We start from the raw sequence: 57,671 nt of genomic DNA, 5'->3' as shown, positions 1-57,671 counted from the left end.
ATCGATGCAATCGAGTATTCACGCATGGCCAATGGCACCAGCGCATCCACCAGCGCTTGCGCATGCAAGCCGACCAAGTGGCTACGGTTGGCAGGTAACTGACGACCGCCCAACGCTTGCGCAAGCGTTTCATGCAGACCATCGACCTTGACCTGTGTATCCGCAGCAATGCCCAGCCCGGCGAGGAACTGCTCGACGGCAAACAGCCCATTACGCGGCAACACTTCGATCAAGTCCCCCGCCTGCCATCGGGTGTCGGAAGCTGAAATCAGGCCCAGCAAAAACACCTTCGAGCCCACGCTGTCGGGGTTCAACCAATCTCGCTGAGACAGCACCCAATTCTCGTATTCCGGCGCTTTCCAGGGGCTGGCTGGCGTCGAACCAGTCAGTTCACTCAACTGTTGCTGCCAGTGTTGAAGCGCGGCGCTGTCCCCACTGTCCACTTCCACCGGGGCAAACAAGGTGTTGCCGCCTCGCTCGGACAGCCAGCCATGCAAACGCTGCGAGAAACCGCAGAAATGCGGGTACTGACGATCGCCCAACCCCAGAACGGCATAGTTCAGCTTGTCCAATGCCAACGGACGCCCCAGCAATTTGCGCTCGAAACCTCGGGCACTGTCCGGTGCTTCGCCGTCGCCAAACGTACTGACGACGAACAGTGCATTGCAGCTCTGATTGAGGTCTTGCTCGGTCACATCCGCCAGACGCTGCACTCGCACCGGCAAACCTGCCGACTGCAACTGACCCGCCGTCTGCCAGGCCAGTTGTTCGGCAAATCCGCTTTGACTCGCGAAGCCGATCAACCAGGCAGGCCCCTGACTGCCGTAGCCGCTGGCACTTGAAACCGCCACTTCGCCACGGGCGTTGCGGATTTCACGCTTCTTGCGGCGACGGTCCAGGTACAACAGCCATCCGGTAATGAAGAACAGTGGCATCAGCGCCGCCGCCACGGTGATGACGATCCGGCCCGTCATGCCCCAGTAGCCCCCGGTGTGCAACGAGTAGTTGCTGGTCAGCAGTTGCGCGCCATAACCCTTGTCGGCGTAACGCGAAACCGCCTTGAGCTTGCCGTTGGCCGGGTCCAGGGTGATCTGGTTGAGCGCACGCGGGTGCGGCGAGTCTTTGAGGATGTAGAACACGGTGGCCATCTGACCCGCCGCTTGAGGCAGGCGCAGGTTGTAGCTTTTCAGGTCCGGGCCTGCGGTTTTCTGGATGGTGTCCCAGATGGCCGGGTAATCGGCAACGAGGGGCTGCTCGGGCGCTCCGTCTTTTGGTCCGGAGCCGGGGCGCGGTCCGCCGCCGCGACGCTGCTCGCCCTGTACGGGTGGGTCGCCGATCAACTTGTTCATGCCATTGTTGAACCAGTCGTAGGACCAGTTCAGGCCAGTGACCGCCAGCATCAGATACACGATCAGGCACCAGGTGCCGAACACCGAGTGCAGGTCCCAGTTGAAACTGCGCCCCTTCTTCGCCCAGTCAAGCGTCAGCCAGACACGCCAGTTCAGCGCCTGACGCGGCCAGCGCAGGTATAGGCCCGACAGGCAAAAGAACACCAGAATCAGGGTGCAGGCTGCCGTCACTTGCTTGCCGTATTCACCGGCCGCGAGGAAGCGGTGCAGGTTGAGCATGAAACCAAAGAAGTCCTGCCCCACCGCATCCGGCTTGAACTCACCGGTGTAGGGGTCGAAGTTATGCATCTCGCCACGACGTTCACCCGGTGCAGGCTTGAACCACACCTGAGCGGCCCGATCGCCATCGACTTCGATGCGGAACATCGAGACGGTGTCCTTGCCCTGGGCTTCGAGCTTGCTGACCATTTCAGCCAGCGACAGTTGATGCTCGCGGGGCTGAACGAACAGCGCATCGGGATTGAGCGCATCCATGATCTCGTCTTCGAACGAATACAGCGCGCCTGTGATGCCCATCAGGGCCAACACCAGACCCGCCGTGATCCCGAAGAACCAATGCAATTGAAACAGGACTTTCTTCAACACCCTCAATCCCCTCGATAACCCGTCGCGACGCGCATTATGCGCATAAACGGATGCATTCTCATCCGTGGCTGATTCTTTATTCGGTTACAGACTGGACACAACAGCCGTCCTTGCTTCCAGGCAAAGCCCATAGGAGCGTGGCTTGTCTCTGGGCCGCACTCCTACGCCCTTTGCGCCTAATCAAAAGCGAGCCTGCGTCCAGCCGCCCAGCCCGACTGCTACACAATGAACACGCCCCCCTCCCACACACAAAAGCCCCACCCGCCAAAGGCAAGTGGGGCTTCCTGATTCCGCTTCTTCATTAGAAGTGGAAGCTGGTGGTCACCAACGCCGTACGACCGGCTGCCTGGTTGGCGAAGTGCGCCGCATAGGCTTTGTCGTAATAGGTTTTGTCGGTCAGGTTCTGCACGTTCAATTGCAAATCGACGTTCTTGGTCAGCTTGTACGAAGCCATGGCGTCGTAACGGGTATAGGACGGCACGTACACGGTGTTGGCCGTGTCACCCCAGACCTGGCCGACATAGAACGCGCCGCCACCGATGGTCAGCTTTGGCGTGACGTCGTAAGTGGTCCACAGGCTGGCGCTGTGCTTGGCGGTGTTCGGCAGCTCATTGCCTTTGTTCGGGTTGGCACCGGCGATCACAGTGTTGGTACGGGTGTTGCCGTTGGCGCCCGGATCAACCAGTTCGCTGTCCAGGTAGCTGTAACCGGCGAACACTTGCCATTGGTCGGTGATCTTGCCGCTCGCCGACAGCTCGACACCGTCGACGCGGCTTTTACCGGCGTTCTCGTAGGTGTTGTTGCTCACCAGTACACGGGTGTTGGTCTTCTCGGTGCGGAACACCGCAGCCGTCAACGACAGACGATCATCGAGGAAGTCCCACTTGGTACCGACTTCATAGTTCTTGGTGGTTTCCGGCTCCAGATCGCTGCTCACGATGCTGCCGTCCGCGATCAAGCCGTTACCGTCGGTCCCCTCGTTCAGCATGCCGCCCGGTGGGGTGGCCGATGTGGCGAACGAGGTGTAGATACTGCCGTTCTCAACCGGCTTGTAGACGATACCCGCCTGCCAGTTCCAGAAATGGCTGTTGTTCTTGCTGCGAGTGGTCGCGGCAGTCAGGCTGTCGGTCTTGGCAGAAGTGTCGAAGTTATCGAAACGCGTCCCCAGGTTGACTTGCCATTGCGGGCTCAGCTCGATGGTGTCGAAGGCATAGACCGAGCGGGTGAAACCGATGGTGTTGGTGCCTTTGTAGTTACGCGAGATGGTGCCGGTGTAATCGTCATCCGGATTCGGATTGCTCAGCGAGGTACAAGTGCCGCCGTAGACTTCACCGACCTGGCATCCCAATCCGCCAGGCGAGGTCGCCGCCGGGTTGCTGTTGGCCGGGTTGGCGAAGGTGTAACCGCTGACCTTGCTCACTTCACGGGTCAATTCGATGCCGGTGGAGTAACTGTTCTTGAACCCAGCCAGTTGGAACGTACCGAACAGATCAGTCTGGTTCGTGGTGGTTTCGGTGGTGCTGACACGGGCGTTCGCACGGCGCCACACAGTACCGCGCGTATTGACGTTGTGCTGACTGTCGTCAGGCTGGGTCAGGATATAGTCCTGGCCAGTGTTGCCGTGGCGGAAAGTGTTTTTCAGCGTCATGTCTTCATTGAAGTCATGTTCGAAGCTGATCGTGGAAATGTCGCTACGCGTCTTGCGGAAATCTCGGTCTTTCAGGCCGTAGAAGTTGTTGCTGTTGCCACCGTCTGTCGGCTTGTCATGCACATGCACAGCCGTTGCGGAGTTCGAGCTATAGCCATACGGAATTCCCGAATCCGGCAGGTCGTTGCCTTCAACGTGGTAGTAGCTCAGGTTCAGGCGATTCTCGGTGCCCAGACCGAAAGTCACCGACGGTGCCACGCCCCAGCGGTCATAGTTGATCGCATCACGACCAGCGACGTTCTGCTCGTGGCTCATCAGGTTCAGGCGAAACGCGGCGGTGTCGAGGAACTTGCGGTTGACGTCCAGGGTGTAGCGACGGGTCTGGTCAGTGCCGTAGGTGAAGCTGCCATTGGTGAAGTCATTGGCTTTTGGCAGTTTGCTGATCAGGTTGATGCTGCCGCCCGCCGAGCCACGGCCACCGATGGCGGAGTTCGGGCCTTTGCTCACTTCGATCGATTCAATGTCGAAGATTTCGCGAGACTGCGCGCCGGTATCACGCACGCCGTCGATGTAGGTATCGCCCTGAGCGTCGAAGCCGCGAATGAACGGTCGGTCGCCCTGCGGGTTGCCGCCTTCACCAGCGCCGAAGGTAATGCCCGGCACAGTACGCAATGCGTCCTGCAGCGAGGTGGCGGCGGTGTCTTTCAGGACTTGTTGAGGGATGACAGTGACCGAACGTGGCGTGTCCGACAGCGGAGCGGTGTATTTCTGCGACGCACTCTTCTCGGTCTTGTAGTCGGTGGATTCCTGAGCTTCTCCGGTAATACTGGTCGCGCCCAGTGAAATGGCGTTGCCGTTGGCTTTTTCAGCTTCGTCGGCAGCGTGGGCCATCTGCGATGCGGACATGGCAGTGACGGCCATGCCGATCGCCGAAGCGAGGAGCCGTGGTGAACTGACGGACGGTTGTAAAGACTGGCGCGACATAGTGATTTCCTTCCCCAAGGAATGTTGAGGTCGCGGAATATAGATGTGAATCATTTTTATTCGCATAAAACTTACATTCTTTACAATTTCGCTTTACGGCTTTTTCTTCCTCATCCGTCCACGCGCGCTCGCGGGGGTTTTACACAGCCAATAAGAATCACTACCATTCGCTACCTTTTCGATACAGAGTGGCTGCGCCATGCTCCTACACATTCCCGGCCTGTTTACCCGCGAGGAAGTGCTGCGCATCCGCCAAGCGCTGGAGCAAACCGAATGGGCGGACGGCAAGATCACCGCTGGTCACCAGTCAGCCAAGGCCAAACACAATCTCCAGTTGCCCGAAGGTCATCCTCTGGCGGTGGAAATCGGCGCAGCGATGCTTGAGCGTCTCTGGCAGAATCCGCTGTTCATGTCCGCCGCTCTGCCACACAAGGTGTTCCCGCCGCTGGTGAACTGCTACACCGGGGGCGGCAGTTTCGATTTCCACATCGACAACTCGGTCCGCCAGGCCAAGGGCAGCATCGAACGGGTGCGCACCGACCTGTCGTCGACGTTGTTCTTCAGCGACCCCGATGATTACGACGGCGGCGAACTGGTGATCCAGGACACCTTTGGCACTCGCGCCGTCAAGCTGCCTGCCGGTGACATGCTGCTCTACCCCGCCACCAGCCTGCACAAAGTTAACGCCGTCACGCGCGGCGCGCGCTATGCGTCGTTTTTCTGGACCCAAAGCCTGGTGCGCGACGATGGTCATCGCACGCTGCTGTTCGAAATGGACACAGCGATCCAGCAACTGAGTCGCGACGTGCCCGATCACCCCTCGCTGATTCAACTCACCGGCACCTATCACAACCTGCTGCGCCAGTGGGTGGAGGTCTGACTCATGAACTGGACGCTGCGGCGGGAAGACGCGCTCGACGGCCAACAACTGCGCGCCATGCTGGAAGAAAACCCGGCCAGTGCGGCGCGAGCGATCCTGATCGCGGCCCAGGAAAACATCATTGATGCACAAGCGCTGCTCGCCCAGATCCTGCTGGACGGCACCGGTATCGAACAGGACGCCGCCCTCGCGTTGACATGGTTTCAAATCGCTGCGCGCAACGGCCACGCCATGGCCACCAACATGGCCGGACGTTGCCATGAGCACGGCTGGGGCTGCGAGCCAGACGCAGCCAAGGCCGCCGGGTATTACCGCCAGGCTGCCGAAGCCGAGCTTGATTGGGGTTTCTACAATTACGGCAACCTGCTCGCCACAGGCCGCGGCGTGAACAAGGACCAGGCCCGCGCCCTGGCCTGCTACCGCAAGGCGGCACAATTGGGCCATGCCAAATCCATGAACATGCTGGGCCGCTACCTGGAAGAAGGCGTGTGCTGCGAGCGGGACTTGCCTGCCGCCCATGACTGGTATCGCCGCTCGGCAGAGGGTGGAGATTTCCGTGGGCAGTTCAGCCATGCCGCCGTGCTGGCTGATCATGGCCACATTGAGCAGGCTATCCACTGGTTCCAGACCGCGTTACGCATCGGCAACCTCAACTTCTTGCGTGTCAGTCGCAAGACCCTGCTGGACGCCGCTCATCCGGAAATCCAGGGGCTGGCCATAAGATATCACGAGCGCGCCGCCGAACTGGGCGACGACATCGACAAGGATGAATATCAACGTCTGCTGAAATCGGTTTGATCCCCCTTCAAAGCACTCTCTTCCTCCCCCTTACCGGCACAACCTGCGGCAGGTTTAGATAACTTCATATTTCAAACAATCCCGCCGCCCCTTTGTTTTCAGGGCCTGACAACTTGGAAACAATCAGTATTAGAAACTTCTTACAAGCCAAGACCTATTTTCTTCTTTGACCTTCCACTGTCTGCAACTTAATCTTCGCAGCGTGCGTTCGATATGTTCAACCACGTATTGATGCACTCACACAACGTAACACTCCTATCATTAAAGGATTAATGATCATGACTGCATCTATGGACGCTATTGCAAACAGTGCCGCGACCGATCCAGCGCTGCTCTTCAGTTCTTCGGTTGGAACAGCTGACGGTGAGACCCGTGACAGCGGTCTTATTCTGACCAAAGAACAAATCATCCATATTAGAAAATACGAACTTAGAGGGCTGGCACTGCCAACGACGCTTGCGCGAACCATCGCGTATCTCGGTTATAAATCTGGCGCTGGCAAAGGTTTGGAGCCACCAGATTTCCTCAAGACATTCACGCTGATTCATGGCCATGCCAGCCTGTGGACGCCACTTCGCAATAACTTGGTAACGGTCAATGACCGGCTGGTTCTCTTCGCAGGCTACATGCAAGTCATGGGCGAAACCATGAACGAAGTTTTCAGCGAGATCGTGGCACTCGGCGCGGTGGAGAAATACGGCATCAAAACCCTCGAAGACCTGCGCAAATACCAAGCGCAAGGCGTCAAGTTCCCGGAAATCAGGGTGGATCAGCGAGATGAACTGGGTGAATACCTGAATGACGTCCTGAAAAAAGTCAAAGAGCGCCAGGCGGAAGCCAACAGTATCAAGGTTCGTCTCGATCATTTCGGCAAACAACTGGCCAACGAAGTGGCGCCAGAAATCAAACTCAAGCTGAAGCTCATCGACAACAACAAACTCGGTGATGAAGTCAAGGCACTGCGCGTAAGGATCGAAAACCGGGCTAAAGATATCGAGGAAAAAAACAAGGAATACTCGCAGTTGGTGAAAGACGCTGTTTCAAGCGCGCTGAGCAATATTGTCACGATGATCTACTCCAGCGTGCAGGCGGAAAAGGTTCGCAAAGAGCGCAAAAAACTGCGCGACCAGCAAGAAGCCGACATCAAAGCACTTGAACTGAAAGAAACGATCATCGGGTCGTTGGAACGTGTTCGCATGGACTTTCAGGATCTGGACATGATCGTGCTCGATGCTGACCTTGCCACCAAAAACCTGATCACGGTCTGGAGCACGATCAATACCTTCGTGACCGAATCCAGTGTTGAAGTCGATGCCATTCACGATGGATTGTCGATGCGCCGCTTCAAGAACAAATTCAATCTGGTTGTCGCCCCTTGGAAGACCATCGAAGCCGATACCCGTGAATTACAAAGAATTTTTGCCGAGGCCGATCAAGCGGCCCGGTCGATCAATGGAGTCTGATATGAACAACGTCACTTATTTTCCTTCTGTCGTAAACTACCCCGAAATCAACGTCGCACTGCTTCGCGAAGCATTCCGTACGACGCGCGAGGCCCGAATTGAAGTCGAGGCCCTCTACATCAAGACCGACTACCTTCCAACGGCCTACAACCATGTCATCCAAATGGCCAGTGTCCTTGAAGACGCAGAGCTTAAACTTCGTGAAGTCGTCCTGACCCTTGATAACAAGGTGCGGCTCCACGTCCCCCCTTTGAGAGCCCTTCAAACGGAACTCAAGACGTCCACGGACGAAGACCGCGCTGAGATTCTGGAAGACATCGTGGAAGCGGCGTCTAAGATCATCAATGTCATCCGGGCCGAATACAGTACGTTGAATCATTTGCAAAAGCGTACAAATGTCGCACTGGACCGAGCGACGACCGCCAAATATCAAGAGCAACTGGAAAAAGATATTGCTCGGGTACCGCCAGAAATCGAGGAAATAAAGGAACGGCGTGCGACTCTGGACGAGAAACGTAACGTGTTGACCGAAGCTATGGCACTGATCGAAGCGAAAGGGTTTGCGCAGGTGGGCATGGAGACCATGCTCAACGCTCAGGAAATTCAGAAACTGGCGATGGCAGGCCCAGAAGTGGCCGTCGTCGAGAAGGCGATCGAACTGGCCCAGCAGGCCCTGGAAAAATTGGAATCGGTCATCAACTACAACAACTTGATGGAGGCGCGAAATGCGTTGCGCAAACAAATCAATCAGTTGAACGCCGTGATTCGGGACAAAAGCCAGCATCTGGGCATGATTGAGCTGAAAAAAGAGTTGATCATCGCCGCACATGACTTTGACAATCAACGGATGCGCTACAGCACCGAATTCAATAAATTCGTCGCCTCCACGCAGTCGTTCCTTGGTGTTTATCAAGCGATCGATGTGCAAGACGACAACACAATCTCTCAACTGGTGAATGACTCACTTGCCTTGGCAAAACATTTGAACGTATTGGCCTGATCAAGCACTCGTCGTGACGGTGGGTTGTTCCCATCGTCACAACGCTGAACACATGACTGTTAATTCGATTCATGATGAAAGGAATCAGCATGAGCGTTACCTACATAGACCAACGTCAATATGACAGCATCGTCACCTGCATGGAATTTTTAAAACCGTCCTGGTCAAAGCTCCGCGAACTTTACAAACTCATGGGAGTTCAAAAAGTCGGGCTTGCTCCACCGCCAGACGAGGAAATGAACATGGCAAGAACCAGAGCTGAAGGGTGGTACAGTCGGATTTACCTACCGAGACACCAGAGCTATCAGGTCGCGATGCAGGACAGCATTCACTTTGTTGACTACTTGCTGGGTTATTTATCCCGTTTATCCGCATCGGCCAAGAAACGTCCATTTTCTTCGATCGCAGAGATTCCACGCCCTCCCGGCCCCAAACCTAATTTTGCATCATTACCCTTCTCGAATAGCTTGAATCAGTTCTTGTTTCATAAAAACTGGATTCACTCCATACACATGAATTCCAGTGGAGATGCAGGCGACTATTTTCCAATCCGTGAAGCGGTCTCCAAAGCGCTACCCAACATGATATACGCACTCAATTTCCACATCAGTTCTATTGGCAAGAACAGACTGGGTGCTGCAAGAAACACTGTGCTCTCCGATTATTTAAAGCAGGCACAACACAATTATGAAGGGGCCGTTACCGCACTGGCCAACTATCAACTGCAGTCTCGACGTCTTGAGATGGCCACGCAAAGCGCTCATGAGATTTTTCAAACGCTGGACAAAGTACGTGACTTGCGCAAAATGCAAAGCCAATTGTCCATCGCCAGGATGTACCTCAAAGAAGCGCAACATCATAGAGAGCAAATAATTAGTGTCATCGCCAATCATCGATAAACCGTTTTCGAATGCATAAAAAAACCCGCAATCACTTGCGGGTTTTCGTTACAGCGTCAGCTTCAGATGTAGAACGACTTCAGTGGCGGGAAACCGTTGAATTCAACAGCGCTGTAGCTGGTGGTGTACGCACCGGTGGATAGCCAGTACAGGCGATCACCGATGGCCAGGTTCAGCGGCAGGCCGTACTTGTAGTTCTCATACATGATGTCGGCGCTGTCGCAGGTTGGACCGGCGATCACGACTTCTTCGACCTCACCCTTCTTCTCAGTCCAAATGGGGAACTTGATGGCTTCGTCCATGGTTTCGATCAGGCCAGAGAACTTGCCCACGTCGGTGTAAACCCAGCGCTCGACGGCGGTGCGGGATTTGCGGGCGACCAACACGACTTCACTGACCAGAATACCGGCGTTGGCGATCAACGAACGGCCCGGTTCCAGAATGATTTCCGGCAGGTCATCGCCGAAGTCTTCTTTCAGGAAGCGAATGATCTCTTCCGCATAGGTTTCCAGGCTGTTGGTACGGGTGATGTAGTTGGCCGGAAAGCCGCCACCCATGTTGATCAGCTTGAGCTCAATGCCGTCTTCTTCTTTCAGACGCTCGAAGATCACCTTCACTTTGGCAATCGCGGCGTCCCACACGCTGATGTCGCGCTGTTGCGAACCCACATGGAAGGAGATCCCATAAGGCACCAGGCCCAGGTCACGCGCCAGGATCAGCAGGTCCATGGCCATGTCGGTCTGGCAACCGAACTTGCGCGACAGTGGCCAGTCGGCAGTGGTCGAGCCTTCGGTCAGGATGCGGACGTAGACTTTCGAGCCCGGCGCGGCCTTGGCGATGTTGCGCAGGTCGGCTTCGGAGTCGGTCGCGTACAGACGCACACCCTTGTCGTAGAAGTAACGGATGTCCTTGGATTTCTTGATGGTGTTGCCGTAGCTGATGCGGTCCGGGCCAACGCCGCGGCCCAGCACTTTGTCCAGCTCATAGATCGAGGCGATGTCGAAGCTCGACCCTTTCTCTTTGAGCAGGTCGATGATTTCGACGGCCGGGTTGGCCTTGACTGCGTAGTAAACCTTGGCGAATTCGAAACCGGCGCGCAGGTCATCGTAGGCCTGGGCGATCATTGCGGTATCGATGAGCACGAACGGGGTTTCTTGCTTGTCGGCGAACGCCTTCATTTTGGCGAAGGTGTTTTTCTCGAAATAGTCTTCGACCTGAATCGACATGCGGCGGGTACTCCTGTTGGCAAACGGTTAAACACAATGGGTGCGAGCCCTCAAGCTCATGAACGTCCTCCGTATCCCCACTTTGGTTCGCCTACTTCCCAAGGCCGTTGACCAAAAGCAAAAAGGCCATGGGATACGAGTTCCCTTGGCCTTGCTGTCTCGTCGTCAGTACTTGAGCCGGATGGATCGTTTCCAGCATGGACGTTCGGCGCGAACTTTAGGACTTGAAGGGCTGGAGATCAACAAAAAATGTCGCGTTTCTGCCCGTTTTTGCCAGACGGGCATGTGCGCTCGTTCAATCACCCTGTAGTAACCGACCGATGTGACAGGACGATGTTCCCGCAGATCCAAATTGTAGGAGCGCGCTTGCCCGCGATTGCGGCGTGCCAGACAGCACATTCGTCACAGGCATAATGCAATCGCGGGCAAGCGCGCTCCTACAATATGTTCGGCGTCACATCACACCGATGCCTGCTCCGCCACCTCCGCAGGCGAAACGATGTTGGTTTTTTTACCCCGCGATTGCCCCGAACTCAGATAAGCCGCAATCGACTCTTGTGTCACCTCGCCAAGGAACACGTTCTCGGCATCCAGCACCGGCAGCCACGCTCTGTTGAATTCGTACATGCGTGACAGAAGAATCCGCAAGTGCTCGTCATACGCTGCCGTGGCATTGAATGGGCGCAGGTATTGTTCACAGCTGCCAGTCTGGCGATGCAGATCGCGGCGGCGCACATAGCCCTTGGCCTTGTTCTCGGCATCGGTGACGACCACGTAACGACGGTCGTTCTCGTCCATCACTTCCAGTGCATCGGCCACCGGTGTTTCCGGGCTGACGGAAGGCGCGTTGTCGGCGGCGTCTTCGGCCTTGACCAGCAGCAGGCGTTTGAGCGTGCTGTCCTGGCCAACGAAGTTGCTGACAAACTCATCCGCCGGATGGGCCAGCAGCGTATCGGGATGGTCGATCTGCAAAAGCTTGCCTGCGCGGAAGATCGCGATTTTATCGCCCAGTTTGATCGCCTCGTCGATGTCATGGCTGACCATGATCACGGTCTTGTTCAGCGCCCGCTGCATCTCGAAGAATTCGTTCTGGATCATCTCGCGGTTGATCGGGTCCACGGCACCGAACGGCTCGTCCATCAACAGCAGCGGCGCATCCGCCGCCAACGCACGAATCACCCCGATTCGCTGTTGCTGGCCACCCGACAATTCACGCGGGTAGCGATGCAGGTATTGCTTGGGCTCCAGCTTGATCATGCTCATCAATTCGCGAGCGCGGTCGTGGCATTTCTGTTTGTCCCAGCCCAGCAGCTTGGGCACGACCACAATGTTTTCCTCGATGGTCATGTTGGGGAACAGGCCGATCTGCTGGATCACATAGCCGATGTTGCGACGCAGGGTCACTTCGTCCAGTTGGGTGGTGTCTTCGCCGTTGATCAGGACCTTGCCGGAGGTCGGCATGATCAGGCGGTTGATCATTTTCAGCGTGGTGCTCTTGCCGCAACCGGACGGACCGAGGAACACGCAGATTTCGCCTTCGTTGACGGTCAGGCTCACTGAGTCGACCGCCTTCACTTCCTTGCCGTTGCTTTGAAAAATCTTGGAGAGGTTCTGGAGTTCGATCATTTCAGGAGTCCTTTTGGAGTCAGCGAGCGTTGCAGCCATTGCAGAAGCAGGTCAGCGAAGATGGCCAGAATGCTGACCAGTACGGCGCCAACGATCAGCATCGACATGTCGCTGCGGCTAATGGAAGCGAGAATGAGGACGCCGAGACCACCGGCGCCGATGGTCGCGGCGATGGTCATGACGCCGATGTTCATGACCACGGCGGTGCGCACGCCTGCGAGAATCACTGGCACGGCAATCGGCAGTTCGACCATGCGCAGGCGTTGGCCGAAGGTCATGCCGATGCCCCGCGCGGCTTCGCGAATGCCGGGCTCAACGCCAGTCAATGCCAGGTAGGTGTTGCGCATGATCGGCAGCAGTGAATACAGGAACACGGCGGTGATGGCGGGCAACGGACCCAGTCCCTGACCGAACTTGGAGTAGAACGGCAGCAGCAAGCCAAACAGGGCAATCGACGGCACGGTCAGCAGCACCGTGGCGCTGGCTTGCAGGGGACCGGCGAGTGTGGGGAAGCGGGTCATGAGCACGCCCAGCGGTACACCTACCAGAATCGCCAGCGACACGGCGATGCCGACGAGGGTGATGTGTTGCAGGGTCAGGTGCATGACCTGATTCCAGTCCAGATGGGAGAAAGCACTCAAGAAGCTCATAGTTTCTCCTCCTGTTTTTCCACAGGGGTTTGCTTGATCGGCACACTCTCAGCGGAAGGATTGATCGGGTGAGTACGCAGAAAGTCTGCCGCCACAACAGTCGGACTTTCGTGATCGACGTCGATACGTGCGTTGAGGTCGATCATGGTCTGGTTATCCAGCAGCGCGGCCAGCGGCTTGAGTTGCTCGGCCAGTTGCGGATGCTTGTCCAGGTATTCTTTGCGAATCACTGGCGCGGCGGTGTAGTCAGGGAAGTAGTGCTTGTCGTCGTCCAGCACCTTGAGCTTGAAGGCGTTCAGGCGGCCATCGGTGGTGTAGACCAGTCCGGCAAAGACCTGCCCGTTTTTCAACGCGGTGTAGACCAGACCGGCGTCCATCTGACGAGTGTTTTCACGACCCAGGTTCATGTCGTAGTGCTTGACCAGCCCCACCAAGCCGTCGGAACGGTTGGCGAACTCAGTATCGAGCGCGACGATGTGACCCTCCTTTGCCTCCTCCTTGAGCAAGGTTGTCAGCCCGGAGATGTTGGTGATCTGCGGGTACTGCTTGGCGATCTTGTCCGGCAGCGCCAGCGCGTAGGTGTTGTTGAATTTGGACGGCGAAAGCCAGACCAGGCCCTTCTTCGCGTCCAGCTCCTTGACCCGCTGATAGGTCTGCTCGCTGTCGAGTTTTTCGTCGACATGGTTGTAGGCCACCAGCGACACCCCGGTGTATTCCCAGAGCATGTCCAGCTGGCCACTCTCCTGCGCACTGCGCGCCAGGTTGCTGCCCAAACCGCCGGTAATCTGGACCTGATAACCCTTGTCGCGCAGGTATTGCGCCGTCAGCTCGGCCAGAATTGTCTGCTCGGTGAAGACCCGCGCGCCGATGCGCAACACAGGCCGTTCGGCAGGCGCGTCAGACGCCTGGGCAAATCCGGACAACAGCAAGCCCGCGCCCACTATTAATGTGCATAACTTCTTCATCAAAATTCCTTTCTCTCGGTAGCTCGCCCCACAGTGACGGGATCAGCGAGCCAGCCCTCGTTCCAGCCACAAGCGGCTTGCCAACGTCACGGCGCCGTCGAGCAGCAGTGCCAGCAAAGCGGTACACGCCGCACCCAGCACAAGCTGCGGCTGATTGTTCAGCGCGATACCGGGGAAGATCAGGCTGCCGAGGCTGTTGGCACCGATCAGAAACGCCAGAGGCGCCGTGCCGACGTTGATCGCCAGTGCGACCCGTACACCGCCGACAATGATTGGCACGGCATTGGGCAGCTCGACGCGCCACAGCACCTGACGCGGTGTCATGCCGATGCCGGTGGCGGCTTCTTTAAGGGAACCCTGAACGTTTTTCAGGCCTTCGTAGGTGTTGCGCACGATGGGCAACAGAGAGGCGAGGAACAGCGCGAAGATCGCAGGCCCACTGCCGATACCCAGGACACCCAGGGCAATGGCCAGTACTGCGAGGGGAGGAACGGTGTTACCGATGTTGAATATCTGCATGAAGCGTTCGGCGCGGCCAACCATGTTCGGTCGGCTGAGCACAATGCCGGTCGGGATTCCGACCACCAGTGCCGCCAGCATCGATGCCAGAACCAGCATCACGTGGGCTTGCAGATAAAACAGCAGATCGTCCTGATACTGCTTGAGCGTATCGATGCCGATCCAGTGGATCAGCAGGGCCAGGAGTACGATAGCGATCGCACCTCCCATCAGCCCCTTGCCATAGCGATTAGCCACGGGCGGACTCCTTATTTCAGTCGGCGAACGTATCACGTAGACGGGCCTTTTCAGGCCGCCAGCGAAGGTTCGCGAAGAGCAGCGGGTGGGTCGCCGGTAAGGGTTTAACCTCGGCGAAAACACGAGCCATGAGCGCAGCTTCGTCAAGCTAACTTGCTGATTTTGCGTCCCTTGGCGTTGGGTATAGCCAGGGAGTGGACGTCTCCGGAACCGCAAAGGTTCCCACGTGAGATGCTATTTGGCCACCCTTGATTGACTGAACGGTTCGGATATTGCTTTCGTTTGGGCTATAATCGCCGCCCTTTTTTGAATCACCTCTCGGGCGTTTCCCATGACCATACAGGCCGCCGAAGTCGCGAAGCGCCGCACTTTCGCCATTATTTCCCACCCCGACGCCGGTAAGACCACCATCACGGAAAAGCTGTTGCTGATGGGCAAGGCCATTGCCGTCGCCGGTACGGTTAAATCCCGCAAGTCCGACCGCCATGCCACGTCCGACTGGATGGAGATGGAGAAACAGCGGGGTATTTCCATTACCACGTCGGTCATGCAGTTCCCGTATCGCGAACACATGATCAACCTGCTCGACACCCCGGGCCACGAAGACTTCTCGGAAGACACCTACCGTACGCTGACGGCAGTGGACTCGGCCTTGATGGTGCTCGACGGCGGTAAAGGTGTAGAGCCACGGACCATCGCTCTGATGGACGTCTGCCGTCTGCGCGACACGCCGATCGTCAGCTTCATCAACAAACTCGACCGCGACATTCGCGACCCGATCGAGCTGCTGGACGAAATCGAAGCGGTCCTGAAGATCAAGGCAGCGCCGATCACCTGGCCAATCGGCTGCTATCGCGACTTCAAGGGCGTGTACCACCTGGCGGGCGACTACATCATCGTTTACACGCCAGGTCACGGTCACGAACGCACCGAAACCAAGATCATCCAGAAGCTGGACTCCGACGAGGCCCGCGCGCACCTGGGTGACGAGTACGAGCGTTTCCTCGAACAGCTTGAGCTGGTGCAGGGTGCCTGCCATGAGTTCAATGAGCAGGAATTCCTCGACGGCCACATGACCCCGGTGTTCTTCGGTACCGCGCTGGGCAACTTCGGTGTTGACCACGTGCTGGACGCTGTTGTGGACTGGGCGCCGATGCCATTGGCGCGGGTTGCCAACGAGCGCACGGTGGAACCGGTCGAAGAGAAATTCAGCGGCTTCGTGTTCAAGATTCAGGCGAACATGGACCCCAAACACCGCGACCGTATCGCCTTCATGCGCATCTGCTCGGGCAAGTACGACAAGGGCATGAAAATGCGCCATGTCCGCACCGGTAAAGACGTGCGTATCGGTGACGCCCTGACGTTCTTCTCCAGCGAGCGTGAGCAACTGGAAGAAGCCTACGCGGGCGACATCATCGGTCTGCACAACCACGGCACCATCCAGATTGGCGACACCTTCACCGAAGGCGAAGCGCTGGGCTTCACCGGTATCCCGCACTTCGCGCCGGAGCTGTTCCGCCGTGTGCGTTTGAAGGACCCGCTGAAATCCAAGCAATTGCGTCAGGGGCTGCAACAACTGGCCGAAGAAGGCGCCACGCAGGTGTTCTTCCCGCTGCGCAGCAACGACATCATTCTCGGCGCGGTCGGTGTGCTGCAGTTCGATGTGGTCGCCAGCCGCCTGAAAGAGGAATACAAGGTGGAATGCTCCTACGAGCCGATCACCGTGTGGTCTGCGCGCTGGATCGATTGCGGCGACAAGAAGAAGCTCGAAGAATTCGAGAACAAGGCCGTGGAAAACCTTTCGGTGGACGGCGGCGGTCACCTGACCTACCTGGCGCCAACGCGGGTCAACCTGAGCCTGATGGAAGAGCGCTGGCCGGATGTGAAATTCCGCGCGACGCGGGAGCATCACTAAGCCGTAGTGCAGTTGATCGTTCCCACGTCGAGGCGTCGAACCGTCCGCGTGGGAATGCATCCCGGGACGCTCCGCATTCCAACGTGGGATGACGCAGAGCGTCATGAGCGGCGTTCCCACGCGGAGCGTGGGAACGATCGAGACTGTCAGAAATTTTGTGTTCGGGCCTAACATGTAGCTAGAGGTGCATGTATGCCGACCAAAAAGAAAGCTGCCAGTGCAACATCGAGAGAGCTGCCCTCGATTCCCCAAGAGATCATCGACCAGTTCGTTAAGGGGCCGATGAGCGCCGAAGCCATTCAGGATGCCTCGATGGCGTTCAAAAAAGCGCTGATCGAGCGCGCCTTAGGTGCCGAACTGGGGCAGCACCTTGGCTATCCTCAGGGCGCGGAGCGCCCCGAGGATTCGACCAACCAGCGCAACGGCAAAAGCGGCAAAACGGTGCTCACCGACGATGGGCCGCTTCGCCTGGACATTCCCAGAGACCGAGACGGCAGCTTCGCTCCCATCCTGATTCCCAAACACGAACGCCGTTTTACCGGCTTTGACGACAAGATTATCGCCATGTACGCCCGCGGCATGACGGTGCGTGAGATACGCGCTTTTCTGGCGGAGCAGTACGGAACAGATGTATCGCACGATTTCATCAGCTCGGTGACGGATGCTGTGCTGGATGAGGTTGGAGCATGGCAGCAGCGCCCTTTGGAACCGATGTATCCGGTCATCTTCTTCGATGCATTGCGAGTGAAGATCCGTGATGAGGGCTTGGTGCGCAACAAGGCGATATATCTGGCGCTGGGCGTATTGCCGGATGGCACGCGTGACATCTTGGGTATCTGGATCGAGAGCACAGAGGGCGCGAAGTTCTGGATGAAGGTGTTCAACGATCTAAAAACGCGAGGCGTTGAAGATGTTCTGATCGCCGTCACTGACGGGCTCAAAGGCATACCGGAGGCCTTGGGAGCGGTTTTTCCTGCCACCACGCTGCAAACCTGCATCGTGCATCTGATCCGAAACAGTCTTGATTACGCGGCTTGGGATAAACGCCGTCCGCTGGCCAAAGCGCTCAAGCCTATTTACCAGGCGATCAACGCTGATGCTGCGGAACAAGAGCTGAACGCCTTTGAAGCAGGGCCTTGGGGCAAACAGTATCCGACAGTAGTCGCTGCGTGGCGTCGTGCCTGGGATCGGGTGATCCCGTTCTTTGTCTTCCCGCCAGCCATCCGTAAAGTGGTCTACACGACCAACGCCATCGAAAGCATCAACGCTCAGTTGCGAAAGATCATCAAGACTCGTGGGCACTTCCCGACAGATGATGCCGCGACAAAATTGATTTGGCTGGCGTTACGCAATATCACTGCGGATTGGAGCCGTGCGGCACACGACTGGAAAGTGGCGCTTAACCAGTTTGCGATTCTCTATGGAGACCGTTTTACCAGACCAAGCTGGTGAAACAACGGCCTGCCTAACGGCAGGCCAGACCAGCCCGAACACAAAAAAACTGATACTCCCGAACGATCCCTCCAGTGACGCGTTCATCCCAAGTTACTTCACCACCCGCCCCACGCCCCGCCCTCTTGGATCGGACGCCGTTTCAATCTTCGTCCCGTCAATCCTGATCGCCTGCACATTACCCATCGACCAGCCCTGATCCTTCAACGTGTAGCCCATCGCCTTCAACTCATCGGCGGTCTTCTCGTTGAGCGGCGCAAAGGCCTCGGTGAAGATCGTATCCTTCGGCAACAACTGGTGGTGCACCCGCTGAGCCGCGACCGCGTCTTTCAACGGCATGTGGAAGTCATACAGGTTGTTCAGCACCTGAAACACCGTGGTGAAAATCCGCGATCCCCCCGGCGTACCCAATACCAGCGTTACCGCCCCGTCTCGTGTCACCAGGCTCGGGCTCATCGACGACAGCATGCGCTTGCCTGGCTCGATGGCATTGGCATCGCCCCCCACCACGCCAAACGCATTGGCCACACCGGGCTTGGAGCTGAAATCATCCATCTCGTCGTTCATCAAGAAACCCGCGCCCTTGACCACCACGCCACTGCCGTAATCCCAGTTCAGCGTGTACGTATTACTGACCGCGTTGCCCTTGGCATCGACGATGGAGAAGTGCGTGGTCTGGTGCGACTCAAGCCCGGCCTTGATGTTTTCTGTGGGCGAAATGGCCGTCGGATTGACTTCATGGGCGCGCATTGCCAGATACGCTTTGTCGGTCAACTGCTCGACCGGGGCCTTGGAGAAATCCGGGTCGCCCAGATAATTGGCGCGGTCGGCGAACACGCGCTTCTCGATCTCCGCCAACAGATGGATGTAACGCGCTGAATTGAAGGGCACGCCTTTGAAATCGTCGCTCAACTGCTGCTTCATGCCGATCAGTTGCGCCAGCGCCACACCGCCTGAACTGGGAAGCGGCGCGGTGTAGAGGGTGTTGCCGTTGAAGTTGACATGCAGCGGCTTGCGCCAGACCGCCTTGTAACCGGCCAGATCGTCTTTGGTGATCAGACCGTTGTCGTGCTGCATCTGCGCAACGAGAAGATCGGCCGTCTGGCCTTGATAGAACTCGCTGGCGCCTTTATCGGCGATGCGCTCAAGGGTCTTGGCCAACTCCGGCTGGCGAAAGGTCTCGCCGCTTTTCATGCTGGCGAAGTAGTCGCCGAAGTTGGTCTTGCCGTTGAGCTGTTTGACCCGCTCAGCGCCGTACATATATTGCTTGTCGGCCACGGTGAAGCCGTTTTTCGCGTAACCGATGGCGGGGGTCAGCAGTTCGGCCCATGGCAACTTGCCAAACTTCTGATGAGCCTCCCACAAGCCCATCACCGTGCCCGGCACCCCGGATGCGCGGGCGCCGACCAGGCTCATCCCTGGGATCACGTTGCCCTTGTCATCCAGATACATGTCGCGGGAGGCCGCTTTTGGCGCGGTTTCGCGGTAGTCGAGAAAGTACGGCCTGCCGTTCATGAACAACGTCATGAAGCCCCCGCCGCCAATGTTGCCGGCTTCGGGATAAGTCACGGCCAGGGTGAAGGCAGTGGCTACCGCTGCATCGACGGCGTTGCCGCCCTTTTTCAGAATCTGCGCGGCGACTTCGGCGCCGTACTGGTCGGGTGAAGCCACGGCGCCACCTTCCAGCGTGATGGCGTAAACAGGAGAGCTGGCGGCAAAGATCACCGACAAGGCGAGGGTCTTGAGGGTCACGATTCGCATGAGGCGTCCTTTGTGAGTAAAGGTGGCAGCATGTGACAGATGAGCTGTCGAAATGCTGACCAGACTAACGCCCTGCGCCTCGCGATGTTAGGTAAATGTTTGTGGAAGCCTTTGAGAAAGTCATGAGTCTATGCCACCAAACCTGTGGGAGCCGCCTTGGGGCGGGCGGCGTTCCGACGAAGGCGGTTGACCATGCAACATAGCGGCTCCCACAGAATGATCAGGCGCTGACCATATCCCGCTTGATCCACTCGATCACCGACGTGGTCTTCGGCACCCAGCCCAGCAACTCCCGCGCATGCTTGCCGCGCACCCGGCTGTTGGACCCCAGACCGTAGTTGGCCATCTCGTAGCCCCACTCCGCTTCGGCGTCTTTCAGTGGCCAGTCCTGTGCTTTGCCAAGCCCCATGGCTTCAGCAATCGCGTTGCTCATGTCGAAGAAGGACGCCTCGCCACTTTCAACAAAATAGAACGTGCCCGCCGGGTTCTTTTCCAGCGCCAGCGCGTACAGCTCGACCACATCATTGATGTGCACGTTGGACCAGATGTTCCCGCCAGTGCCGACATGCCGAACGATCCCGCTCTTGCGTGCCTGCTTGACCAGACGCGGCAACTGCACGCTGTCGCGGTTCACGCCCAGGCTGTGGCCGTAGATCAGCGTGTTGCACAGCACCGCCGAGCGGACGCCGTCTTTGGCCGAGGCGAGCACCAGGTCGTCGATGGCCACGCGTGCCGCCTTGTCCGGCGTGGCAGCGGGCAAGTTGTCTTCGTAATAGATTTTGTCGGTGCCTTTGCCGCCCGACGCATCGCCCACGATGCTCGAACCACTGGTGTGAAGGAATGGCTTGTTCGAACCCTTGAGGCCTTCGATCAGCGCTTCAACCGCGCCTCGATGATCACTGCTGGCCGCGTTGATCACGGCGTCTGCCTTGTGCGCCTGCTCGATCAGCAGGGCTTTGTCGTCCAGCGTACCGACGACGGGCACGATGCCCAATGCCTTGAGTTCCTCGGCCTGCTCGGCGCTACGCACCAGACCGGTGACGTGATGGCCCTTCTTGACCAGACCTGTCGCGATGGAGCCACCGATGAAACCTGCGGCGCCGGTAACGAAGATATTCATGAGATGACTCCCGTTGGGCTGTAAGGAATGGCGCCAGTATCGGCGTGTCGTTCCTTGCGAAAAACCGCTGCCAGACCAAAAGAATCTTGCGTCAGGATCACGAATCCTTGTTGCGAACTCACCGTAGCAGCAAGGCTACAGCGTCAGGCGTTGTTCTTGAGGTGCCGCAGGTTCAACGCCAACACACTGCTCAGCACCACCACCGCCCCAACGATCACCATCAACGAAGGCATTTCCCCCAGCAGCACCGAGGCAATCGCAATCGCCATCGGCGGTGTCAGGTACAAACTCATGGACGCGCGGCTGACGTCCATGTGCTTGAGCACATAGGCCCACGCCAGGTACGCCAATGCACTCGGGAAAAAACCCAACGCCCCCACTGCCACGTTGACCCGTAACGGCGCGTTGACGATTTCGCCCATCAGGCCCGGCGAGTAAATCAGCAGAAAGAACGTCCCAGCCCAGATCGTGTAACAGACCATGGTCAACCCGTCGTATCGATCGCTGTAGCGCTTTTGCAGCGAGAAATACACGCTCCAGGAAAACGCCGCGAGAAGCACCAATAGCCCCCTCGCGTCGACATGACCAAAATCGCGATCGCCCATGATCACGATCAACACGCCGATCAGCCCCCACGCCACGCAGATCCAGCGCCAGGCGCTGACGCGCTCCTTGAACACAAAGTGCGCGAGCAATGCTGTGAACAGCGGCATCGACTGAATCAGCACGCTGGACGCCCCCGCGGTGACACCCGGCTGGCCGAAATTTAGCGCGATGTGATGCAGGCTGACGGCGAAAAAGCCCAACACCGCGAGCAGCGGCAGGTCCTTGAGACGAGGCAGGGCGATTCTCATCGACGAGGCAATCAGCGCCATGAACGCCGACGCGATGATGAAGCGCAGCAGCGCCAAATGAGCGGGGGTGTAACCTTCAAGGCCAATGCGAATGCCCGCAGGCGAATACCCCCAGCAGGCGATCACGAAAAAAGTCGCCATCGCGACCTTCACGCCCTGCCAACGGATGTTGGGCAGATCCACCTCACCCGCCAGAACAGCCGAATCGTTCGCGACGCTCATCTTTGCACTCCTGCCCGCAGACCCGACGCCTGCTCGATGACAGCGAGTATCGAAACAACCTATGCTCACCACAACCGAACAATAATGACTCAACCATTCACTTTAGGTGATGCATGGAACTGGCCCAGATCCGCATGTTCAAGACCGTTGCCGACACCGGCAGCATTGCCCGGGCCGCCGAGGTGCTGCATTGCGTGCCATCGAACATCACGGCGCGGATCAAGGCGCTCGAGAGCGAATTAGGCGCAGAATTGTTCTTTCGCCATGGTCGGGGTTTGAAGATCAGCCCTGCCGGGGAAATCTTCCTGACGTACGCAGGGCGCATGCTCAGTCTCGCCGATGAGGCCAAGCGCGCAGTGCACCCCGATGCCTCGCCTTCGGGACCGCTGCGCATTGGCGCCATCGAGTCCTCAGCCACCTCTCGCCTGCCTCGCCTGCTCGCGCGCTTTCATGCGCGCTATCCCGAGGTGTCGCTGGAACTGACGACCGGCACCGGCCCGCAACTGCTCGATGCCACGCTCAACCACAAACTCGACGGCGCGATTGTCGCCATCGACGTCAAACGCCCTCGTCTCAAGTGCACGTCGATGTACCGGGAAGATCTGGTGCTGATCGCTGCCGAGTCGTTGGGGCCCATTCACAGCGCGGCGGACCTGACTGGCAAATCCATTTTCATGTGGCCTGAAGGCTGCCCCTATCGCGCCGCCCTGGAGCGCTGGCTGCTGAACAACGGCCAGACACAGCCGATCATCAGCATCGCCAGCTACGGCACGATTGTCGGGTGTGTCAGTGCAGGGGCAGGCGTCGCGCTGGTGCCCAAGGGCGTGTTTGAGCAATACCGCAAGGGATCGGGCTGGGTCGGTTATGAGTTTCCGGAACTGACGTCCGTCGACAACCTGTTCTACTGGCACGAAAACGCCGAACACCACCCGGCGCGGGAGGCGTTTGTGGAGATGTTGCGTGAGGAGTTTTCCGGCGCTCAAGCAAGCTGAATCGAACAATCCTGATGTCGACGATACCCCTGTGGGAGCGAATTCATTCGCGATGCGTTAGGACCGCCGACAGATATGCATCGGATGTATTGGCCTCTCGCGAATGAACTCGCTCCCACAGGGATTTGCGTTCAGCCAGATGAGCTCGCGGTGACTCTACGCGGCATACACCGCCAGCTTCTGCTGAATGAAATCCAGAAAGCACTGAATCCGCAGCGCCAGTTGCGAGTTGCGGTAGTACACCGCATGAATCGGCTGACGGTAGCCGTTGTTGGCATCGGCCAGGATCACGTTCAAACGCCCCTGGCGAATGTCTTCATGGGTCATGAAGTGCGACAGGCAAACAATCCCTTCACCCGCTAATGCCAGTTGGCGCAGGGTCTCGCCGCTGGACGCGGCCACCCTCGGCTGGATAAAAAACTGCTCGCCATCCGCATGCCGCAATGGCCAGTGGTTCAGGGTTTCGGTCTGGGTGAACCCCAATAACGCATGCCCGCTCAGGTCTTCGACGGTCTTGGGTGTGCCGTGCTTTTTCAAGTATTCGGGACTGGCGAGGATGTTCAGCGGGCTGGTGCCCAGCGAGCGCGCATGCAGGGTCGAGTCTGCCAGCGCGCCGATGCGGATCGCCACATCAGTGCTCTGTTCCAGCAGGTCGATGATGACATCGTTGCTGTTCAGCTCCAGTTGAATGTCGGGGTAAAGCGCCCGGAACTCGGCCACGTACGGCACGATAGAATGCAGCACGAAGGGGAACGCCGCGTTGATGCGCAACCGACCCGAAGGGGTTTGTTGGCGAAGCGACAGGCGCTCTTCCAAGTCTTCCATCTGCGCCAGAATCTGCCGGGCGCGTTCGAGGAAGAACTTGCCCTCTTCCGTCAGATCCATACGCCGCGTGGTGCGATTGATCAGCGTGGTGTCGAGCTTGGTTTCGAGCCGGGACAAGGTGCGACTGATCGCTGAAGGCGTCTGCCCCATCTGTTCGGCAGCAGCGGAAATCGAGCCGCTTTCAATCACGGACACGAACACCTGCAACTCATCGGATCTGGCTTTCACTGTTGTCCTCCGTTCCATGCACGCCGTTCCTCGACGCAAGCCAACACAACCCGCATCACGGTAACAGGCCGGCCGCTCGATAGGCGTCGATCGTGGTGTCGAAAACCGAGAGGTCGCTACGGCCACGCGCAACCAGTTGCGCCCCTTCCACGGCCGCATAAATCGCCAATGCCTGACGCTCTCGATCCTCTTCGCTCAACTGCGGGCGGCAGATCGACAGGACGTCGCTCAGCCACCGCACATTCACGGCCGTGAAGTTGTCTACTTCAACCCGCACTTCAGGAGGGAGGTCGTCGTACTCGGCCGCCATGATGCCGCACAAACACATGCGGTTATCGTTGACCAAGGCCATGCGAAAAATCTCGGTATAGCCCTTCATCCACAGATTCAGATCGTCCGAGTCGGCGCGCAAACCCGAAAGATAGGCCATCCCGTCTTCGGTGTAACGCTTGGCCAGCGCACTGCCCAAGTCGCCCTTGGTCGGGAAATGGTAGTGAATGCTCGCGCTCTTGATCCCGACTTCCTTGGCCAGTTCACGAAAGCTCAGCCCGTTGTACCCGCGGGTTTGCACCATTTTTCGGGCGACCGACATGATCGTTTCCCGAGTATCCATCGTCATAAATTTACCTTCCTATCGATAGATAGACGTTGACAGGCGAAATCATCTGGGCGCAGTTTATACCTACCGATAGATAGACAGCTATGGAGCTTGCATGAAAGTTTTCGATATTCCTGGTTTCCCCAACCCTTTGCGCATTCGAATTGTTCTCGCCGAGAAGGGGCTGGCGTCGAACGTCGAGTTCATCAAAGTGGACTTGCCCGCCGCCGAGCACAAACAACCGCCGTTTCTGGCGATCAACCCGACCGGCACAGTGCCGGTGCTGCAACTGGACGACGGCACCTACATTTCCGAATGCACAGCGATTACCGAGTACCTCGACAACCTTGACGGCCAGCCGACCCTGACCGGCAAAACGCCGAAGGAAAAGGCGGTCGTCCACATGATGCAAAAACGCGCCGAGTCGGAACTTGCTGATCCTGTGGGGATTTACTTCCACCACGCGACTCCCGGATTGGGCGCCGGATTGCAGCCGTACAAAAGCCCGGAATGGGAAGGCCGCGTCGAATGGGGCAATCGCCAGCGCGACAAGGCGGTGGCCGGGATGAAATATTTCGATCAGGTCCTGCGCAGCCAGCCCTACGTGGCGGGCGAGCAGTTCTCGATGGCAGACATCACCGTGTTCGCGGGGCTGGTCTTTGCCGGCTTCGCCAGCATCGAAATCCCTGAAGATTGCACCGCGCTGAAATCCTGGCAGAGCAACGTGCAGCAACGTCCAAGCGTCAGAAATCCCGCCTGAAACGCGTGAACGCCCGCTCGGCATCAACTACCGAGCGGGCGCTTTTTTCAAACGCCAAACACCGACGCCAGATGCGCCTCGTAACGTTTCACGTCGTTTTCGATGTTTGGCACTTTCATCACGTCAACGGCCAGGAAAGTCGGCAAGCCGGTCATGCCCAGGAACTGGTTGGCTTTGTGGAACGGGAAGTAAACGGCGTCCACGCCCTTGGCTTCGAAGAAATCGGTCGGGTCGTCGAAGGCCTGCTGTGGAGCGTTCCAAGTGGCCGAAATCATGTATTGCTTGCCGTGCAGCAAACCGCCGCTGCCATATTTCTGCGAGCTGTCGGAACGGGTCCGACCATCGTTGGCGTACAGGCTGCCATAGCCTTCGGTGAAGACTTCGTCGATGTACTTTTTCACGGTCCACGGCGCGCCCATCCACCAGCCTGGCATCTGCCAGACGATCACATCGGCCCACAGGAATTTCTGCACTTCTTCGGCGACGTCGTAACCGCCGTCGATGAACGTTTGTTTCACGTCAAAACCGGCGCGGTCCATGAACGCGATGGCAGCGTCATGCAGGGTGGCGTTGTAGCGGCCATCGGAGTGCGCGAACTGTTTACCACCGTTCAAGAACAGGATCTTTTTCATGGAAAAGCCTCGTCATTGCCCAAGCGTCGACCGACTCGAAGTGGGCCAGGCGGGGCATCTGTCATGGAAGGATTGGAATTTTGAATGGACGGCAGGATAACGACTCAGCGGCGGTGATATAAGCGCTGCCGATGCAAAATACATTTGCCCTGAAGTCACGAATCAACCGTTCATTGTTGCCTTCGATGTTCAACCAGCGATCAGCAAATGCAACCCCAACAGCGCCATGCCGATAAAAAACACGCGCTTGAACGTCAGCGCGCTGATGCGCTGACGCAGCCACTGCCCCATCATCATGCCCAACAAAGCAGGAACCACAGCCAGCAGCGATGCACTCATTTCGGCGCTGCCCAACGCATTGTTCCAGAACAGGCCCGCGCCCAATGCCAGAGTGGACACCGTGAACGACAGCCCCAAGGCCTGAACCAGTTGATTGCGATCCAGACCCAGCCCTTGAATGTAGGGCACTGCGGGAATCACGAAAACGCCGGTGGCCGAGGTGACCAGACCAGTGATCAGGCCACACAAAGGTCCCAACCAGACCTCGGCACGAGGTGGCACCTTGAGCGTCGGTAAAAACAACCCGCACAGCGCATAGACGAACAGCGCGCCGCCCAACGCCCGCCCCATGCTGTGAGCACTGCCCACGCCCAACACGTACGAGCCGATTCCCGTGCCCACGACAATCGCTGTCAGCAGGGGCCACAAGCGCTGCATTGAGCTGCGCAAATGTCCACCGGCTGCCAGTTGCCAGAGATTGGTGAAGGTCGAAGGAATCAACAACAGCGCCGCAGCCTGTGTTGGCAACATAGCCACACCGAGCAAGCCCATCGCAACCGTGGGCAGGCCCATGCCGATCACACCCTTGACCGTGCCTGCCAGTAAAAAGGCAAATAGCACCAGTGCTGTCAGGCTCCAGCCGAGATTTTGGTACAGCGAGAAGAAGGTCGTCATGGGGTGATCATGAGCCTGTGCAGCGCGATTTTAAATCTGCGATATATTGAGCCAGCCTTCGTCTATAACAGAACCATTGCCCACGCCCCCGTCTACGTTGCGGCGGACTCCATTCTTTGTGGGAGATTCTATGTTGATTGGTCAACCGCTTTCGCCACCAAGGCGGCTCCCACAAAGATTGCGCCGAATCCAAATCTCCAGTTCGACGCTGAATTTGTGGGAGCCGGCTTGCTGGCGAATGCGGTCAGCCAGGCAACCTCTTCATAACTGAACAACCGCCTTCGCCATCAAGGCGGCTTTCACAAAAAACCTTCTGTGCACTCTGTACTTAAAGTAGAGCCAGCCATGCACTTCGACCTGATCGACCTCAAGCTTTTCCTCAACGTCACTGAAGCGGGCAACATCACCGCAGGCGCTACGCTCAGCCACTTGTCCCTGGCCTCGGCCAGCGCGCGGATTCGCGGGCTGGAATCTGCGCTTGCGGTGACGTTGCTGGAACGTGGCCGACGCGGCATCACACCGACCGCCGCAGGCAAGGCGCTGGCGCAGCACGCGCGGTTGATTCTGCAACAGGTCGAGCGCCTGCAAGCCGACCTCACCGATTACGCTCAAGGCTTCAAAGGCCAGATCCGCCTGCTGTGCAACACCTCGGCGTTGAGCGAGTACCTGCCCGAGACGCTGGCTGAATTTCTCGCCCTGCACCCGAACATCGACATCCATCTGGAAGAACACCCCAGCCTGCGTATCCTGCACGCCGTGCGTCAGGGCACGGCTGACATCGGGATCATCTCTAACGCGGTCGATGCCAGCGACCTACACACCCTGCCGTTCTGTGCCGACCCGCTGACCCTGATCATGCCGCTCGACCATCCACTGGCAGCCCATACTTCGTTGCGTTTCAGCCAGGCCCTCTCCTACGAGTTCGTGGGTTTGGGGGTGAACAGCGCGATGGCGATTTACCTCGAAGAACAGGCGCTGCATCTGGGGCAACGAATCAAGACCCGCGTGCGCGCCGAGAGCTTCGACGGGGTGTTGCGCATGGTGTTGCGCGGGGCCGGACTGGGCGTCGTGCCTCAGGCAGCGGTCGAGCGTTTTCAGCACGCGTCGAATCTGAAAGCGCTCCCTTTAAGCGATCCTTGGGCCGATCGCCAGTTGCTGTTGTGCGCCACGGATTTCGATGCCCTGCCGGAATATGCTCGTTCATTGGTGCGCCATTTACGGGGAAAAACTGCGCTTCCAGACACCCCGATGTCGAGCACAGACAACTGACACGTTCCAGAGCCGCCTAAGGTGTGCGAGCGCAACTTTCGCCACCCCTTCTGGAGCTGTCATGAGCGACTCGATCATTCTTCTTCGCGACACCACCCCACTGCCCGTCGTTGACGCCTGCAAATGGGAGCGCATCGGCGGCGACCCACACACCGTCAACCTCAACGCCTACACCAGCGCCGATGGCGAAAAGATCATGGGCACCTGGATCTGCACACCGGGCAAGTGGTATGTCGAGTACGTGAAGTGGGAATACTGCGACTTCCAGGAAGGCTACTGCATCATCACCCCGGAAGGTAAAGAGCCGATCCACCTGAAGGCCGGTGACAAGTTCATCATCGAGCCAGGCATGAAAGGCACCTGGGAAGTGGTTGAGACCGTGCGTAAGTATTTTGTGTTTGCGTGACGGCTGACATCCCAACCGCTCTAGCGGATTGGTGATACCTGATCTACCTATGGGAGCGAATGAACCGGCTCCCATAGTACTCGCATCGTCGTTACTTGCATCGTCGTAGGTTCGAGTATCCCGGCGCCCTGCACTCGCCGATGATCGGCAAGATCGTGATCGGCAGTCAGGCTTGATTTCGCGCTTCGCACCAGTGCTTCAACATGCGTTCGAATTCCACCGACGCAGCGCTCTGCCAGACGTTGCGTCGGCGCAGAAGAGCCGCACTGCGTTGCGGAGCGTCGTCTTGGAAAGGAATTGCGAAAACCCCGCGCATTTGAGCTGCAGTGTCTTGCGGGAGTATCGTCGCCATCGGCATGTGCCGCACAATCTCCAGAATCGCGCTGACCGAATTGGCCTGCATGTCCACCCTCGGCGTCACGCCGTGGGCGCGGCAATAATCGTCGATGCAGGTGCGCGTCACAAAGTCCTTGGTCAACAACACCAAGGGCAGCGTTGCCAGTTCATCGGCGGATAACGGATCCGCTCGACCGAACAGGGGATGCGACGCGCCCACCATTACGCTGAGCTGCTCCACGAATAAAGACACGCAGTCGATGTCCGGGTGGCGCACATCGGTGAACGCGATGGCCAGATCGAGGCTGTCGTCCGCCAGCCGTGATTCGATCTCATCCAGCGACAGCTCGAACACGCTCAATCGAATCGCCGGATGCCGATGGCTGAAATCCCGAATCAGCGGCCCTGCGAGATAGGCCATGAAGGTCGGCGTCATCGCCAACCGCAACGCGCCTCGCGACAAGTCCTTAACGTCATGAATCGCCCGTTGGCCCGCCTCCAGGTCGCGCATCACCTGACGTGCGTATTCGATGTAAACCGCCCCCGCATCCGTTGGACGCACCGGACGCGCCGACCGGTCGAGCAGCTCTGCCCCCAGGCTGTCCTCCAGTTGCCGGATCTGCTGCGAAAGCGTCGGCTGCGAAACGTGCAACGCCTGCGCAGCACGGCTGAAATTGCCGTGATCGGCCACGACCAGCAAGTATTTCAAATGGCGCAGAAGCATGGCGAAACTCTATAGGCAGGGCTTATAGAAACTATTGTAGATCGGTCTTGGACGCTATAGCCAAGCCGGATCAGTATCGACGCCACAGCCACTGCTCATCAGGTTTTTCTGCATGAAAGCGCTCATCGACGGTCTGCTCAAATTTCAGAGTGAAGCCTTTCCCAAAAGGGCCGAACTGTTCAAAACCCTGGCCAGCGCACAAAGCCCGGCGACGTTGTTCATCACCTGCTCGGACAGCCGCGTGGTCCCGGAATTGTTGACTCAGCAAGAGCCGGGCGAGCTGTTCGTCATCGCGCAACTGGCCAATCTCCAGACACCCCCCAGCGTCCGGTTGGCGCTGGAACAGGGCCGTCTGAATCTGCATGGCTGGGTCTACGACATCGAAACCGGCTCGGTCGAAGCGCTCGATGGCGCAGCTCGTCGCTTCGTGTCGCTGGCCGACCACCCCCACACCTACGCTCTACAGGCCCGGCGCAACCGCGACGCTGCCTGAATTTGATCCCTACCCCCGAGGAAAGACACCATGCAACAGTCCAACGCCTATCAAGACCCAAGCCTGGCCCTGACCGCCAAAATCATCGACATCAAGTCGCAGAAAGGCCTCTCGTTCGAGCAATTGGCCGAAGGCACCGGCCTGAGCCTGACGTACGTCACGGCCGCACTGTTGGGACAGCATCCCTTGCCTGCCAACGTCGCGCAGATCATCGGTCAGCGTCTGGAGCTCAACGACGATGATGTCCGCCAACTGCAATCCATCCCTCTGCGCGGCAGCATCGCCGGGGGCGTGCCGACCGACCCGACCATTTACCGTTTCTACGAAATGATTCAGGTCTACGGCACCACCCTCAAAGCGCTTGTTCATGAGCAGTTCGGCGACGGCATCATCAGCGCCATCAACTTCAAGATGGACATCAAGAAAGTGGAAGACCCGGAAGGCGGTTCTCGCGCGGTGATCACGCTGGACGGCAAGTTCCTGCCGTACAAGCCGTTCTGAAAAACGCCGTTGCTCTTGCTCTTCATACACAAAACGTCCGGCGGTGTTTGAACGACTTGTGTATGAAGGGCAGGCGCTTAGGCTGTGGGAGATTCTATGGCTGGGTGCAAATGCTCTGTATCCAACTTGCTGACGATGTTGACTGGCCTATGGTCTTCGCCACCAAGGCGGCTCCCACAAGAGCCGTGCCGACTCCGAATCTTGTGGTAGACGATGAACCTGTGGGAGCCGGTTTGCTGGCGAAAGCGATTGCCTTCAGCGCATGATCTTTTCCAGATGCCCTGGCGGCAGCGCACGTTGCATGTAATCCATGCCGGTGACCTGATCCAGCTCTGCCAGCACCATCGCGATCTGCTTGTAAGCTGCGCGGAACAACGAACTGCCCAGACTCACCCGCTGAACCCCGGCCGTGCGCAACCGGTCGAGGGTCATGCGTTTGGCGGGTAGCACGTTGATGGGTTTGCTCAGCTCATTCTGAACCGTCAGCAGATCCTCCATGCTGCGCAACCCCGGCGCGAACAGGCAATCGGCGCCTGCGGCCTCAAAGGCGGTAAGGCGCTTGATGACTTCACTCAACGAATATTCATGCGGCCCGAGCAAATAATCGGTGCGCGCCGTCACCACGAAGTGCGGATTGCGTGTACGCACCGCTTCGCAGGCCGCCACCACCCGCTCTCGCGCCCGCTCCACGTCAAAAAATACCGGTCCTGACGCAGCGCTGTAGTCGGCGATGTCTTCGATGGACGCACCGCCACAGCCCATGTCGGAAATCTGCCGGAAGTTGTTCTCCACCCCTTCGCTGCTTTTCGCCAGGCCGTTTTCCAGGTCTGCACTCACCGGAATGCGCACCGCCCGCACGATGCGGTCGATGGCTTCGAACCTGAGTTGGTTGTCCATCGTTACCGATGAATCACTGTACCCGTGCGCGTAAGCGATACCTGCGCTGGTGGTGCCCAGGCTCGGGTACTCCAGTTGTTCAATCAGCCGCGCACTGCCCTCGTCCCACGCGTTCGGCATCACGAACATGGGGCTGCCGGGGCGGTGCAGGTCGTTGAAACGCTTGCTTGCATTCATGAATGGCGTCCTCCCTGAGCGCAAGACTAAAGGGCCTTGCGCCCGGACCCCATTCAAAAAAATTGAATCGATTTCAAAAATCATGAAAAGACAGCACGGAACGATCATGAAAGTCTTGCCCCACCTAACGCCCTGGACGCACTTTCATGAAACGGACCGTAACCGCTTTATTGCTTTCGATCGCCTGCACAACGGCACTGGCTACACAAGTTGAGCCCAACAAAAGTTCAACTTCAGCCCTCACAGACACTTCAATACTCAGCACGTTCAAACTGCCTGACACGGCCATTAACGTCGCACTATGGCATGACCCCGCCAATGGCCCACAACGCTCAACACTTAAAGAATCGCAAGTGGTGTTGTTTATTCATGGCGCGACCATTTCCGGTAAGTTATCGGCGGGTTATCCGATTGATGGATATTCATGGTCACGAGATGTCGCCAACTCCGGCCGCGATGCCTGGGTCATCGACTTGCCCGGTTATGGCCGTTCCGACGATTACCCGGAAATGCGCAAGGCCGACGCCCACACCACCGCCGACCCCGTCGGCACTGCCAAAAGCCTGGTGCCAGTGCTGGACGCTGCCGTCGACTACATCCTCAAACAAAGCGGCGCGACGAAGCTGACCCTCATCGCCACCTCACGAGGCGCCATTCCTGCGGGCTACTACGCGACGGCACACCCTGAAAAGCTGGACAAGGTGGTGTTCAACTCGCCCATTGTGCGCCGCGACGACATTGATCCGGCGATCATCAAGGGCCTGTTCGGCAGCGCCGAGCGCCCCAGCCTGAACTTCTACGAAATCCCCATGGACAAGCGCCTGGCGATGCTCACCGATGACCGCCCGCAGGGCACCGCTGTGCAACTGGAAAACGACTTCATTGCCCATTGGCCAAAAGACTCATTATCAGAACGCGGCACTCAACAAGGCACGATCAAAGTACCGGGCGGATTTGCACAGGATATTTATGACGCCTGGCACGGTATTTATTGGGACCCGGCCAAAATCACCATACCGGTATTAATTACCCGTGGCGATTACGACCATGTTTTAACCACGCGCAATGACACCGACTGGTTATATAGCCACTTAACCAACGCCCCCAGCAAACGCTCGGTATTAATTGATAAAGGCACCCACGCCATGCTGTTTGAAAGGAAGCGCTTTGAACTGTATCGCGAAGTTCAACTGTTTCTCGACGGCCCTTATACCCCACTGGCACTGACCTGCAATTTCTGCGGCGGCCGCAACTGAAACTCAACTGAAAAAAGGAGCAACACCATGCTGAAGAAAGCACGCATCGTCACCCTGCAAGGCGTCCTCAACGAACAGGTGTACCAGGAACGGGTTTCGCGCAGCGGTTGTTTTCTGGGGAACACGCCACTCGAACAAGTGGCCAATCAGGCCAAGCTGTCCAACGCCGTGGTTGGCGTGGCGGGGGCGGGTGGCATCGGCGGCGCGGTCGCGCTGGGTCTGGCACGCCTCGGTGTAAGACACATCAAGATCGCCGACCCGGACTCGTTCGAGATCAGCAACATCAACCGTCAGTTCGGCGCATCGCTGGCCACCGTGGGCCGCAACAAGGCGCTGGTGGTGGCCGAAGAAGTGCACAAGCTGGCCGGTGACGTGACCATCGAGGTGTATCCCGAAGGCATCCAGAAACACACCGCCGAAGCCTTCGTCGAGGGCTGCGATCTGGTGCTGGATCAGATGGATTTCTACAGCATCGGCGAGCGCTACGCCCTGCACCGCGCCTACCGAAAATCGGAGAAGTGCAAAGGCATGCTGGCCTCGTCCGTGGTCGGTTGGGGCGCCAACATCTACAAGTTCGAAAAGGACGGGCTGACCCTGGAGGACTTCTATGGCATCCCCGAGGACGTGCAGATGACGCCCGAGTTGGTGGACAAGCTGGTGAAGCTGCAAGCGTCCTATCAGCCGCGCTTTCCGAGCATTCCGGACATCTACGGCTGGATGCAGGACACCGGCAACGTGCCGATTCTGTCAATCGCACCGACAGCGTCCCATTACCTGATCCTGTGCCGCTCGACCCTGATGCTCTGCGACCTGGAAGGCGCGCCCTACAGCACGCCGCTACCCGCGATGCCCAAGTATTACTGGTTCGACGGCTCGACCTTCGACAACGGCATCTTCGAGTTCGATGGCCAGTGGGCCAACCCGGACGAACACCAAAAACACTTCAACGTCGCCTGACGCACCACGGCCCTCGCGTGCGGGGGCCGAACCGAGGTTTGTGCCTTGAACAACCCTATCCCTCCGAACGAAACCCGCGACATCACCCTGTTCCTCAGCGGTTCGGGCCTGTGGTTCATCGCGGTCGGCGTTCACAGCATCTTTCTGCCATGGGTGCTGATCAGCGTGCTCCACGCCTCGCCGTTTCAATTCGGCGTCGCGCAGATGTGCCTGATGCTGCCGGTGCTGTTGCTGGTGATGTACGGCGGCTATCTGGCGGATCGGCAACCGCTGCGCCGCTGGCTGGCGGGCATTTACCTGCTCGCCGGATTGGCTGCGTTGCTATTTGCCGGTTGGGTTGCGCACGGCTCGCTGAGCTATCTGATGGTGCTGATTTACTCGCTGCTGTTCGGCGTGCTCTCGGCCTTTTGCGCCCCGGCGCGGGAGGCCTGGTTGAACGTGCTCGGGCAACGGCAATTGCAGAAGTTCGTCACGCTCAACATCGGCATCGAGTTCGGCATTCAGGTCATCGGTTATGCCCTTGGCGGGCTGGTGTCATGGCTTGGGATCGGGCTGATGTTCGCCTTGCTGGCGCTGCTGTTCTTCTCGGCTTCGTTCGGCGTGTCACGGATTTCGAGCACCACACCCGCCAAGCCGCATTCAAATCTGTTGGCTGAAATCCGCGAGGCCTGGCGCTTCTCGATGCGGCATCCGGTGGTGTTTCCGGTGCTGCTGATCAACGGGCTGATCGGGGTGTTTTTCCTCGGATCGTATTTCGTGGTCATGCCGTTGCACCTGTCGCAATTACCGGGCTACGACGCCTCGCTGCTGGCCACCGCGAACATCGTGTTCATGGTCGGGCTGATCGCCGCAGTCGTGACGCTGGTGGTCACAGGAGGCGTGCGCCACAAGCAACGCACCTTGATCGTGAGCTGCCTGCTGGCCTCGCTGTGGCTGGCGCTCATGCCCTTCGTGTTCAGCCACTGGCTGTTGCTCTCGCTACTGTTCGCCTGGGGCTTTCTGGGTGGCATCGCGCTGAGCATGGGCCAGACGCTGATTCAGGAAAACGCCCCCGCACACAACAAAGCCCAAGTGCTGGCGCTGCTGATGCTGTTTTTCATGGGCGGCAACCCGCTCGGTTCGTTGCTGCTCGGCACGCTGCTCGAATACCAGACGGCCACCTCGGTGGGCATCGCCAGCGCGCTCGCCATGATGTCTGCCCTCGCTCTCATCTCCTACACCCATCATTTCTGGAGTCAACAGCATGACAACCTCAACGCTCCCGCTTGATTTTCCGGTGCCCGCTCGGCGCATCAACCCAGTCAGCATCGCCCACAGCGAAGCGGATCTGGCCAAGGTCCGCAGCGTCTGGGAAGAAGTTTACAAAGAAGAACTCGGCTGGCTCGACGCGCAGCACACCGACCCGCGCAACGATCGCTACCACGCCTCGTCGGTGTACCTGCTGGCCACCGACAGCGAAGGCGAACCGGTGGGCGTGATGCGCATGGTCATCGACAGCGATCAGGGCCTGCCGGTGGAGAACTTCATCGACATCACGGCGTTGCGCCAGGCCGCCCAAGGCAAGCTGGTGGAGTGCGCACGGCTGATGGTCCCGGCCCGTTACCGCGACCAGAAATTCGCCGCCTACCCCCACGGCGTGTTCGCCGCACTGGTCAAGGCCGCGTTGCATCACTGCCTGAAAGAGAAGAACTACAACGTGCTGGCCAACTGTTTTGTCGAGACCCGCACCACCCCGATCAAGGCCCTGACCCAGATGGGCTTTCGCGACCTGAACATCCGCTTTCGCGATGAGCTCAACGAAGCCTCGGAATGCACGGTGCTGCACCTGGACATCAAAGACATGCTGTCGATCTTTTATGGCCAGGACAGTGGACTCGGCAACTACATCATGATGCGCAACGCCGGCTGATGCCGCGCAGGACGGACCCTATGAACGCTCCCCTTCTCAAGCACAGCCCGACCTCCATTTATCACCTCGAATCCAACGTGCGCTCGTATTGCAGGGAATGCGACGTGGTCTTTGCCACGGCATCCGGCGCCACCCTCACCGACATCGACGGCCTGCGCTACATCGATTTCTTCGCCGGTGCAGGCTCACTGAACTATGGCCACAACAATCCGTACCTGAAAAAACATCTGTTGGCGTACATCGAACAGGACGGCGTGACCACCACGCTGGACTTTCACAGCGACGCCAAATCACGCTTCATCGAGCGTTTCGAGCAGGTGATCCTCACCCCACGAAACATGCACTACAAATTGCAATTCACCGGCCCCACCGGCACCAACGCCGTAGAAGCCGCGTTGAAGCTGGCGCGCAAAGTCACCGGGCGCTCGACCGTGGCCGCCTTCACCCATGGCTTTCATGGTGTGTCCCTCGGCGCACTGGCCGCGACCGCCAACGCCGACAAACGAGGTGCAGCGGGGGTCGAGCTGTCCAACGTCGTGCGCTTGCCCTACGACGGCTTTTTCGGCCCGGACATCGACAGCGCCGACATCATCACCTCGCTCTACCAGACCGCAGGCAGCGGCTACGAAGCACCGGCCGCGATCATTCTGGAAACGGTGCAAGGCGAAGGCGGCCTGAACTGCGCACGACTGGGCTGGCTGAAACGCATCGAGCAACTGTGCAAAGACCTCGGCGCCTTGCTCATCGTCGATGACATTCAGGCAGGCTGCGGGCGTACCGGCACCTTCTTCAGCTTCGAACCGGCCGGGATTTCGCCGGACATCATCTGCCTGTCGAAATCCATCAGCGGCTACGGCCTGCCGATGTCACTGGTGTTGATCAAACCCGAACATGACCTGTGGGAGCCGGGCGAGCACAACGGTACTTTTCGCGGCAACAACCCGGCCTTCGTCACCGCCTGTGCCGCACTGGATTACTGGCAAAACACGCAGCTTCAAGACGCCATCGCCACGAACGCGGCCCTGATGCGCATACGCCTCGAGCAGATCATCGCCCGCCTCTCTCCCGGCGTCGCTCGCGTCCTGGGACGCGGCATGTTTCTGGGGCTGCGTTTTGACGATGCGAGCATTGCCGGGACGCTCGTCAGTGCCTGTCTCGAACAGGGGCTGCTGGTAGAAACTTGTGGCCCGCAAAGCGAAGTCCTGAAACTGATGCCGCCGCTGACCATCGACACACCAACACTGCAACAGGGCCTGGAACAACTTGAACGCGCCTGTTTCAGAACCCTCTCCATCAACGCCACACCGACCGACGCTCTGCAAGGGATCGCCTGATGAACACCATGACTCACGGCTTCGACGCGCTACACACCCGCCCCAACGACGGCGATTTCATCCTTCAAGAGCTGGCCAGTCTGAAAGAAGAAATGATCAGGCAAATCTCCCGTCACCCGTTTCTGACCGGGTGCCGCAATGGCGAGATTTCACTGGATCGCCTCAAAGGTTTTCTGGTGCAACAGGGCAAGTACAGCCGCTACTTCACCCGTTACATCTGCCAGTTGATGGTCAACCTGGAATCCAACGACGACGTGCTGGAGGTCTTCGACAACCTGTTCGAAGAGCTGGGCTTTGGTGAAGTGACCGAGCCTCCGCATTCCGAAATCTATCGCGACATGCTGCGCAGCTTTGACCTGCATCTGGACTCGCAACCCACGCAACCGGCGACTCAGCGCCTGATCAACACCATAATGAATTTCTGCAAACAGCCGGAGGGCGTATACGGCTTGTCGGCCCTGTGCCTGGGTGCAGAAGCCATCGTGCCTGCGGTGTACAGCGACATCGTCAGCGGTTTCGTCAAACAGGGCGTCGAGCTGGAGCAGCTCAAGTTCTTCACCCTGCACATCGAATGCGACGACGGGCATGCCGACACCATGCTGGCGATCCTGTCGCGGCTGGTCATCGAAAGCCCGACGCTGTTCGAAGTGGCCCGCCATGCGGCGTTTCTGATGATTCAGGCGCGGCTGGCTTTTTTTGACGCGCTGTAACCGACGCGGCAGGCCGGATGCGCTCGGCCTGCCGCCACTTAATTCCCGTCGCGCCTCTTACGCGATGAAAGACGACCAAATGCCCTTCCTCCCATCTTGCTAGCACTTGCACATCACCGACCATTCAGCCCACCATGGGCGCGCTGAACCCACACGGCCAAACGCTCGGCGTAGACTGGCGCGATCACAATAACTTCTACATGAACGCGGGTAGTGAACTGATTTCAACCGCCGAAATCAGCCACTTCAGGAAAGAACTGCATGTCTCGAATTTTCGATGTTGATACCAACCTCTGGCGTACATTCAAGTCGGTCAGCGAAACCCGGAGCATCACCCGGTCTTCCGCCGTCCTGTGCAAGACGCCACCGGCCATCAGCATGCAAATCAAAAAGCTGGAAGAGTTGCTCGACTTGCAGTTGTTCGTGCGCGGCGACCACGGTTTCAGGCTGACGCCCATTGGCGAAGAAGTCCTGATGACCGCCGAGAAAATCCTGACCATGAACGACAACCTGTTCAGGCTCAAGGACAAGGTCAATTCCTACGAACTGCGTCTGGGGTTGCCGGACGATTATTCGCTGTTTTTCCTGCACGACATCATCCGCGCGCTGAACACGCTGGAGCCGACGATTCACCTGAACGTGACCTGCAAGACCTCGCAGTTGCTGATCACCGACGTCGAGCACGGCAACCTGGATCTGGTGATCATCGCCACGCCCGAAGGCCAGCACTTAACCAACGCCGAGCATATTCGCTACGAGGAACTGCACTGGATCGGTGACCAATCGCTGATGCAACCGGGCCAGCCGCTGCCGCTGGTGCACTTCCCGGAAGGCTGCATTTGCCGCGAGATTTCGGTGAATGCCTTGCGAATGGCCGGAATCGAGGCGCGAGTGAGCTTCACTTCCGACTCCAACTTCTCGGTGTTCAACGCCATCAATGCAGGCGCGGGGATTGGCCTGAGCGAGCGCTCGCTGATTCCGAAAACCACCCCCATCATCGACAGCCCGCTGCTGCCCAGCCTGCCACGCATCGAGTTGCGAACCCTGTCCAACTACGAACGTATCCCGCGCTTCACCCTGTCCCAGGTGTCGGAAAAGATCAAAACCGCGATCAATGAGAGCTGTGATGTGCTCAACGCCAGTCGCGAGGAACCCGAGCCGCGCCTTCGCCAGCAATTGTTCTGACGCGCATTTGGACGATCTGCCGCATATACGCGACGTTCAGACGCCAACACGCAAGCGCACCGGCATAGTATGGGAACCGTCATGAATGGCTCTGCGCGCCGTGGAGCCGTTCCAACACTTGCCCAAGGCTGTCAGTCAGCAGCCACCCCGGAGCGTATCGACCATGTCTGAAGTCACTATTTACACCACCAACACCTGCCCCTACTGCGTGGCCGCCAAAAACCTGCTCAAAGCCAAAGGCGTGAGCTACAACGAAATCAACGTCCAGACCTCCATGGAACATCGCACCATCATGATGGAGCGCAGCGGCCGCAGGACCGTGCCGCAGATTTTCATTGGCGAGCACCATGTCGGCGGGTTTGACGACATGGCGTTGCTGGAGCGCAAGGGTGAGTTGAATGGGTTGTTGGCGGGGTGATATCCACACGTTGCCAGTTTTAACGCAAATTTTCTGGCTTGCACGATCTGTGAGAGATTCTATGTTGCCTGGTCAACCGCCTTCGCCACCAAGGCGGCTCCCACAATGGTCGCACCGGATCTAGGACTTTTGTGCGACGCTCGAACCTGTGGGAGCCGGCTTGCTGGCGAAAACGGTCGATCAGCCAATGCAGAGGGGACTGATCTACCGCTTTCGCCAGCAAGCCGGCTCCCACAATTTGATCATTGCGCCAGGCCAGCTACTTCTTCAAATACCCCTCGATCACCGCCGAAAAATCCTTCCCGCCATCCCCGCGCAAACTCATCGCCTGATACAACTGATGGGCCAACGCCCCCAGAATCACAGGCTGCTTCGCCGCCTTAGCCGCGTCGGTCGCCAGCCCCAGGTCCTTGAGCATCAATTCTGCACCAAACCCTCCGGTGTACCCGCGCGAAGCCGGGGCAGTTTCGACGATCCCTGGCCAGGGGTTGTACATTTCCGAACTCCAGCAACGCCCAGTCGAGCTGTTGATAATGCTGGCCAGCACGCCGGTATCGATCCCCAAACGGTTGCCCAGCGCCATCGCCTCGGCCACGCCGATCATGGAAATCCCCAACAGCATGTTGTTGCAGATCTTGGCGATCTGCCCGGTACCAACATCGCCGCAATGCACGATGTTGCGGCCCATCTGCGCGAGGATCGGCTTGAGCACCGTGTAGTGCTCAAGGCTGGCGCCGACCATGAAGGTCAAGGTCCCGGCCTGCGCCCCGCCGGTGCCACCGGACACTGGCGCATCGCCCACTACCACACCTTGCTTGGCCGCAACCGCCGCCACGTCGCGGATGGTCTGCGGGTCGATGGTGCTGCAGTCCACGGCGGGTACACCCGCGGAAATCCCGGCCAGCACGCCGTCTTCATTCAAGTAGACCGCTTTCACATGGGCCGCTGCGGGCAGCATGGTAATCACCAACTCCGCGCCTTGCGCCGCGTGCTTGGGCGATTCACTGATTCGACTGCCCAACTCGGACAGTTCTGCCAGCACCTGCTTGTTGAGGTCGAACAGGTACAGTTGATGCCCGGCCCGGATGAGGTTACGCGCCATCGGCGCCCCCATGTTGCCCAGACCGATGAATGCGATTTTCATGGTGTTCTCCTTTTCAGATTCAAGCGCGCTCCTACAAGGGGTGCGTTAATTGCGCGTTATTGCCTTAACGCAAATTAATCGTCGTATTCACCCCGTCATTCACGCTGTCGTCGTCGAACCAACGGCTGGTGACGGTCTTGGTCTGAGTGTAGAACTGCACCACCTGTTTGCCGTATGGCCCCAGATCACCGAGCTTGGAACCCCGCGAACCGGTGAAGCTGAAAAACGGCACCGGCACCGGAATCGGGATGTTGATGCCCACCTGGCCAATGTCGATTTCATTCTGGAATTTGCGCGCTGCTGCACCACTTTGCGTGAACAACCCGACGCCATTGCCGAACGGGTTGGCGTTGACCAGTTCGATGGCTTGATCCAGCGTGTCGACCTCGATCACGGCCAGCACCGGGCCGAAGATTTCCTGGGTGTAGATCTGCATCTGCGTGGTCACGCCAGTGAACAGGGTCGGGCCAACAAAGTTGCCGTCCTCGTAACCGGTCACTTTGATGCCGCGCCCGTCCAGTTCCAGCTTGGCGCCTTCCTTCACGCCGCTTTCGATCAGGTCAAGAATCCGCTGTTTGGCGCGCTTGGAAATCACCGGCCCGACATCGGTCCCCGGCTCGCTCCCGGCGTTGACCTTGAGCTTCTGCGCCAGCGCCTTGAGGTCAGGAATCCACTGTTTCGATGCTCCGACCAGCACCACCACCGAGGTCGCCATGCAGCGCTGCCCTGCCGCGCCGAAACCGGCGCCGACCAAGGCGTTGAGCGTCTGTTCACGATTGGCGTCCGGTAGCACAACAGCGTGGTTCTTGGCGCCCATCATCGATTGCACGCGCTTGCCGTGCTTGCCCGCCAGGTCATAGACGTGGGTGCCGACCGCTGTCGAGCCAACGAACGAAACGGCCTTGATGTCCTTGTGGGTGCAGATCGCGTCAACCACGTCCTTGCCGCCATGGACGACGTTGAGCACGCCTTTTGGCACCCCGGCTTCGACCGCCAGCTCGACCAGCAGCATGGTGGACATCGGATCTTGCTCGGACGGTTTCAACACGAAGGTGTTGCCGCAGGCGATGGCCATCGGGAACATCCACAACGGAATCATCGCCGGGAAGTTGAACGGCGTGATGCCCGCGCAGACGCCGATAGGCTGGCGCAGCGTGTAGGTGTCGACGCCGCCTGCCACGTTCTCGGCAAACTCGCCCATTTGCAGGGTGCCAATGGAACAGGCGTGTTCGACCACTTCCAGCCCGCGAAAGATATCGCCCTCGGCGTCAGCCAGGGTCTTGCCCTGCTCGGCGCTGAGCACCGCAGCAATGCGTTTTGAGTGTTCGCGAATCAACGCCTGCAACTTGAGCATGATGCGCATGCGGGCGCCGATGGGCGTATCGCGCCAGGTTTTGAAAGCTTTCTGCGCAGCCGCCACAGCGGCATCGACTTCAGCGCTCGTGGCGAACGGCACCTTGGCCAGCACCTCTTGCGTGGCGGGGTTGACCACGTCCAGCCATTCTGTGGTTTGCGAGTCGACCCATTCGCCGTCGATCAGCAGTTTCACGTGAGCGACGGTGGTGTTGTTTTTGTTGAGGGACACGTTCATTGCGGGGTTCTCCGTTCAAGACGCGACGGATCGCGTTTCATCAATGCGGTACAGACCAGCGCCACCAGCGCCATGCCCACCAGGTAAACGATCACGTAGTGCGGGTTGCCATCACCCATGGCCAGCAGCTGTGTGGCGATCATCGGTGCGAAACCACCGCCCAATACACCGGCCAATTGCACGGCCACCGAGATGCCGCTGTAGCGGATTTCAGCGGGGAATTGCCGGGCAAACAGCAGTGATTCCGGGGCGTACAAAATGGGAAACACCACGCCCACCGCCAACACCATCGCCCACCAGACCAACACTGGATCGCGGGTGCCGAGCATGGCGAAGAACGGGTAGACGAAGGCGCAAAGCAGCAACAGCCCGATGAAGTACAGACGCTTCTGGCCCACGCGATCCGAGATGTGTCCACACAGCGGCATCGTCACCAGCGACAGCGCCGCGCCCGCCGTGATCGCACCCAGCACATCGGCGCGAGGGATCTGCAATTGGTTGGCGGCATAGGCCAGGGCGAAGGTCACCGACATGTAAAACCATGCGTTTTCAGCAGTGCGCGCGCCGATGATGGTCAAGGTTTCCCGTGGGTGGTCGCGGAAGACTTTGAACAGCGGCACCTTGACCGCGATGTTCTCTTTTTTAAGCTTCTCGAAATCAGGCGACTCCGGGACTTTCAGGCGAATCAGCCAGCCCACGCCAAGTAACACCACGCTGGCCAGAAACGGAATGCGCCAACCCCAACTGAGCATGTCGGCTTCCGGCAATTTCGCGACCATGGCCATTGCCAGCGAGGCCAGCACCAACCCTGCACCGACACCGGTTTGCGGCAGGCTGCCGTAGAAACCTTTCTTGCCTTCAGGCGCATGCTCGACGGCCATCAACACCGCGCCGCCCCACTCGCCGCCCACCGCCATGCCTTGGAGAAAACGCATCGCCACCAGAATCACGGCGGCCCAGTAGCCGATCTGCTGATAAGTGGGAATCAGGCCGATGATGATGGTGGGAATCCCCATCAGCATGAGGGTAAACAGCAGCATGGATTTGCGACCGATTTTGTCGCCAAAGTGCCCGAACACGATCCCGCCCAACGGCCGCCCCAGAAAGCCCACCGCGTAAGTGGCGAACGCCGCCAGTACACCGATGATCGGGTCTAGCGCAGGAAAGAAGATTTTGTTGAAGATCAGTGCGGCAGCCGTGCCGTAGAGGAAAAAGTCGTACCACTCGATAGTCGTGCCCGCCATGCTCGCCGCACCGGCAAGTCGATAGGCTTTGGTCTTGCTCTTGGCGGCGCTAGCGTCAGGTGCACCGGCGTTCGCCGTTATAGCGTTCTTCATAAACTCCTCCGCTTATTTATTGTTGTGCAGGGTGTTATGGCATGTGGGTGAAGCGGTTCTGGGTGTCTCCTTGAAAACGTGACTGTAGGAGTGAGCTTGCTCGCGATCGCATTCTGTCAAACAAAACGATGCTGGCTGACACTACGCTATCGCGAGCAAGCTCACTCCTACAGGATCGGGGGCCCATAGGCATTGGATTGCTCCGTGCTTCGGAGTATAGATGTGCAAACTTCTAATAAGAACGCACATAAAAGCAGGTTCAACATGCAAAAAAACATCACCTCCCTGAGCGCATTGAACTGGGATGACCTGAAGTTTTTTCTCGAAGTGGCGCGCACGCGCAAAGCCAGTTCAGCGGCCAAACGGCTAGCGGTGGATTACACCACCGTCTCGCGCCGCATCAGTTCGCTGGAAGCTTCCCTTGGCACCCTGCTCTTCGAAAAGTCGCGCAACAACGGCTTCGTGCTGACCGCCGAAGGCCAGCGTTTATTGGGCTCGGCCGAATCCATCGAAAGCACCCTGCACATCGCCTGCGAGCAGGTCTCAGGCTCCGGCGTCGCGTTGTCGGGCCACGTGCGGATGGGGTGCACCGAAGGCTTTGGTAGTTTCTTCATCACCCCGCAGTTGAGCCACTTCACCGACACCTACCCCGCCATCTCGGTGGACATCCTGCCCCTGCCGCACTTCATCAGCCTGTCCAAGCGCGAAGCCGACATCGTCATCGCCCTGGAACGCCCGGAACACGGGCCGTACGTGTGCTGCAAGCTGTGCGACTACAACTTGCGTCTGTACGCCACCCAGGAATATCTGGACAACCACGTCGCCATCGAGCGGGTGGAAGACCTGGCCGATCATCTCTTCATCAGCTACGTCGACGACCTGGCGTTCAGCTCCGAATTGCTCTACCTGAGCAACCTGCTCCCCGGCGCCCATGCCCACCTGCGCAGCACCAGCGTTATCGCCCAATACGTCGCCGCATTACAGGGCCGCGCACTGGCCATCCTGCCGTGCTTTCTCGCCGCGCAGGATTCGCGGTTGTTGCCGGTACTGGAAAGTGAGGTGAACATCACGCGGCAGTTCTGGATGTACTGCCGGGAGGACCTGAGGAAGCTCAAGCGGATCACGTTGTTGTGGGATTACATCCGCGAAGTGACCGAGCAGAATCAGGCGTTTTTGTTGGGGAATACGAAGGTGATGACCTTCGTCGACTGACAGTTTGCCGCAGGTCAAATTGTGGGAGCCGGCTTGCTGGCGAAGGCGTCGGGCCAGTCATAGCTGTATCGAACGACACACCGCTTTCGCCAGCAAGCCGGCTCCCACAAAAGCATTTCCCACCCCCTGTCCGGTAGACCTACGTCTAAATCGCACCTCGCCACCATAGTTTAGAAATCTCTGAACTATGCATTTGAGCTTTCCTATTCTTTCCGTTCATCGGCCGAACCTAAGATCGGCGCCAATAAAGGAGCCCGTCCAGTAAGAGACACGGCCCGAAGATTGCCTTTTCTGTTGTGACTGCCGCTGTACCCCGTTCCGGCTTGCGCCGTAGCGGAGCCATGTCTTTAGTCATGCAGTGAGTCGTAAGACGCAATCTTTGGGGACGTTCGATGAAACTGGAAATCTTCCGCACGATGTGGGGCTACACCGCCAGCAAGGCCCAAGCGCTCGATGAGCTGCTGGAGGCCGGGTTCGATGGCATGGAAGCGCGCCTGCCGCTGACGCCGGTCGAACGTGCCGAGTTCGGTGCCTTTCTGCGGGCCAATCGCCTGCCTTACATCGCCACGGTGTTCACCGCCTACGACGTCCTCCCCGAACAATCGGCCACCCTCGCCGAGCACCTGACCGATCTGGAAAAGAAACTCGCCTGGTCCACCGAGCTGGCGCCGCGTTTCGTCAACGTGCTGGCCGGTAACGACCGCTGGCAGTTGCCACAACAGGTTGAATTCTTCGGCCAGGCGCTGGAGCTGGCGCGCAAACATGGCCAGACCGTCACCTTCGAAACCCACCGCGCCCGCTCGCTGTTCAACCCATGGGTGACGCTGGAGCTGATTCGTCAGTTGCCGGACCTGCGCTTCACCAGTGACATCAGCCACTGGATCGTCACCTGCGAGCGTTTGCTCAATGACCCGGAAGACGACCTCAGCGCCTTCGTCGAACGCGTTCACCACATTCAGGCCCGGGTCGGTTATGACCAGGGGCCGCAAGTCCCTCACCCCGCCGCCCCAGAGCGCGCCGCCGAGCTGGCCTTCCATCAGCAGCACTGGGAAGCGATCTGGAAATCCCAGCAGGCGCAAGGCTACCAAGTCACCACGCTGACCCCGGAATTCGGCGCTGACGGTTACCTGCATCACCTGCCCTTCACCAACGTGCCGGTGGCCGATCTGTGGTCGCTGAACGTGTGGATGGGCCAGGCCGAACGTGAACATTTTCAGCGCTTCACCCACACAACAAGCCGATAAGGAGCGTTTTCGCCATGCCTGATCAGTCTCAAGCGGCTGCACCGAAAGTCGCCAACTTCAACAGCATTCCGGTGGTCGACATCGCCGGTCTGTTCAGTGCAGATATCGCCGACCGCCAGGCCGTTGCCGATGATCTGGGCAAGGCCGCTCGCGAAGTCGGCTTTCTGTACGTCAAGAACCACGGCATCGACCCTGCGTTGATCGCCGGGTTGCGTCAGGCTGCCAAGGACCTGTTTGCCCAGTCCCTTGAGTACAAGATGCAGCATTACATCGGCACCTCGCGCAGCCACAAAGGCTTCGTGCCGGAAGGCGAAGAGGTGTATTCCAAGGGCAAGCCGGATCATAAGGAAGCCTTCGACATCGGTTTCGAAGTGGGCGACGAAGACCCGCTCGTGATCGCCAAAACTCCATTGATCGGCGCCAACGAGTGGCCGGATCTTCCTGGTTTCCGCCCTGCCGTCGAAGCGTATTACGCAGCAGTGTTCGCGCTGGGTCGCCGCCTGTTCGACGGCTTCGCGCTGGCGCTGGGCCTTGAGGAAGGCTACTTCGAGGCGATGGTCACCCGCCCGCCGTCCAAGCTGCGCCTGATCCATTACCCCTTCGACGACGCGGCGCAAGACGCGCCCGGTATTGGTGCACACACCGATTACGAGTGCTTCACCATGCTTCTGGCCGACAAGCCGGGGCTGGAAGTGATGAACGATCTGGGCCAATGGATCGATGCTCCGCCTGTGGAGGGCGCCTTTGTGGTCAACATTGGCGACATGCTGGAGGTGATGACCGCTGGTACGTTCGTTGCTACGGCTCACCGGGTGCGCACGGTCAGTGAGGAGCGTTATTCGTTCCCGCTGTTCTTCGCTTGCGACTTCCACACGCAGATCAAGCCATTGCCTCAATTCGATAACGGCAGCCAGGAATACGAAGAGATCACCATCGGCGAACACATGTTCGGCCAGGCACTGCAGACCTATTCCTACCTGCGGCGCAAGGTCGAGAGTGGCGAGCTGAAACTGTATGAAAAGGCCCGCAAGCCTTCGAGCTTCGGCCACTTGAAAAACCAGGCACAGGACGCGTCCTGATGCCCCAGAAAACATTCCAACACACCGTGCCTTACCTTCCTGACGTGGAGTCACCGACGATGCGCAACACTTTGAACACTGCTGTTCGCTTGACCGTTCTTGCCACCGCCGTACTGGGCGCGACGCTTGCTCACGCCGCCACCACCGTGACACCTGGCCAGTTCAAGGTCGGTATGGAAATCACCTACCCGCCATTCGAGTCCTATGACGAGAAGAAAAACGTCGTCGGCTCCGACCCGGACCTGTCGCGCCTGCTGGCCAAGCACATGGACCTGAAGGCTGAATTCGTCGACACCAAGTTCTCCAGCCTGATCCTGAGCCTGAACGCCGGTCACTACGACGCGATCATCTCGGGCATGTACATCACCCCTGAGCGTCAGACCCAGGCCCAGACCATCGCCTACGCCAAAACCGGTGCGGCGATCATGGTCCTGAAAGACAGCACGATCAAACCGAAGGTGCCGGAAGACCTCTGCGGCCTGAAAGTCGGTCTGGAAAAAGGCACAACGTGGGTCGCTCAGTTCAATAAACTCTCCACCGACTACTGCGTGCCGAACAACAAGGGCGCGATTTCGGTCAGCGAATTCCCGTCGGCCCCTGAGGTGACCCAGGCGCTGCTGTCCGGCAATGTGCAGGCACAGGTGGAAATCGACGGCGCGGCGGGCATGATCGCCGAACGCACCAAAGGCCGCGTGGTGGTCAGCACCGAGCACTCGATCTATCAGCAGACCCTTGGCATCTACGTGAAGAAGGGTAACGAAGAGCTATATCAGGCACTGCTCAAGGCGTTCGACGAGACCAAGAAATCCGGCGAGTACGCAGCGCTGCTGAAGAAGTACAACCTGGAAGAGCCAACGAACTGATGCTTTGAATAATGGGGCGTCTGGCTGACGCCCTGTCCTGTGGGAGCCGGCTTGCTGGCGAAGGCGGCAGATTTGTCGACATCGAGGTGTCTGGTCCGCCGCCTTCGCCAGCAAGCCGGCTCCCACAAGGTTTTGTGTTTGACGTAAGAATCCCGCTGGGCCTTGCCCCGCAGAGGTGTGTATGCAATTCGAATGGTCCTACTTTTTTTCGCTGTTCTCGGTCTCCGACTTCTGGGAATCCTGCATCACGGTGATCGAACTCAGCGCGCTGGGCTGGTTCATCGGCATGCTGCTGGGCTTCCTGCTGGCCTCGGCCAAACTCTCGACCCGGCGCTGGATCAGTGTGCCTGCGTCGCTTTATATCTGGTTCTTCCGCAGTGTTCCGTTGCTGGTCATGGTGATCTTCACCTACAACCTGCCACAGATGCTTCCGGCCACCCGCGAGGTGCTGTCCAACCCCTTCTATTCCGGTTTGCTGGCGCTGGTCGTCACCGAAGCCGCCTACATGGCCGAGATTCACCGGGGCGGTCTGATCTCGGTCGCCAAAGGCCAGAAGGAAGCGGGCCGCGCGTTGGGCGTCGGTTTGATCGGCATGCAACGGCTGATCGTCATCCCGCAGGCGTTTCGTATTTCCCTGCCGACGCTGATCAACGAATACGTCACCGTGGTCAAACTGACCTCGCTGGTGTCGGTGATTTCCCTGACCGAACTGCTCACCATCGGCCAGCGCCTGTACGCGCAGAACTTCCTGGTGATGGAAACCCTGTCGGCGGTCGCGGTGTATTACGTGATGATCGTGACCGTGTTCGGCTGGCTGTTCCACTGGCTTGAACAGCATCTGGAACTGAACAACCGCAAGCCGCAAACCCTCGACGACAACGCACTGACTCGCCTGCGCTCGACACTCGTTGCGCAGCCTGTCAAAACGCGCCAACCCGAAACAGGGCCAGGATCGGCGCCTGCGCTGCAACTGGTCAACATTCACAAAAGCTACGGCCAGCACGAAGTGCTCAAGGGCATCAGCCTGGACGTAAATCCGGGTCAGGTGATTTCGATCATCGGCCCGTCAGGCTCCGGCAAAACCTCGCTGATCCGTACCGTGAACAGCCTGGAAAGCATCGACAAGGGCGAGATCATTCTGTTTGGCGAAGGCTTCATTCACGCCGGAGACAGCCCCAACGCCCGGCAGATTCGCAAGGGCGTGCAACGCATTGGCATGGTGTTCCAGAACTTCAACCTGTTCCCGCATCGCACCATCCTCGACAACGTGACCCTGGCTCCGCGTTATCACGGCCGCGACAAGGCCATCAGCGAACAACGCGCCTACGCCTTGCTCGACAAAGTCGGCCTGCTGGCCCACGCGCACAAGTACCCGCACCAGCTCTCGGGCGGTCAGCAACAACGTGTGGCGATTGCCCGTGCGCTAGCGATGGACCCGGACATCATGCTGTTCGACGAGCCGACCTCGGCGCTGGACCCGGAACTGGTGGGCGACGTGCTCAAAGTCATCAGCGACCTGGCCAAAGAAGGTATGACGATGCTCATCGTCACCCACGAAATGGACTTCGCCCTGTCGATTTCCGATCGGGTGATCTTCATGGAAAACGGCGTGGTGCAGGTCGATGCCGCGCCACAGGCGATTCGCGCCGATCAGTGCGGCGACCGGGTACGGCAATTCATGGGGCTGGAAAACGTCGCCGTTCAGCCAGAGCCAGTGCGCCGGGAAGCCTGAGCGGCTATCGTGGAAACACCACGCCGCTCGGGAGCCTGACATGGATCACTACACCCCACTCGCCTGCGATCTCTATGACTATCTGGAGATCGCCTGCATGCACGGTTATCGCCTGAAGGTCGAGTTGGTCGACGGCACGACCTTCGAAGGCAGACCGGTCACAACGCGCACCGCGCCGAGCAAGGAAGAGTTCCTGCAATTCGCCGACGGCCTTGACGAGATACGCCTGGACCAACTGGCCGCCATCACCCCGCTGGATGAAGGCGCCAGTTTTGGACGGGTGGAACTGGGGAATGCGTTTTGTGCGACGTGAATAGCCGCACCGCAAACACGCCCCCCTTTGTAGGAGCGAATTCATTCGCGATGGGTTAAAGCATCCGAAGGAGATGTATCGGATGTGCCGGCCAATCGCGAATGAATTCGCTCCCACAGGGGGGCAACGCGTCGGGCAATGGTTTCACACTCCCAACATCAACCCGCTCAAGCGCTTGACCTTGCGCCGCAACGCCTCCTCAAACACACCCTGACGCGGTTCGATCAGGCTGAACCAGTGCTTGGCCCGCGTGATGCCGGTGTAGATCAGCTCCTTGGTCAGCACCGGGTTCAGCGCTTCAGGCAGGATCAACGCGGTGTGCGCAAACTCCGAGCCTTGAGACTTGTGCACAGTCATGGCGTACACCGTTTCCACGTCATTGAGCCGACTCGGCAACACGAAGCGCACCCCGCCTTCGCCGTCGTTGCGCGGGAAGGCCACGCGCAGGGCCGTGCGGTTTTCTTCCACCGGCCCTTCGGGCAAACGCAGCGCGATACCGATGTCGCCGTTCATCAAACCCAGCCCATAGTCGTTACGGGTCATCAGCACCGGGCGGCCTTCGTACCACTGCTGATCGCTGTCGATGAGGTCGGCGGCGAACAGCGTCTGGGTGATGCACTGGTTCAGCCCTTCGACGCCCCACGGCCCCTTGCGCACCGCGCAGAGCAGCTGGAATTCGTCGAAGGCGTTCAGTACCTTGCGCGCCCACTCCACACAGCGCGGGTCTTCGATGGACGTCAGATCCTCCGGACGCTGTGCTCGCATCAACGCCAGATAATGCCGATAGCCCTGTGGACCGTTGCCATGACCGTCGAGCAACAGCCGTGACAATGCCCGATCCTGCTCGCCCTTGAGCACCAGCGAGTACAAGTCCTTGAAGCCGCCATCGACCAACAGCGAACGCGCCTCCTGATCCTGTTGCTGATTGACCCGTTTGGCCAACTGCCCAATGCCGCTGCCCGCGCCGAAACGCCGGGAGTGGCGCAACATCACCACTTGCTGAGCCAGCGCATGATGCTGAGCATCGCCCTGCTGCAAACCGCTCTTGCTCAGGTCTTCACCACTGACCGACGCCAACCACGCCTGCGTCTGAGCGCTGTACATTCCGGCTTCCGCGTCGCGGCACAGATCGCCCAGCACCGCGCCCGCTTCCACCGACGCCAACTGATCCTTGTCACCGAGCAAGACCATGCGCGCATGGGGTGGCAACGCGTCCAGCAGGTTGGCCATCATTTCCAGGTCGATCATCGACGCTTCATCGACCACCAACACGTCCAGCGGCAACGGGTTGCCCGCGTGATGACGGAAGTGTCGTGTGCCAGGCCGGCTGCCGAGCAGACGGTGCACCGTGGTCACTTCGGCAGGGATTTTCTGCCGCACCTCTTCAGGCACTTTCAAGTCGCGCACCTGAACACTGATGGACTCGGTCAAACGCGCCGCCGCCTTGCCTGTGGGCGCGGCGAGTCGAATGCGCAACGGTTTGCCCTGCTCGACCGCAGGCGATTGCAGCAACGCCAACAAGCGCACGACCGTCGTGGTTTTGCCGGTGCCGGGGCCACCCGTGATGATGCTGAACGCGCCGCGAGTGGCGAGCGCACAGGCGAGCTTTTGCCAGTCGATCACGGCATCGGGGGCGGAACTGGCTTGACCGAACAATCCATCCAGCCGTTGCGCCAGATCACTCGGCGCAGGCTCCTGTTGGTTCAAGCGACGATGCAGCGCAGCATCGATCCTGCGCTCATACGTCCAGTAGCGACGCAGGTACAGGCGCCGATCAGACAGCACCAACGGTTTCTGCGCAGCCGCCTCGCTGTGATCCTCCGCCCTGGCCACCAATGGACTGTCCGCCAGCGCCTGGCACCACGACGCGCCATCCAGCGACTTGAGCAACGCAGACGGCAACAACATCGGCGTCGACAGCAAATCACCCTCAGGAGGCAACGACAGGGCGAAATCAGGCTCTTTCAACGTTTCGTACAAATCCAGACAGACGTGACCATGGCCAAGTTGATGACTGGTCAACGCTGCCGCCAACAGCACCAGCGAGTCGGCAGCGGGATCGAGATCCGCCAGAAACGCCACGAAGGCCTTGTCCAACGCGCGCAACCAGCCACGCTCGACCCAGCGCTCCAGCAACAGCAGCAGGTCGCCGACCCGGTTCAGCGGCTGGAGCGCCGCCAGGCTGTCGGCGTCCAATGGGGTCGGCAGCAAATGAGCGAAGGTGCGGTTCATGCCAAGTCTCCTGACAGCGCGTTGTCCTGCGTTACGGCTTTCCCTTGAAACAACCGATCGAGGCTTTCAATCAACTCGCGAGGGGGCCGGGTGAACCACGCGCCCTGGCTCGCAGCGCGGCTGCCGCGCACGAACAGATAGACCGCGCCACCCATGTGCCGGTCGTAATCGTAGTCGGCCAGACGCGCCTTCAATTGGCGATGCAGGGCCAGCAGGTACAACACGTATTGCAGGTCGTAGCGGTTTTCCAGAATCGCGCTGTCCATCGCCGCGAGGGTGTACGCCTCGTCATCGGCGCCCAGCCAGTTGGATTTGTAATCGGCCACGTAATAGCGGCCTTCGTGCTCGAACGTCAGGTCGATGAAGCCCTTGAACATGCCATTGAGCGACACGGTTTCTGCCGCCGCGCGAGGGGCGCCATTGTGGGTGTAACGACGGACCAGCGCGTCCATTTGTGCCACATCGACCGCCGAGCAGGCGAACCAGAATTCCATCTCGACACGGTATTGGTTCGGTTGATCGAGTTGGCGCAGCGCGACCGGTTGAACATCAGGCCCCAAGTTCAGCGGCATGTTCAGCAGGTGCGCCAACCAATCGGTCAGTGTCTCGATCCACCCCGTCCAGTGACGACGACCACATCGTTGACCGACCACCTTTTTCAGAACTGCCGAGTCATTGGCCACTGCCGAAAAGCCCTTCTCTCCCGCCCACTCCAGTAGGCCATGAAGGAAGGTGCCGGGATTCGGGCCGCGAGGAAATCGATGGATGTCGCCACCGCTGACCAGCGTCTCGCGCGGCGCGTCCGGGTCGAGGCGTTCGTCGTCGAACAGTTTCTGCGCCTGAGGGCTGTCCGGAGATTGATCGCCGCTGTCGGTGATAGTGTCACCGATGCGCAAGGCGCTGTAGGAGGCAATCCACCAGTTCTCCCTGGCGCTGCGCCGAGGCATGCGCGGTTTGCTCAACGCCACCTCACTACGGGGCGCAACGAACACGTCCTCAGTCGGCGCGGGCACGGGTTCAACGTGCAGTGTCGCTTGGTCGTTCGCGAGGGACTGCAGCCACTGAACGAGGGCCGTGGATTCGGCCAGCGCCTCGCCGCCGCCCAGCAGATAACCCAGCGCCGAGCGATGCAGAATCGAGCCTTTGGTGTTGCCGCGCTTGAGGTCCGCCACCCCCAGCCAGCAAGCGTGTTGTGCGCGCGTCAGAGCGACATAAAGCAAGCGCAGGTCTTCCGCGAGACGTTCGTCGTCGGCCTGCTCAATCAGCTCAGCGGTAGGATTGAGGCTGATCTGCGCCTGACCTTGGGCATCGTGAAAATGCAACGGCAAACGGCTGCCATCGACAAGCTTGGTCGAACAGATGAAGGGCAGGAATACCAACGGGTATTCAAGGCCCTTGGACTTGTGAATGGTCACGACCTTGACCAATTGCTCGTCGCTTTCCAGACGCAGAATCTGCTCTTCGCCCGCCTGCCCGGACAACGCCAGATGCTCGCCCAGATGACGAATCAGCGCCTGCTCGCCATCGAGTTCGGCAGCGGCTTGCTGCATCAACTCGGAGAGGTGCAACAGGTTGGTCAGAATGCGCTCGCCATCGCTGCGCTGAATCAGCGTTTGCGGCAATTTGAAGTCGTGCAGCAGGCGACGCAACATCGGCAATACGCCTTGGGTGCGCCAGATGCGGCGATAATCACGGAACTGCATGACGCGGTTTTCCCACGCCAGTTCGTCCTGATTGAGCCGCTCAAGTTCGACCAAAGGCAAGTTCAGGGTGATACACGCCAACGCGGCCCGAAGGGTGCGCTCAGCATCAGGCTCTGCACAGGCTTTGAGCCAGGCCAGCAAGTCGTGGGCCTCTTGGGAGGCGAACACCGAATCCTTGTCAGACAGGTAAACACTGCGCACGCCACGGGCCGACAGTTCGCCTCGCACCGCCTGCGCTTCCTTGCCGTCGCGCACCAGAATGGCGATGTTGGCAGGTTTCACCCCCTTCAATGGCTCGTCATCTTTGACGAAGCCTGCACGGCCCTGCTGCCCCGCGTTGAGCAGGCGGACAATTTCACTCGCGCAACTGGCGGCCAGTTGCTGCCGATACAGCGCGCCCGAAACCGGTTGATCACTTTCCAGTTGCCAGAGGTTCAAAGCGGCCAGCGTAGTGCCGTCCACTTGAAAGTGCTCATTGCGACCTTGCGACCCCACCGGCAGGAAAGGCACCGGGTTGTCATCGGCCACACGAAACAGAAACGCGCCGCGCCCGATCGGATTGTTCTCGGCGCGCAGGAAAACATGGTTCACCGCTTCGACCATGGCATGGCTGGAGCGGAAGTTGGTCCCCAGCGTGTGCAGACGCCCGGTGGTGGCCGTGCGCGCCCGTAGGTAGGTGTAAATGTCGGCGCCGCGGAAGGCGTAAATCGCCTGCTTGGGGTCGCCGATCAGGAACAGGCCGGTGCTTTCGTCGTTGGCTTCCAGGTGATAGATGCTGTCGAAAATCCTGTACTGAATAGGGTCGGTGTCCTGGAACTCGTCGATCAGCGCGACCGGAAACTGCTCACGGATCAACGTCGCCAGACGCTCGCCACCGGAGCCGCGCAAGGCAGCATCCAGACGTAGCAACATGTCATCGAAGCCCATTTCGGCGCGACGGCGTTTTTCCTCTTCGAAACGCCCACTGACCCACTGTGCGGCATGTTCCAGTACGGCAGCGTCGGGAGTCGGGAGAGCGTCGAGGGACGCTTTCAAACCCACCATGGCATCGAGGGCCGGGTGTGAGGGCGGCGTGCCTTTCCAGGCTTCGGCCATGCCATCGGGGGTCAGCCGTGAAAAGCCGGTGCCCAGATCAAGCTGTTCCTGTTCGCCGTCATTCGCCCAAGCGATCAACTTGTCGAACCAGGGCTTGAAGTAGCGCTCCTGCATCTTACGCCCGTCGACGGTCTTGTTCTTCACGCCGTCGGAGCAGATCTGGTGCAACTCGGCAGCCCATTCGGCCCACGGTGCTTTCAGGGCTGTCAGCGCCTGGCGGCGTTCATGAACGGCCGCTTCGATCAATTGCGTTGGTGTTTGGGTCACCGGGGCGCGGTCGTTGCCAAACATCGCGCGCACCCGTGGCAGCAACGCCGCCGGACCACCCCAGTTTTCGCGCACCCAGTTGAGCGCATCGCCGGTCATCGGGTAGCAGAACTTGCGCCAGTAATCGCGCAGCACTTCGCCGAGCAGATCGCTGTGGTCGGTTTCCAGACTTTGCGTGAACAGGCTGCCGCTGTCGAAAGCGTGCTCGCGCAACATGCGTTGACACCAACTGTGGATGGTCGACACGGCTGCCTCGTCCATCCACTGCGCGGCGATGTCCAGACGGCTCGCGCAACCGGCCCATTGCTCGGGTGCGAAGCTGTTGCGCAGGTCTTCGATCAAGGCGTCGGGCGCGTCTATCTCCTGGCGAAAGAAGCGTGCCGATTCGGCCAGTCGCGTGCGGATGCGGTCGCGCAGTTCTTTGGTGGCAGCGTCGGTGAAGGTCACTACCAGAATTTGCGGAGGCAGCAGTTCGCGGCCGAAGCCTGACAACTCGTCGCCATGACCCAATACCAAACGCAGGTACAACGCGGAAATGGTGAACGTCTTGCCGGTCCCGGCGCTGGCTTCGATCAGTTGACTACCTTTCAGGGGAAAGCGCAACGCGAGTGGTGGTTGTGTGCGGCTCATGCTCCGGCCTCCTCGCTGGACAGGGATTGCCAGGGCGCGTCGAAAATCGGTTTGTACAACGCCTCGCACCAGCCTACGAACTCTTCGCTATCGAGCAGGGCATCAAAGTCGGGAAACTGTCGGGCCAGCGCAGTGCTCTCAGCGCATTCGCCACTGACGTTCTGGCCATCGCCTTCATAGGTCTTGCGCGCAGCGGCTTCGGCTTTCTCTTCATCGCCTTGGCCGAGCCAGGCAAAGGCCGTTTTGATCGCGACGGGCAGCGGTCGTTGCATCCCATGCTGCCAAGCGAGCAGCAGGTCATTGAGGGTGTCGGTCGCGGTGGTTTTGGCCAACGGTGGCAACAGCAAGGTTTCGTCACTGGCCACCAGCGCGGTGGTCAGCGGCAGGTCACAGGCGCACGCCACCAGATGATTCACCCAAGGTTTGGTCAGGCGATGCCACTTGCGGGACTTCTTGCCGCCGATGGCGTTGGGAATCGCCGTCACGCTGAGTAGCTCGCCCTCCGCGTTCTGGTACAGACCGTCAAGCCAGCCGTCCAGTGCGATGCCCTGATATTCGTGGCTCATCGGCAAGGCGCTGTGCAGACGCTCCGGCCATTTGAACAGCAAGTCGTGGTAACGCCGAATCAGATCCGGCAACGGCTCAATCAACTCATCTTGTAGGAGCGCGCCAAACCCGGCCATTGGCAACAACCCGCTAGCCTGTAGGCGAACAGCCTGTGCCTTGAGGGAATCGTCCGCTTGCTCGGGTTCCAGCAACGCCGCTTGCAGTAAGCTGTCGCTCAACCCGTAGCGTTCAAGGGCATCGAGCACGAAGGGTTCTTCATCGGCCAAAGGCGCTTCTGCCACTTCGAAGAAAATCTTCAGACGCTGACTGAAGAAATGTTTGACCGGGTTGCGCAAAAAGTCCTGCAACAGCATCAGGCTCAACGGCTCATCTGGGTGGTGCTTTTCCAGCGATTTGGCAGAGCCTGTTTCGATGGCCGCTTCGTGCAGCACCTGCCACTCGCGGGCGAAGCTGAAAAACTCCAGGTTCTCCTGAAAATACTTGGCGCTGAACGGCTGTAGCGGATGTTCCAACGTGAGCTTGTGCAGCAACTGCTGGCCGGGGTCGCGTTTCTTTTCATCCTCAGGCTCGATGGCATCCACCAGTCGCCAACCGCTGGCCAGGTGATCACGCAACTGACCGATGAGCACCGAAGCCGGGCGTTCCGAGTTGTCGCGAATGCTGCGTCCCACCCAACTGATGTAGAGCTGATCGCGCGCCGACAGCAGCGCTTCGAGCAACAGATAACGGTCGTCTTCTCGACGGGAACGGTCGCCGGGGCGGTAGTCGCTGCCCATGAGGTCGAAGTCCAGTGGTGGTTGCGCACGGGGATAATCGCCGTCGTTCATGCCGAGCAAACACACGATTTTGAACGGAATGGCACGCATCGGCATTAAGGTGCAGAAGTTG

The 57,671-nt window shown here is 59.0% G+C and carries 50 protein-coding genes (2 of these 50 only partly in view); 28 read left to right on the top strand and 22 right to left on the bottom strand.

Annotated elements, in window-relative coordinates:
* Nucleotides 1-1,991 carry the 5' portion of a PepSY domain-containing protein gene (locus ACI5GA_RS21330; protein ID WP_421425504.1) on the bottom strand. Its footprint begins 571 nt before the window's first position, so only the first 1,991 of its 2,562 coding nucleotides appear in the window; the start codon lies at nucleotides 1,989-1,991; its stop codon lies off the left edge, out of view.
* Nucleotides 1,992-2,295: 304 nt separating this feature from the next.
* Nucleotides 2,296-4,626: a TonB-dependent receptor gene (locus ACI5GA_RS21325; protein ID WP_421424189.1), complete on the bottom strand. Its 2,331-nt coding sequence runs from the start codon at nucleotides 4,624-4,626 to the stop codon at nucleotides 2,296-2,298.
* Between the two features lie 199 nt (nucleotides 4,627-4,825).
* Between ACI5GA_RS21325 and ACI5GA_RS21320 the strand changes: the two genes are divergently transcribed.
* The 5 genes from ACI5GA_RS21320 to ACI5GA_RS21300 all read left to right on the top strand — a co-directional run bounded on the left by ACI5GA_RS21320 (nucleotide 4,826) and on the right by ACI5GA_RS21300 (nucleotide 9,666).
* Nucleotides 4,826-5,506 carry a Fe2+-dependent dioxygenase gene (locus ACI5GA_RS21320; RefSeq protein ID WP_404637118.1) on the top strand — a complete coding sequence of 227 codons (681 nt, stop codon included), beginning with the start codon at nucleotides 4,826-4,828 and terminating at the stop codon, nucleotides 5,504-5,506.
* A 3-nt stretch (nucleotides 5,507-5,509) separates the two neighbouring features.
* Nucleotides 5,510-6,304, top strand: a complete 795-nt coding sequence (locus ACI5GA_RS21315) for a tetratricopeptide repeat protein (RefSeq protein WP_421424188.1) — start codon at nucleotides 5,510-5,512, stop codon at nucleotides 6,302-6,304.
* Nucleotides 6,305-6,582: 278 nt separating this feature from the next.
* Complete coding sequence (locus ACI5GA_RS21310) at nucleotides 6,583-7,767, top strand: alpha-xenorhabdolysin family binary toxin subunit A (protein WP_421424187.1); 1,185 nt, start codon at nucleotides 6,583-6,585, stop codon at nucleotides 7,765-7,767.
* Between the two features lies 1 nt (nucleotide 7,768).
* The gene (locus tag ACI5GA_RS21305; RefSeq protein ID WP_421424186.1) at nucleotides 7,769-8,767 is read left to right on the top strand and encodes an alpha-xenorhabdolysin family binary toxin subunit B; all 999 of its coding nucleotides are present in this window, start codon (nucleotides 7,769-7,771) and stop codon (nucleotides 8,765-8,767) included.
* An 89-nt stretch (nucleotides 8,768-8,856) separates the two neighbouring features.
* A complete protein-coding gene (locus ACI5GA_RS21300) occupies nucleotides 8,857-9,666 on the top strand; it encodes a hypothetical protein (protein ID WP_421424185.1) in 810 nt (269 codons plus the stop codon).
* 62 nt (nucleotides 9,667-9,728) lie between these two features.
* Here the strand turns inward: ACI5GA_RS21300 and ACI5GA_RS21295 are convergent, their stop codons facing one another.
* The 5 genes from ACI5GA_RS21295 to ACI5GA_RS21275 form a co-directional block, all read right to left on the bottom strand.
* Complete coding sequence (locus ACI5GA_RS21295) at nucleotides 9,729-10,892, bottom strand: type III PLP-dependent enzyme (RefSeq protein ID WP_404637108.1); 1,164 nt, start codon at nucleotides 10,890-10,892, stop codon at nucleotides 9,729-9,731.
* Between the two features lie 459 nt (nucleotides 10,893-11,351).
* Nucleotides 11,352-12,518 (bottom strand): betaine/proline/choline family ABC transporter ATP-binding protein, encoded by a 1,167-nt coding sequence (locus ACI5GA_RS21290; RefSeq protein WP_404637106.1) that lies wholly within the window; start codon nucleotides 12,516-12,518, stop codon nucleotides 11,352-11,354.
* Nucleotides 12,515-13,168: an ABC transporter permease gene (locus ACI5GA_RS21285; protein ID WP_404637104.1), complete on the bottom strand. Its 654-nt coding sequence runs from the start codon at nucleotides 13,166-13,168 to the stop codon at nucleotides 12,515-12,517. The genes ACI5GA_RS21290 and ACI5GA_RS21285 overlap by 4 nt, the downstream gene beginning before the upstream one ends.
* Nucleotides 13,165-14,133, bottom strand: coding sequence for a glycine betaine ABC transporter substrate-binding protein (locus tag ACI5GA_RS21280; RefSeq protein ID WP_404637102.1), 969 nt, complete (start codon nucleotides 14,131-14,133; stop codon nucleotides 13,165-13,167). The genes ACI5GA_RS21285 and ACI5GA_RS21280 overlap by 4 nt, the downstream gene beginning before the upstream one ends.
* 42 nt (nucleotides 14,134-14,175) lie before the next feature.
* Nucleotides 14,176-14,889, bottom strand: a complete 714-nt coding sequence (locus tag ACI5GA_RS21275) for an ABC transporter permease (protein ID WP_404637101.1) — start codon at nucleotides 14,887-14,889, stop codon at nucleotides 14,176-14,178.
* 331 nt (nucleotides 14,890-15,220) lie between these two features.
* Here ACI5GA_RS21275 and ACI5GA_RS21270 point away from each other — a divergent pair, with 331 nt between their 5' ends.
* Together ACI5GA_RS21270 and ACI5GA_RS21265 are read left to right on the top strand one after the other, a co-directional pair.
* The gene (locus ACI5GA_RS21270; protein ID WP_421424184.1) at nucleotides 15,221-16,804 is read left to right on the top strand and encodes a peptide chain release factor 3; all 1,584 of its coding nucleotides are present in this window, start codon (nucleotides 15,221-15,223) and stop codon (nucleotides 16,802-16,804) included.
* A gap of 192 nt (nucleotides 16,805-16,996) precedes the next feature.
* A complete protein-coding gene (locus ACI5GA_RS21265; protein ID WP_421423166.1) occupies nucleotides 16,997-18,256 on the top strand; it encodes an IS256 family transposase in 1,260 nt (419 codons plus the stop codon).
* 93 nt (nucleotides 18,257-18,349) lie between these two features.
* Here the strand turns inward: ACI5GA_RS21265 and ggt are convergent, their stop codons facing one another.
* From ggt to ACI5GA_RS21250, 3 genes are all read right to left on the bottom strand, one after another.
* A complete protein-coding gene (gene ggt, locus ACI5GA_RS21260) occupies nucleotides 18,350-20,017 on the bottom strand; it encodes a gamma-glutamyltransferase (RefSeq protein WP_421424182.1) in 1,668 nt (555 codons plus the stop codon).
* Between the two features lie 220 nt (nucleotides 20,018-20,237).
* Nucleotides 20,238-21,137, bottom strand: coding sequence for an NAD-dependent epimerase/dehydratase family protein (locus ACI5GA_RS21255; protein WP_421424181.1), 900 nt, complete (start codon nucleotides 21,135-21,137; stop codon nucleotides 20,238-20,240).
* 143 nt (nucleotides 21,138-21,280) lie between these two features.
* Nucleotides 21,281-22,132, bottom strand: a complete 852-nt coding sequence (locus tag ACI5GA_RS21250) for a DMT family transporter (RefSeq protein ID WP_404637536.1) — start codon at nucleotides 22,130-22,132, stop codon at nucleotides 21,281-21,283.
* Between the two features lie 194 nt (nucleotides 22,133-22,326).
* Here ACI5GA_RS21250 and ACI5GA_RS21245 point away from each other — a divergent pair, with 194 nt between their 5' ends.
* A complete protein-coding gene (locus ACI5GA_RS21245; protein ID WP_421424180.1) occupies nucleotides 22,327-23,205 on the top strand; it encodes a LysR family transcriptional regulator in 879 nt (292 codons plus the stop codon).
* Between the two features lie 156 nt (nucleotides 23,206-23,361).
* On the opposite strand, the gene ACI5GA_RS21240 is transcribed toward ACI5GA_RS21245, so the two are convergent.
* Together ACI5GA_RS21240 and ACI5GA_RS21235 are read right to left on the bottom strand one after the other, a co-directional pair.
* Nucleotides 23,362-24,258: a LysR substrate-binding domain-containing protein gene (locus ACI5GA_RS21240; RefSeq protein WP_404637091.1), complete on the bottom strand. Its 897-nt coding sequence runs from the start codon at nucleotides 24,256-24,258 to the stop codon at nucleotides 23,362-23,364.
* A gap of 55 nt (nucleotides 24,259-24,313) precedes the next feature.
* Nucleotides 24,314-24,850: a TetR/AcrR family transcriptional regulator gene (locus ACI5GA_RS21235; RefSeq protein WP_404637089.1), complete on the bottom strand. Its 537-nt coding sequence runs from the start codon at nucleotides 24,848-24,850 to the stop codon at nucleotides 24,314-24,316.
* A 121-nt stretch (nucleotides 24,851-24,971) separates the two neighbouring features.
* Between ACI5GA_RS21235 and ACI5GA_RS21230 the strand changes: the two genes are divergently transcribed.
* Nucleotides 24,972-25,616, top strand: coding sequence for a glutathione S-transferase family protein (locus ACI5GA_RS21230; RefSeq protein WP_404637087.1), 645 nt, complete (start codon nucleotides 24,972-24,974; stop codon nucleotides 25,614-25,616).
* A 47-nt stretch (nucleotides 25,617-25,663) separates the two neighbouring features.
* Here the strand turns inward: ACI5GA_RS21230 and ACI5GA_RS21225 are convergent, their stop codons facing one another.
* Together ACI5GA_RS21225 and ACI5GA_RS21220 are read right to left on the bottom strand one after the other, a co-directional pair.
* Nucleotides 25,664-26,248, bottom strand: coding sequence for an NAD(P)H-dependent oxidoreductase (locus tag ACI5GA_RS21225; protein ID WP_404637085.1), 585 nt, complete (start codon nucleotides 26,246-26,248; stop codon nucleotides 25,664-25,666).
* 189 nt (nucleotides 26,249-26,437) lie between these two features.
* Nucleotides 26,438-27,202, bottom strand: coding sequence for a sulfite exporter TauE/SafE family protein (locus tag ACI5GA_RS21220; protein ID WP_421424179.1), 765 nt, complete (start codon nucleotides 27,200-27,202; stop codon nucleotides 26,438-26,440).
* A gap of 9 nt (nucleotides 27,203-27,211) precedes the next feature.
* On the opposite strand from ACI5GA_RS21220, the gene ACI5GA_RS21215 reads away from it, so the two are divergent.
* From ACI5GA_RS21215 to ACI5GA_RS21205, 3 genes are all read left to right on the top strand, one after another.
* Entirely contained in the window at nucleotides 27,212-27,469 is a 258-nt protein-coding gene (locus ACI5GA_RS21215) for a hypothetical protein (RefSeq protein WP_421424178.1), read from the top strand.
* A 78-nt stretch (nucleotides 27,470-27,547) separates the two neighbouring features.
* Nucleotides 27,548-28,471, top strand: a complete 924-nt coding sequence (locus ACI5GA_RS21210; protein ID WP_421424177.1) for a LysR substrate-binding domain-containing protein — start codon at nucleotides 27,548-27,550, stop codon at nucleotides 28,469-28,471.
* Between the two features lie 61 nt (nucleotides 28,472-28,532).
* Nucleotides 28,533-28,877, top strand: a complete 345-nt coding sequence (locus ACI5GA_RS21205) for a cupin domain-containing protein (protein ID WP_404637079.1) — start codon at nucleotides 28,533-28,535, stop codon at nucleotides 28,875-28,877.
* Nucleotides 28,878-29,043: 166 nt separating this feature from the next.
* Here the strand turns inward: ACI5GA_RS21205 and cynR are convergent, their stop codons facing one another.
* Nucleotides 29,044-29,937: a transcriptional regulator CynR gene (gene cynR, locus ACI5GA_RS21200; RefSeq protein ID WP_421424176.1), complete on the bottom strand. Its 894-nt coding sequence runs from the start codon at nucleotides 29,935-29,937 to the stop codon at nucleotides 29,044-29,046.
* A gap of 112 nt (nucleotides 29,938-30,049) precedes the next feature.
* Between cynR and ACI5GA_RS21195 the strand changes: the two genes are divergently transcribed.
* Together ACI5GA_RS21195 and cynS are read left to right on the top strand one after the other, a co-directional pair.
* Nucleotides 30,050-30,430, top strand: coding sequence for a carbonic anhydrase (locus tag ACI5GA_RS21195; protein ID WP_421424175.1), 381 nt, complete (start codon nucleotides 30,050-30,052; stop codon nucleotides 30,428-30,430).
* Nucleotides 30,431-30,460: 30 nt separating this feature from the next.
* Complete coding sequence (gene cynS, locus ACI5GA_RS21190) at nucleotides 30,461-30,931, top strand: cyanase (RefSeq protein ID WP_404637073.1); 471 nt, start codon at nucleotides 30,461-30,463, stop codon at nucleotides 30,929-30,931.
* Between the two features lie 255 nt (nucleotides 30,932-31,186).
* Here cynS and ACI5GA_RS21185 read toward each other — a convergent pair whose 3' ends face one another.
* Nucleotides 31,187-32,005: an isocitrate lyase/PEP mutase family protein gene (locus ACI5GA_RS21185; RefSeq protein ID WP_404637071.1), complete on the bottom strand. Its 819-nt coding sequence runs from the start codon at nucleotides 32,003-32,005 to the stop codon at nucleotides 31,187-31,189.
* 170 nt (nucleotides 32,006-32,175) lie between these two features.
* On the opposite strand from ACI5GA_RS21185, the gene ACI5GA_RS21180 reads away from it, so the two are divergent.
* The 8 genes from ACI5GA_RS21180 to grxC all read left to right on the top strand — a co-directional run bounded on the left by ACI5GA_RS21180 (nucleotide 32,176) and on the right by grxC (nucleotide 39,774).
* Nucleotides 32,176-33,261 (top strand): alpha/beta hydrolase, encoded by a 1,086-nt coding sequence (locus tag ACI5GA_RS21180; protein ID WP_421424174.1) that lies wholly within the window; start codon nucleotides 32,176-32,178, stop codon nucleotides 33,259-33,261.
* A gap of 27 nt (nucleotides 33,262-33,288) precedes the next feature.
* On the top strand, nucleotides 33,289-34,218 hold the full coding sequence (locus ACI5GA_RS21175) for a ThiF family adenylyltransferase (protein ID WP_404637067.1): 930 nt from the start codon (nucleotides 33,289-33,291) through the stop codon (nucleotides 34,216-34,218).
* 45 nt (nucleotides 34,219-34,263) lie between these two features.
* On the top strand, nucleotides 34,264-35,487 hold the full coding sequence (locus tag ACI5GA_RS21170; RefSeq protein WP_404637065.1) for an MFS transporter: 1,224 nt from the start codon (nucleotides 34,264-34,266) through the stop codon (nucleotides 35,485-35,487).
* The gene (locus ACI5GA_RS21165; protein WP_404637063.1) at nucleotides 35,462-36,127 is read left to right on the top strand and encodes an N-acyl amino acid synthase FeeM domain-containing protein; all 666 of its coding nucleotides are present in this window, start codon (nucleotides 35,462-35,464) and stop codon (nucleotides 36,125-36,127) included. Before ACI5GA_RS21170 ends, ACI5GA_RS21165 begins: the two co-directional genes overlap by 26 nt.
* Before the next feature lie 20 nt (nucleotides 36,128-36,147).
* Nucleotides 36,148-37,461 carry a diaminobutyrate--2-oxoglutarate transaminase gene (gene ectB, locus ACI5GA_RS21160; protein WP_421424173.1) on the top strand — a complete coding sequence of 438 codons (1,314 nt, stop codon included), beginning with the start codon at nucleotides 36,148-36,150 and terminating at the stop codon, nucleotides 37,459-37,461.
* Nucleotides 37,461-38,171, top strand: a complete 711-nt coding sequence (locus ACI5GA_RS21155; protein WP_421424172.1) for a TenA family transcriptional regulator — start codon at nucleotides 37,461-37,463, stop codon at nucleotides 38,169-38,171. The genes ectB and ACI5GA_RS21155 overlap by 1 nt, the downstream gene beginning before the upstream one ends.
* Before the next feature lie 261 nt (nucleotides 38,172-38,432).
* Nucleotides 38,433-39,356: a LysR family transcriptional regulator gene (locus ACI5GA_RS21150; RefSeq protein WP_421424171.1), complete on the top strand. Its 924-nt coding sequence runs from the start codon at nucleotides 38,433-38,435 to the stop codon at nucleotides 39,354-39,356.
* A gap of 163 nt (nucleotides 39,357-39,519) precedes the next feature.
* Nucleotides 39,520-39,774 carry a glutaredoxin 3 gene (gene grxC / locus ACI5GA_RS21145; protein WP_421424170.1) on the top strand — a complete coding sequence of 85 codons (255 nt, stop codon included), beginning with the start codon at nucleotides 39,520-39,522 and terminating at the stop codon, nucleotides 39,772-39,774.
* Nucleotides 39,775-40,033: 259 nt separating this feature from the next.
* Here grxC and mmsB read toward each other — a convergent pair whose 3' ends face one another.
* The 3 genes from mmsB to ACI5GA_RS21130 form a co-directional block, all read right to left on the bottom strand.
* A complete protein-coding gene (mmsB, locus tag ACI5GA_RS21140) occupies nucleotides 40,034-40,918 on the bottom strand; it encodes a 3-hydroxyisobutyrate dehydrogenase (RefSeq protein ID WP_404637053.1) in 885 nt (294 codons plus the stop codon).
* A 64-nt stretch (nucleotides 40,919-40,982) separates the two neighbouring features.
* Nucleotides 40,983-42,509: a CoA-acylating methylmalonate-semialdehyde dehydrogenase gene (locus ACI5GA_RS21135; protein WP_421424169.1), complete on the bottom strand. Its 1,527-nt coding sequence runs from the start codon at nucleotides 42,507-42,509 to the stop codon at nucleotides 40,983-40,985.
* The gene (locus tag ACI5GA_RS21130) at nucleotides 42,506-43,846 is read right to left on the bottom strand and encodes an MFS transporter (protein WP_404637049.1); all 1,341 of its coding nucleotides are present in this window, start codon (nucleotides 43,844-43,846) and stop codon (nucleotides 42,506-42,508) included. The genes ACI5GA_RS21135 and ACI5GA_RS21130 overlap by 4 nt, the downstream gene beginning before the upstream one ends.
* A gap of 264 nt (nucleotides 43,847-44,110) precedes the next feature.
* Here ACI5GA_RS21130 and ACI5GA_RS21125 point away from each other — a divergent pair, with 264 nt between their 5' ends.
* The 6 genes from ACI5GA_RS21125 (at nucleotide 44,111) to ACI5GA_RS21100 (ending at nucleotide 50,289) form a co-directional block, all read left to right on the top strand.
* Complete coding sequence (locus ACI5GA_RS21125; protein ID WP_421424167.1) at nucleotides 44,111-45,058, top strand: LysR family transcriptional regulator; 948 nt, start codon at nucleotides 44,111-44,113, stop codon at nucleotides 45,056-45,058.
* Between the two features lie 392 nt (nucleotides 45,059-45,450).
* On the top strand, nucleotides 45,451-46,302 hold the full coding sequence (locus ACI5GA_RS21120) for a sugar phosphate isomerase/epimerase family protein (protein ID WP_404637045.1): 852 nt from the start codon (nucleotides 45,451-45,453) through the stop codon (nucleotides 46,300-46,302).
* 14 nt (nucleotides 46,303-46,316) lie between these two features.
* The gene (locus tag ACI5GA_RS21115) at nucleotides 46,317-47,381 is read left to right on the top strand and encodes an isopenicillin N synthase family dioxygenase (RefSeq protein WP_404637043.1); all 1,065 of its coding nucleotides are present in this window, start codon (nucleotides 46,317-46,319) and stop codon (nucleotides 47,379-47,381) included.
* 59 nt (nucleotides 47,382-47,440) lie between these two features.
* Nucleotides 47,441-48,244 (top strand): ABC transporter substrate-binding protein, encoded by an 804-nt coding sequence (locus tag ACI5GA_RS21110; protein WP_404637041.1) that lies wholly within the window; start codon nucleotides 47,441-47,443, stop codon nucleotides 48,242-48,244.
* Nucleotides 48,245-48,425: 181 nt separating this feature from the next.
* Nucleotides 48,426-49,976: an amino acid ABC transporter permease/ATP-binding protein gene (locus ACI5GA_RS21105; protein ID WP_421424164.1), complete on the top strand. Its 1,551-nt coding sequence runs from the start codon at nucleotides 48,426-48,428 to the stop codon at nucleotides 49,974-49,976.
* A gap of 40 nt (nucleotides 49,977-50,016) precedes the next feature.
* Nucleotides 50,017-50,289 (top strand): Rho-binding antiterminator, encoded by a 273-nt coding sequence (locus ACI5GA_RS21100; RefSeq protein ID WP_404637037.1) that lies wholly within the window; start codon nucleotides 50,017-50,019, stop codon nucleotides 50,287-50,289.
* 144 nt (nucleotides 50,290-50,433) lie between these two features.
* Here the strand turns inward: ACI5GA_RS21100 and recD are convergent, their stop codons facing one another.
* The 3 genes in view from recD to recC are tightly spaced (each overlapping or abutting the next) and all read right to left on the bottom strand, a layout consistent with a single transcriptional unit that may run on beyond the window.
* A complete protein-coding gene (gene recD, locus ACI5GA_RS21095) occupies nucleotides 50,434-52,521 on the bottom strand; it encodes an exodeoxyribonuclease V subunit alpha (RefSeq protein ID WP_421424162.1) in 2,088 nt (695 codons plus the stop codon).
* Nucleotides 52,518-56,216, bottom strand: a complete 3,699-nt coding sequence (gene recB / locus ACI5GA_RS21090; protein WP_421424160.1) for an exodeoxyribonuclease V subunit beta — start codon at nucleotides 56,214-56,216, stop codon at nucleotides 52,518-52,520. Before recB ends, recD begins: the two co-directional genes overlap by 4 nt.
* Nucleotides 56,213-57,671: the end of an exodeoxyribonuclease V subunit gamma gene (gene recC, locus ACI5GA_RS21085; RefSeq protein ID WP_421424158.1), read on the bottom strand. The gene runs 2,027 nt beyond the window's last position; 1,459 of the gene's 3,486 nt are visible here — the last part of the coding sequence; the start codon falls outside the window, past its right edge; it ends in the stop codon at nucleotides 56,213-56,215. The genes recB and recC overlap by 4 nt, the downstream gene beginning before the upstream one ends.

The organism is Pseudomonas sp. Pseu.R1, from assembly GCF_045764065.1.
Taxonomy (GTDB): Bacteria; Pseudomonadota; Gammaproteobacteria; order Pseudomonadales; family Pseudomonadaceae; genus Aquipseudomonas.
This window is presented reverse-complemented; position numbering and strand designations above follow the sequence as displayed.

Coding starts and splice junctions, on each gene's coding strand:
- ectB (WP_421424173.1), top strand. CDS start 36,148: ATGAACGCTCCCCTTCTCAAGCACAGCCCGACCTCCATTTATCACCTC.
- ACI5GA_RS21175 (WP_404637067.1), top strand. CDS start 33,289: ATGCTGAAGAAAGCACGCATCGTCACCCTGCAAGGCGTCCTCAACGAA.
- cynS (WP_404637073.1), top strand. CDS start 30,461: ATGCAACAGTCCAACGCCTATCAAGACCCAAGCCTGGCCCTGACCGCC.
- ACI5GA_RS21100 (WP_404637037.1), top strand. CDS start 50,017: ATGGATCACTACACCCCACTCGCCTGCGATCTCTATGACTATCTGGAG.
- ACI5GA_RS21285 (WP_404637104.1), bottom strand. CDS start 13,168: ATGAGCTTCTTGAGTGCTTTCTCCCATCTGGACTGGAATCAGGTCATG.
- grxC (WP_421424170.1), top strand. CDS start 39,520: ATGTCTGAAGTCACTATTTACACCACCAACACCTGCCCCTACTGCGTG.
- ACI5GA_RS21150 (WP_421424171.1), top strand. CDS start 38,433: ATGTCTCGAATTTTCGATGTTGATACCAACCTCTGGCGTACATTCAAG.
- ACI5GA_RS21165 (WP_404637063.1), top strand. CDS start 35,462: ATGACAACCTCAACGCTCCCGCTTGATTTTCCGGTGCCCGCTCGGCGC.
- ACI5GA_RS21270 (WP_421424184.1), top strand. CDS start 15,221: ATGACCATACAGGCCGCCGAAGTCGCGAAGCGCCGCACTTTCGCCATT.
- ACI5GA_RS21230 (WP_404637087.1), top strand. CDS start 24,972: ATGAAAGTTTTCGATATTCCTGGTTTCCCCAACCCTTTGCGCATTCGA.
- ACI5GA_RS21110 (WP_404637041.1), top strand. CDS start 47,441: ATGCGCAACACTTTGAACACTGCTGTTCGCTTGACCGTTCTTGCCACC.
- ACI5GA_RS21195 (WP_421424175.1), top strand. CDS start 30,050: ATGAAAGCGCTCATCGACGGTCTGCTCAAATTTCAGAGTGAAGCCTTT.
- recD (WP_421424162.1), bottom strand. CDS start 52,521: ATGAACCGCACCTTCGCTCATTTGCTGCCGACCCCATTGGACGCCGAC.
- ACI5GA_RS21105 (WP_421424164.1), top strand. CDS start 48,426: ATGCAATTCGAATGGTCCTACTTTTTTTCGCTGTTCTCGGTCTCCGAC.
- ACI5GA_RS21120 (WP_404637045.1), top strand. CDS start 45,451: ATGAAACTGGAAATCTTCCGCACGATGTGGGGCTACACCGCCAGCAAG.
- ACI5GA_RS21205 (WP_404637079.1), top strand. CDS start 28,533: ATGAGCGACTCGATCATTCTTCTTCGCGACACCACCCCACTGCCCGTC.
- ACI5GA_RS21315 (WP_421424188.1), top strand. CDS start 5,510: ATGAACTGGACGCTGCGGCGGGAAGACGCGCTCGACGGCCAACAACTG.
- ACI5GA_RS21325 (WP_421424189.1), bottom strand. CDS start 4,626: ATGTCGCGCCAGTCTTTACAACCGTCCGTCAGTTCACCACGGCTCCTC.
- ACI5GA_RS21250 (WP_404637536.1), bottom strand. CDS start 22,132: ATGGCGACTTTTTTCGTGATCGCCTGCTGGGGGTATTCGCCTGCGGGC.
- ACI5GA_RS21300 (WP_421424185.1), top strand. CDS start 8,857: ATGAGCGTTACCTACATAGACCAACGTCAATATGACAGCATCGTCACC.
- ggt (WP_421424182.1), bottom strand. CDS start 20,017: ATGCGAATCGTGACCCTCAAGACCCTCGCCTTGTCGGTGATCTTTGCC.
- mmsB (WP_404637053.1), bottom strand. CDS start 40,918: ATGAAAATCGCATTCATCGGTCTGGGCAACATGGGGGCGCCGATGGCG.
- ACI5GA_RS21185 (WP_404637071.1), bottom strand. CDS start 32,005: ATGAATGCAAGCAAGCGTTTCAACGACCTGCACCGCCCCGGCAGCCCC.
- ACI5GA_RS21125 (WP_421424167.1), top strand. CDS start 44,111: ATGCAAAAAAACATCACCTCCCTGAGCGCATTGAACTGGGATGACCTG.
- ACI5GA_RS21255 (WP_421424181.1), bottom strand. CDS start 21,137: ATGAATATCTTCGTTACCGGCGCCGCAGGTTTCATCGGTGGCTCCATC.
- ACI5GA_RS21220 (WP_421424179.1), bottom strand. CDS start 27,202: ATGACGACCTTCTTCTCGCTGTACCAAAATCTCGGCTGGAGCCTGACA.
- ACI5GA_RS21295 (WP_404637108.1), bottom strand. CDS start 10,892: ATGTCGATTCAGGTCGAAGACTATTTCGAGAAAAACACCTTCGCCAAA.
- recB (WP_421424160.1), bottom strand. CDS start 56,216: ATGAGCCGCACACAACCACCACTCGCGTTGCGCTTTCCCCTGAAAGGT.
- ACI5GA_RS21245 (WP_421424180.1), top strand. CDS start 22,327: ATGGAACTGGCCCAGATCCGCATGTTCAAGACCGTTGCCGACACCGGC.
- ACI5GA_RS21290 (WP_404637106.1), bottom strand. CDS start 12,518: ATGATCGAACTCCAGAACCTCTCCAAGATTTTTCAAAGCAACGGCAAG.
- ACI5GA_RS21210 (WP_421424177.1), top strand. CDS start 27,548: ATGCACTTCGACCTGATCGACCTCAAGCTTTTCCTCAACGTCACTGAA.
- ACI5GA_RS21235 (WP_404637089.1), bottom strand. CDS start 24,850: ATGTCGGTCGCCCGAAAAATGGTGCAAACCCGCGGGTACAACGGGCTG.
- ACI5GA_RS21265 (WP_421423166.1), top strand. CDS start 16,997: ATGCCGACCAAAAAGAAAGCTGCCAGTGCAACATCGAGAGAGCTGCCC.
- ACI5GA_RS21155 (WP_421424172.1), top strand. CDS start 37,461: ATGAACACCATGACTCACGGCTTCGACGCGCTACACACCCGCCCCAAC.
- ACI5GA_RS21215 (WP_421424178.1), top strand. CDS start 27,212: ATGAGCCTGTGCAGCGCGATTTTAAATCTGCGATATATTGAGCCAGCC.
- ACI5GA_RS21320 (WP_404637118.1), top strand. CDS start 4,826: ATGCTCCTACACATTCCCGGCCTGTTTACCCGCGAGGAAGTGCTGCGC.
- ACI5GA_RS21225 (WP_404637085.1), bottom strand. CDS start 26,248: ATGAAAAAGATCCTGTTCTTGAACGGTGGTAAACAGTTCGCGCACTCC.
- ACI5GA_RS21305 (WP_421424186.1), top strand. CDS start 7,769: ATGAACAACGTCACTTATTTTCCTTCTGTCGTAAACTACCCCGAAATC.
- ACI5GA_RS21310 (WP_421424187.1), top strand. CDS start 6,583: ATGACTGCATCTATGGACGCTATTGCAAACAGTGCCGCGACCGATCCA.
- ACI5GA_RS21280 (WP_404637102.1), bottom strand. CDS start 14,133: ATGAAGAAGTTATGCACATTAATAGTGGGCGCGGGCTTGCTGTTGTCC.
- ACI5GA_RS21115 (WP_404637043.1), top strand. CDS start 46,317: ATGCCTGATCAGTCTCAAGCGGCTGCACCGAAAGTCGCCAACTTCAAC.
- ACI5GA_RS21130 (WP_404637049.1), bottom strand. CDS start 43,846: ATGAAGAACGCTATAACGGCGAACGCCGGTGCACCTGACGCTAGCGCC.
- cynR (WP_421424176.1), bottom strand. CDS start 29,937: ATGCTTCTGCGCCATTTGAAATACTTGCTGGTCGTGGCCGATCACGGC.
- ACI5GA_RS21135 (WP_421424169.1), bottom strand. CDS start 42,509: ATGAACGTGTCCCTCAACAAAAACAACACCACCGTCGCTCACGTGAAA.